The 42,877-nt window shown below is 70.3% G+C and carries 37 protein-coding genes; 7 read left to right on the top strand and 30 right to left on the bottom strand.

Annotated features, from left to right (window positions below; all coding sequences use genetic code 11):
• Positions 1–259: 259 nt before the first annotated feature.
• The 6 genes from ABZ471_RS35040 to ABZ471_RS35015 all read right to left on the bottom strand — a co-directional run bounded on the left by ABZ471_RS35040 (position 260) and on the right by ABZ471_RS35015 (position 6,872).
• Positions 260–1,099: a shikimate dehydrogenase gene (locus ABZ471_RS35040; RefSeq protein ID WP_359072263.1), complete on the bottom strand. Its 840-nt coding sequence runs from the start codon at positions 1,097–1,099 to the stop codon at positions 260–262.
• Positions 1,080–2,786 (bottom strand): endolytic transglycosylase MltG, encoded by a 1,707-nt coding sequence (gene mltG / locus ABZ471_RS35035; RefSeq protein WP_359072261.1) that lies wholly within the window; start codon positions 2,784–2,786, stop codon positions 1,080–1,082. Before mltG ends, ABZ471_RS35040 begins: the two co-directional genes overlap by 20 nt.
• Before the next feature lie 122 nt (positions 2,787–2,908).
• Positions 2,909–3,373: a Holliday junction resolvase RuvX gene (gene ruvX / locus ABZ471_RS35030; RefSeq protein ID WP_359072259.1), complete on the bottom strand. Its 465-nt coding sequence runs from the start codon at positions 3,371–3,373 to the stop codon at positions 2,909–2,911.
• 14 nt (positions 3,374–3,387) lie between these two features.
• Positions 3,388–6,060, bottom strand: a complete 2,673-nt coding sequence (alaS, locus tag ABZ471_RS35025; protein WP_359072257.1) for an alanine--tRNA ligase — start codon at positions 6,058–6,060, stop codon at positions 3,388–3,390.
• Positions 6,060–6,407 (bottom strand): hypothetical protein, encoded by a 348-nt coding sequence (locus tag ABZ471_RS35020; protein WP_359072256.1) that lies wholly within the window; start codon positions 6,405–6,407, stop codon positions 6,060–6,062. The genes alaS and ABZ471_RS35020 overlap by 1 nt, the downstream gene beginning before the upstream one ends.
• Before the next feature lie 9 nt (positions 6,408–6,416).
• Entirely contained in the window at positions 6,417–6,872 is a 456-nt protein-coding gene (locus ABZ471_RS35015) for a DUF948 domain-containing protein (protein ID WP_359072255.1), read from the bottom strand.
• A 153-nt stretch (positions 6,873–7,025) separates the two neighbouring features.
• Between ABZ471_RS35015 and ABZ471_RS35010 the strand changes: the two genes are divergently transcribed.
• On the top strand, positions 7,026–9,230 hold the full coding sequence (locus ABZ471_RS35010) for a regulator (RefSeq protein WP_359072253.1): 2,205 nt from the start codon (positions 7,026–7,028) through the stop codon (positions 9,228–9,230).
• Between the two features lie 21 nt (positions 9,231–9,251).
• Here the strand turns inward: ABZ471_RS35010 and rpsD are convergent, their stop codons facing one another.
• The 5 genes from rpsD to ABZ471_RS34985 form a co-directional block, all read right to left on the bottom strand.
• Positions 9,252–9,866, bottom strand: a complete 615-nt coding sequence (gene rpsD / locus ABZ471_RS35005; protein WP_359072252.1) for a 30S ribosomal protein S4 — start codon at positions 9,864–9,866, stop codon at positions 9,252–9,254.
• 305 nt (positions 9,867–10,171) lie between these two features.
• Positions 10,172–11,527, bottom strand: coding sequence for a replication-associated recombination protein A (locus ABZ471_RS35000; protein ID WP_359072250.1), 1,356 nt, complete (start codon positions 11,525–11,527; stop codon positions 10,172–10,174).
• 43 nt (positions 11,528–11,570) lie between these two features.
• Positions 11,571–12,227: a vitamin K epoxide reductase family protein gene (locus ABZ471_RS34995; protein WP_359072248.1), complete on the bottom strand. Its 657-nt coding sequence runs from the start codon at positions 12,225–12,227 to the stop codon at positions 11,571–11,573.
• 208 nt (positions 12,228–12,435) lie between these two features.
• Positions 12,436–13,698, bottom strand: a complete 1,263-nt coding sequence (hisS, locus tag ABZ471_RS34990; RefSeq protein WP_359072247.1) for a histidine--tRNA ligase — start codon at positions 13,696–13,698, stop codon at positions 12,436–12,438.
• Positions 13,699–13,711: 13 nt separating this feature from the next.
• The gene (locus ABZ471_RS34985; protein ID WP_359072245.1) at positions 13,712–14,419 is read right to left on the bottom strand and encodes an MBL fold metallo-hydrolase; all 708 of its coding nucleotides are present in this window, start codon (positions 14,417–14,419) and stop codon (positions 13,712–13,714) included.
• A gap of 178 nt (positions 14,420–14,597) precedes the next feature.
• On the opposite strand from ABZ471_RS34985, the gene ABZ471_RS34980 reads away from it, so the two are divergent.
• Positions 14,598–15,416: a peptidylprolyl isomerase gene (locus tag ABZ471_RS34980; RefSeq protein WP_359072243.1), complete on the top strand. Its 819-nt coding sequence runs from the start codon at positions 14,598–14,600 to the stop codon at positions 15,414–15,416.
• Positions 15,417–15,582: 166 nt separating this feature from the next.
• Positions 15,583–16,812 (top strand): DUF349 domain-containing protein, encoded by a 1,230-nt coding sequence (locus ABZ471_RS34975; RefSeq protein WP_359072241.1) that lies wholly within the window; start codon positions 15,583–15,585, stop codon positions 16,810–16,812.
• Between the two features lie 93 nt (positions 16,813–16,905).
• Here ABZ471_RS34975 and ABZ471_RS34970 read toward each other — a convergent pair whose 3' ends face one another.
• The 15 genes from ABZ471_RS34970 to pgsA all read right to left on the bottom strand — a co-directional run bounded on the left by ABZ471_RS34970 (position 16,906) and on the right by pgsA (position 32,243).
• Positions 16,906–19,419: a bifunctional (p)ppGpp synthetase/guanosine-3',5'-bis(diphosphate) 3'-pyrophosphohydrolase gene (locus tag ABZ471_RS34970; protein WP_359072239.1), complete on the bottom strand. Its 2,514-nt coding sequence runs from the start codon at positions 19,417–19,419 to the stop codon at positions 16,906–16,908.
• A gap of 297 nt (positions 19,420–19,716) precedes the next feature.
• Positions 19,717–20,256 carry an adenine phosphoribosyltransferase gene (locus tag ABZ471_RS34965; protein WP_359072237.1) on the bottom strand — a complete coding sequence of 180 codons (540 nt, stop codon included), beginning with the start codon at positions 20,254–20,256 and terminating at the stop codon, positions 19,717–19,719.
• Positions 20,253–21,362 (bottom strand): protein translocase subunit SecF, encoded by a 1,110-nt coding sequence (secF, locus tag ABZ471_RS34960; protein ID WP_359072235.1) that lies wholly within the window; start codon positions 21,360–21,362, stop codon positions 20,253–20,255. The genes ABZ471_RS34965 and secF overlap by 4 nt, the downstream gene beginning before the upstream one ends.
• Positions 21,363–21,365: 3 nt before the next feature.
• Positions 21,366–23,144: a protein translocase subunit SecD gene (gene secD, locus ABZ471_RS34955; protein ID WP_359072233.1), complete on the bottom strand. Its 1,779-nt coding sequence runs from the start codon at positions 23,142–23,144 to the stop codon at positions 21,366–21,368.
• Positions 23,145–23,286: 142 nt separating this feature from the next.
• Positions 23,287–23,802, bottom strand: a complete 516-nt coding sequence (yajC, locus tag ABZ471_RS34950) for a preprotein translocase subunit YajC (protein WP_359072232.1) — start codon at positions 23,800–23,802, stop codon at positions 23,287–23,289.
• Between the two features lie 175 nt (positions 23,803–23,977).
• Complete coding sequence (ruvB, locus tag ABZ471_RS34945) at positions 23,978–25,072, bottom strand: Holliday junction branch migration DNA helicase RuvB (protein ID WP_359072230.1); 1,095 nt, start codon at positions 25,070–25,072, stop codon at positions 23,978–23,980.
• Positions 25,073–25,099: 27 nt separating this feature from the next.
• Positions 25,100–25,705, bottom strand: coding sequence for a Holliday junction branch migration protein RuvA (ruvA, locus tag ABZ471_RS34940; protein WP_359072229.1), 606 nt, complete (start codon positions 25,703–25,705; stop codon positions 25,100–25,102).
• Positions 25,702–26,241 carry a crossover junction endodeoxyribonuclease RuvC gene (gene ruvC / locus ABZ471_RS34935; protein ID WP_359072228.1) on the bottom strand — a complete coding sequence of 180 codons (540 nt, stop codon included), beginning with the start codon at positions 26,239–26,241 and terminating at the stop codon, positions 25,702–25,704. The genes ruvA and ruvC overlap by 4 nt, the downstream gene beginning before the upstream one ends.
• Positions 26,242–26,409: 168 nt before the next feature.
• Positions 26,410–27,162 carry a YebC/PmpR family DNA-binding transcriptional regulator gene (locus tag ABZ471_RS34930; protein ID WP_359072226.1) on the bottom strand — a complete coding sequence of 251 codons (753 nt, stop codon included), beginning with the start codon at positions 27,160–27,162 and terminating at the stop codon, positions 26,410–26,412.
• 49 nt (positions 27,163–27,211) lie between these two features.
• Positions 27,212–27,817 (bottom strand): pyridoxal 5'-phosphate synthase glutaminase subunit PdxT, encoded by a 606-nt coding sequence (gene pdxT, locus ABZ471_RS34925; RefSeq protein ID WP_359072224.1) that lies wholly within the window; start codon positions 27,815–27,817, stop codon positions 27,212–27,214.
• A 13-nt stretch (positions 27,818–27,830) separates the two neighbouring features.
• On the bottom strand, positions 27,831–28,736 hold the full coding sequence (gene pdxS / locus ABZ471_RS34920; protein WP_359072222.1) for a pyridoxal 5'-phosphate synthase lyase subunit PdxS: 906 nt from the start codon (positions 28,734–28,736) through the stop codon (positions 27,831–27,833).
• A 114-nt stretch (positions 28,737–28,850) separates the two neighbouring features.
• The gene (locus tag ABZ471_RS34915; protein WP_359072220.1) at positions 28,851–29,393 is read right to left on the bottom strand and encodes a hypothetical protein; all 543 of its coding nucleotides are present in this window, start codon (positions 29,391–29,393) and stop codon (positions 28,851–28,853) included.
• A gap of 59 nt (positions 29,394–29,452) precedes the next feature.
• Positions 29,453–30,613 carry a glycosyltransferase family 4 protein gene (locus tag ABZ471_RS34910; protein WP_359072218.1) on the bottom strand — a complete coding sequence of 387 codons (1,161 nt, stop codon included), beginning with the start codon at positions 30,611–30,613 and terminating at the stop codon, positions 29,453–29,455.
• On the bottom strand, positions 30,610–31,518 hold the full coding sequence (locus tag ABZ471_RS34905) for a phosphatidylinositol mannoside acyltransferase (RefSeq protein ID WP_359072216.1): 909 nt from the start codon (positions 31,516–31,518) through the stop codon (positions 30,610–30,612). Before ABZ471_RS34905 ends, ABZ471_RS34910 begins: the two co-directional genes overlap by 4 nt.
• Positions 31,515–32,243, bottom strand: a complete 729-nt coding sequence (gene pgsA / locus ABZ471_RS34900; protein WP_359072264.1) for a phosphatidylinositol phosphate synthase — start codon at positions 32,241–32,243, stop codon at positions 31,515–31,517. The genes ABZ471_RS34905 and pgsA overlap by 4 nt, the downstream gene beginning before the upstream one ends.
• 227 nt (positions 32,244–32,470) lie before the next feature.
• On the opposite strand from pgsA, the gene ABZ471_RS34895 reads away from it, so the two are divergent.
• Together ABZ471_RS34895 and ABZ471_RS34890 are read left to right on the top strand one after the other, a co-directional pair.
• Positions 32,471–34,669: an elongation factor G-like protein EF-G2 gene (locus ABZ471_RS34895; RefSeq protein WP_359072214.1), complete on the top strand. Its 2,199-nt coding sequence runs from the start codon at positions 32,471–32,473 to the stop codon at positions 34,667–34,669.
• A 211-nt stretch (positions 34,670–34,880) separates the two neighbouring features.
• Complete coding sequence (locus ABZ471_RS34890; RefSeq protein ID WP_359072213.1) at positions 34,881–36,527, top strand: hypothetical protein; 1,647 nt, start codon at positions 34,881–34,883, stop codon at positions 36,525–36,527.
• A gap of 137 nt (positions 36,528–36,664) precedes the next feature.
• Here ABZ471_RS34890 and ABZ471_RS34885 read toward each other — a convergent pair whose 3' ends face one another.
• Complete coding sequence (locus ABZ471_RS34885) at positions 36,665–37,225, bottom strand: HIT domain-containing protein (protein WP_359072212.1); 561 nt, start codon at positions 37,223–37,225, stop codon at positions 36,665–36,667.
• Between the two features lie 67 nt (positions 37,226–37,292).
• Here ABZ471_RS34885 and ABZ471_RS34880 point away from each other — a divergent pair, with 67 nt between their 5' ends.
• A complete protein-coding gene (locus tag ABZ471_RS34880; protein ID WP_359072210.1) occupies positions 37,293–37,952 on the top strand; it encodes an ion channel in 660 nt (219 codons plus the stop codon).
• Between the two features lie 28 nt (positions 37,953–37,980).
• On the opposite strand, the gene thrS is transcribed toward ABZ471_RS34880, so the two are convergent.
• From thrS to ABZ471_RS34865, 3 genes are all read right to left on the bottom strand, one after another.
• Positions 37,981–39,957 (bottom strand): threonine--tRNA ligase, encoded by a 1,977-nt coding sequence (thrS, locus tag ABZ471_RS34875; protein WP_359072208.1) that lies wholly within the window; start codon positions 39,955–39,957, stop codon positions 37,981–37,983.
• Positions 39,958–40,056: 99 nt separating this feature from the next.
• Complete coding sequence (locus ABZ471_RS34870) at positions 40,057–41,289, bottom strand: hypothetical protein (protein ID WP_359072206.1); 1,233 nt, start codon at positions 41,287–41,289, stop codon at positions 40,057–40,059.
• A complete protein-coding gene (locus tag ABZ471_RS34865) occupies positions 41,286–41,852 on the bottom strand; it encodes a DUF4365 domain-containing protein (protein ID WP_359072204.1) in 567 nt (188 codons plus the stop codon). Before ABZ471_RS34865 ends, ABZ471_RS34870 begins: the two co-directional genes overlap by 4 nt.
• Before the next feature lie 168 nt (positions 41,853–42,020).
• Here ABZ471_RS34865 and ABZ471_RS34860 point away from each other — a divergent pair, with 168 nt between their 5' ends.
• Positions 42,021–42,746, top strand: a complete 726-nt coding sequence (locus ABZ471_RS34860; protein ID WP_359072202.1) for a 3'-5' exonuclease — start codon at positions 42,021–42,023, stop codon at positions 42,744–42,746.
• Positions 42,747–42,877 lie beyond the last annotated feature (131 nt).

The raw sequence follows: 42,877 nt of genomic DNA, 5'->3' as shown, positions 1-42,877 counted from the left end.
ACGCCGGCGGGAAGTCCCTCCAGCGTCGCGACAAGTGCCGGACCGTGGGACTCCCCCGCGGTCAGCCAACGCAGCCTGCTCAACGGTGCTCCTCCGTGTTCGCGCCCGGTACTGCCCTGCGTACGCACGTCCTCGCGTACGGCGACGGCGCGACCGGGTGCGCGACCCCGGTCCGCCACCTCCGATCCTCCCACGTCCGGGTCCGGTGTCCGGCCGCCGGTCCAGCAGGCGGGACGCGCGGCCGACCGGAGCGAGCCGGTCAGCGAGCCGCGAGCGCCTTCCCGCCGGCGTGCCGCATGGCCTCCAGGGGGGCCGGGGAGCGGCCGGTCATCTGCTCGACCTGGAGAACGGCCTGGTGGACCAGCAGGTCGAGGCCGCTGAGGACGGCGCCGCCGAACATGGACCAGCGGGCCGCGAGCTCGGTGGGCCAGGGGTCGTAGAGCACGTCGAAGAGGGTGGCGGGACGCTCGGGTACGGCGGCGGCGAGGGCGTCGGTGGTGCCGGCGGGGGTCGTGGCGATCACCAGGGGGGCGCGCAGGGCCTGCTCCGCGTCCGCCCAGGGAGCCGTACGGACGTCCACGTCGAGCCGTTCGCCCCACTGGCGCATCTCGGCCGCGCGGGCCTCGCTGCGTACGTAGGCGACGACCTCGCCCGTGCAGATCCGGGCGAGCGCGGCCAGCGCCGAGGAGGCGGTGGCACCGGCGCCGAGGATCGCCGCGGAGTCGACCTGTTCGATGCCGTGCTCACGCAGGGCGGCCACCATGCCCGGGATATCGGTGTTGTCACCGGTACGGCGTCCGTCCTCGGTGAAGACGACCGTGTTGACGGCGTCGACCGAGGCGGCCGTCTCGCTGATCTCGTCCAGCAACGGGATGACCGCCCGCTTCAGCGGCATGGTCAGCGAAAGCCCCGCCCACTCCGGCCCCAGCTTCGCGAAGAAGCCGGGCAGGGCGGCCTCGTCGACCTCGAAGCGGTCGTACGACCAGTCGGTGAGCCCGAGTGCGTCGTAGGCAGCCCGGTGCAGCACCGGGGAGAGGGAGTGGGCGATGGGCGAACCGAGCACGGCGGCCCGGCGGGCGTCAGTTGCCCGAGTTGGCATTGAACTTGTCCTTGAGCTTTTCGAATTCCTCGTTGGTCCTGGCGAATTCGGTGTTGCTCACACCGTCGGTCGCCACGAAGTACATCCAGCCGTCGTTGGTCGGATTCAGCGCCGCCTTCATCGCGTCCTCGCCGGGGTTGCCGATGGGACCGGGCGGGAGGCCCTTGTGGGTGTATGTGTTGTACGGGCTCGGGTTGCTGTTGATCTCCTTCTCGGAGATGTGGATGTTGCTCGTGCCCTTGAGGTAGTTGTACGTCGAGTCGAACTGCAGCAGCCGGTTGCTCTCGGTATTGGTGGGCTTGAGGCGGTTGTAGACCACTTCTGCCATCTTGCGGAAGTCGTCGTGCGTCTTGCCCTCGGCCTGGACCAGGCTCGCGACCGTCACGAGCTGGAACGCGTTGCTCAGACCCAGCGCCTTCGCCTTTGCCGGCAGGTCGTAGGCGGCGTACCTCTCCTTGGCCTGGGTGACCATCTGCTTCAGGATCGCCTCGGGCTTCATGCCCTTCGCCGCCGGATAGGTGCCCGGGAAGAGGAAGCCCTCCAGCGGGTCCTGGATGTCGCTGCTGCTCTGCGCCCAGCTCGGCACACCGAGCGTCTTGTACTGCTGCTTGACGAGTTTCCGGGTCGTTCCGGTGGAGAGTTCGAGTTTCTTGTCGATCGCCGCGTAGACACCGGCGTTGCGCTCGCCGGGCGTGACGACCACATTGTTCTGGCTCTTCGGGTCGAGCATCATCTTGACGGCGCTGGCGGCGGACATCTCCTTCTTCAGGACATAAGCGCCGGCCTGGATTCCGTCGCCGCCCGGGGTCGTTCCCTGCGCGTGGACGAACGCGTCGACGCTCTTGACGACCCCGGCCTCCCTCAGGCGGCGGCCGATCTCCATGCCGCCCGCGCCCTTGGGGATCTCGACGGTCACCGTCTCGTTGATGCCGTCGCCCGCAAAGTCCGGGGCCGCGCCGAAACGATTTTGGTAGTACTTGTAGCCGAAGTAGCCGACCGTGCCCAGGCCACCGCCGAAGACCAGGACGACCACCATGCAGGCGCAGCCGGTGCGTCGTTTCTTGCTTTTGACGGGTTTCTTGCCGCGTCGCTCGCCGCGTCCGCTGCGGCTGTCCGCTTCGTCGGCGTCCTCGTCATCATCGCCGCCGCCCGCGAAGAAGGCGTGCTCACCCTGGTCCTCACCCGGGTCCCAGCCGGTCTCCGGGTCCGGCTCCGGTTTCGACTCGGGGCGCCTGCGGCCGGGCGGCTCCGGCGGCGGGTAGGCGTCCTCGGTGCCGTAGAAGTCGGGCTGCTCGCCGCCGTAGGCCACGGGCTGCTGGCCGTACGGGTCGCCGGGGTCGGCCGCGTAGGGCACATGGCCGTGGGTGCCGGTCGCGTCCCACCCGCCCTGGTGCTGGTACTGCTGCTGGGCCTGGGCCACGTACTGCTGGTCCTGGCCGGCGTACTGCTGGCCGTACTGCTGATGGCCCTGTCCGTCGTAGTACTGGTGCTGCTGCTGGTCATACCCGGGCTGCTGCCCCTGGGTCCAGTCGCCGTACTGCGGCTGCGGGTACTGCTGCTGCGCCTGGCCGTCGTAGGGGGACTGCTGACCCGCATGGGTCTGCTGCCCTCTCCATCCGTCGTCCCCGTACAACGGGTCCTCCGGATGCCACGGTTCGGAGCCAGGGCCCCGGCCATACTCAGTCATCGATCCCCTAGAGCCGCGAGGCCGACGGTAGCGCGGCCGGTGGACCGGCTTCCGTTCCGCCTCTTGCTGTGCGGCGGCTGTTCGAACGCCGCCGCATCGCGCGGAACGTTACCGTATCGCGATCAGATGACCACTTCGACGCCCTCGCCGGGTGCTTTACCTGACACCCGTTCGGATTCCAGGGCCTGCTGAAGAATGATGACGGCGGCGGCCTGGTCGATGACCGAGCGGCCCTTCTTCGACTTCACCCCCGAGGCGCGCAGTCCCTGACTGGCCGTCACGGTCGTCATCCGCTCGTCCACCAGGCGCACCGGCACCGGCTTGATGCCCTCGGCGAGTTCCTGGGCGAAGGTGCGGACCTTCAGTGCGGCCGGGCCCTCGCCCCCCTTGAGGGAGCGAGGGAGCCCGACGACGACCTCGATCGGTTCGTACTCCTCCACCAGCTGCCTCAGCCGGCGGTGGGCGGCCGGGACGTCCCGGCCGGGGACGGTCTCCACCGGGGTGGCGAGGATCCCGTCGGGGTCACACGAGGCGACCCCGATCCGGGCGTCCCCGACATCGATCGAGAGTCGGCGTCCTCTGCGCATTTCCGACCGTTTCCTTACTTGGCGGTCTCGGCGACGAGTCGCTCGACGGCCTCGACGGCCTCACCGACGGCGGCCGGGTTCTGGCCGCCGCCCTGGGCGACGTCCGGCTTGCCGCCACCGCCGCCACCGAGGGTCTTGGCGGCGGTACGGACCAGGTCACCGGCCTTGAGGCCACGCTCGCGGGCGGCCTCGTTCGTGGCGATGACGGTCAGCGGCTTGCCGTTGTTGACCGTGAAGAGGGCGACCACGGCGGCCCGGCCGCCCTGGATGCGGCCCCGCACGTCGAGGACCAGCTTGCGCAGGTCGTCCGGCGTGGTGCCGTCCGGGACCTGACCGGTGACGACGGCGACCCCGCGGACGTCCTTGGCGGACTCGGCGAGACCGGCAGCGGCCTGGAGCACCTTCTCGGCGCGGAACTTCTCGATCTCCTTCTCGGCGTCCTTCAGCTTGCCGAGCATGGCGGAGATCTTCTCCGGAAGCTCCTCCGGACGGCCCTTGACCAGCTCCTGGAGCTGGGCGACGACCGTGTGCTCGCGGGCGAGGAAGTTGTAGGCGTCGACGCCGACGAGGGCCTCGATACGACGGACGCCCGAGCCGATGGAGGACTCACCGAGCAGCTTCACCAGGCCCAGCTGGGCGGTGTTGTGCACGTGCGTGCCGCCGCACAGCTCCTTGGAGAAGTCGCCGATGGTCACGACGCGGACCCGCTCGCCGTACTTCTCGCCGAACTCGGCGATGGCGCCCTGCTTCTTGGCCTCGTCGATGCCCATGACCTCGGCGTGCACGTCGAGGTCGCGGGCGAGCACCTCGTTGATCTTCTGTTCGACGTCGGTCATCACGGCCGTCGGGACGGCGGACGGGGAACCGAAGTCGAAGCGGAAGCGGCCGGGCTGGTTCTCCGAACCGGCCTGGGCGGCCGTCGGGCCGAGGGCGTCGCGCAGGGCCTGGTGGGTCAGGTGCGTGGCCGAGTGGGCGCGGGCGATGGCCTTGCGGCGACGGTGGTCGATGGAGGCGTGGGCCTTGGCGCCGACGGTCACCTCGCCGACCTGGACGACGCCCTTGTGGACGTAGACGCCCGGAACCGGCTTCTGGGTGTCGCGGATCTCGATGACGGCACCGGAGTCGACCTTGATCCGCCCGGTGTCGCCGATCTGGCCGCCGCCCTCGGCGTAGAAGGGAGTGCGGTCCAGGACGATCTCCACCTCGTCGCCCTCGGTGGCGGCCGGGGAGGAGGCGCCGTCGACGAGGATGCCGACGATCGTGGTCTCGCCCTCGGTGTCCGCGTAGCCGATGAAGTCGGTCTCGCCGGTCTTGTCGGCGATCTCGCGGTAGGCACCGGCGCCGGCGTGGCCGGTCTTCTTGGCCTGGGCGTCGGCCTTGGCGCGCTCCCGCTGCTCCTTCATCAGGCGGCGGAAGCCCTCCTCGTCCACGGAAAGGCCCTGCTCGGCGGCCATTTCGAGGGTGAGGTCGATCGGGAAGCCCCAGGTGTCGTGGAGCAGGAAGGCCTTGTCGCCGGCCAGGATCGTGCCACCGGCCTGCTTGGTCTCGGTGACGGCGGTGTCGAGGATGTTGGTGCCGGCCTTCAGCGTCTTGAGGAAGGCGTTCTCCTCGGCGACGGCGACCTTCTCGATGCGCTCGCGGTCGGTGACCAGCTCCGGGTACTGCTGACCCATCATGGCGATGACGGTGTCGATCAGGTCGAGGACGACCGGACCGGTGGCGCCCAGCAGGCGCATGTTGCGGATGGCGCGGCGCATGATGCGGCGCAGGACGTAGCCACGGCCCTCGTTGCCGGGGGTGACGCCGTCGCCGATGAGCATCACCGACGTACGCATGTGGTCGGTGACCACGCGCAGGGAGACGTCCGAGTCGTGGGCGTCGCCGTAGGCCACGCCGGTCAGCTCGGTGGCCTTCTTGATGACGGCCATGGAGGTGTCGATCTCGTACATGTTCTGCACGCCCTGCAGAATCATGGCGAGGCGCTCCATGCCGAGGCCCGTGTCGATGTTCTTGCTCGGCAGCTCGCCGAGGATCTCGAAGTTGTCCTTGCCGATACCCTCGCCGCGCTCGTACTGCATGAAGACGAGGTTCCAGATCTCCACGTACCGCTCGTCGTTGACGGCGGGCCCGCCCTCGACGCCGAACTCGGGGCCGCGGTCGTAGTTGATCTCGGAACAGGGGCCACAGGGTCCGGGGACACCCATGGACCAGTAGTTGTCCTTCATGCCGAGACGCTGGATGCGCTCCTTCGGCACGCCGACGACCTCGTGCCAGATGCGCTCGGCCTCGTCGTCGTCCTTGTACACCGTGATCCAGAGCTTCTCCGGCTCCAGGCCGTAACCGCCCTTGTCCTGGGGGCTGGTGAGCAGCTCCCAGGCGTACTTGATGGCGCCTTCCTTGAAGTAGTCGCCGAAGGAGAAGTTGCCGCACATCTGGAAGAACGTGCCGTGGCGGGTGGTCTTGCCGACCTCTTCGATGTCGGGCGTGCGCACGCACTTCTGGACGCTGGTGGCACGGGCGTAAGGCGGCTTGACCTCACCCAGGAAGTAGGGCTTGAAGGGAACCATGCCGGCGGGGACGAGGAGCAGAGTCGGGTCGTCCGCGATGAGCGACGCCGAAGGGACGACGGTGTGCCCGCGCTCCTCGAAGAAGCTCAGCCAGCGGCGGCGAATCTCGGCCGACTCCATCAGTGGTCCTCATTCCGGTTGTACGAGTACGTCGTGTTCTCGATGTACTTCGGGTTGCTGCGGTTGTTCTCGATGGCGGTGTGCTGACGGGGCTCGGGGAGTCCGGGGCTGTCGTGGATGCCCAGCGCCTCCTCCAGCTCGGCCTCCCGCTGCGCCATGTTGTCGCGGACGTCGAGCGCGAAGCCGACCGCGCGGTCCTTCAGGCGCTGACCGGTCTCCAGGGCCTTGTTGGCCGCGGTCGCGGCGAGGCTCTCGGGCGTCAGCTGCCTCAGCTTGCGATTGACCTTGGTGGTGGCCCACACACCGGCGGCGACACCCGTGCTGAACCAGAACGTACGGCGGAACATCGCTAGGTCTCAGTCCCTCTTTCCGCGGAGGTTTCGCTTGCCCCGCCGCGCGGCCGGGACCGTCCGACCCACGATCACGGTACGCCTCGGTGTCTTCGCGGGCACGTCCTCCTTGCGGCCGCCCAGAGCCCGGCGGACGCCGTAGCCGAAGGCCGCGACCTTGACCAGCGGGCCGCCGAAGGTGGAGGCCACGGTGGTCGAGAGTGCGGAGGCGTTCGACGTGACCTCCTGGACGTCGGTGGCGATCGCGTCGACCCGGTCGATCTGGGTCTGCGCGGAGCGCACGGCCGCCGAGGCGTCGGCGAGCAACGGGACGGCCTGGTCGGTCACGTCCGCCACGAGCTTGGTGGTCGCCTTGAGCGTCTGGGCCAGCCTCACCAGTGCCACGGCGAGGAAGGAGACCAGGATCGCCCAGAAGACGGCCACCAGGATCCCGGCCACCTCTCCACCGGACACTGTGCGCACCCGCTCCCTGAAACGTGCCTGAGCTTCGAAAAAGTCGTGCACCGAGCCTATCGCGCCGGGGGTGGGCCTCCGTACCGGATTACGGTCGGCGCGCGGCGGAGTTGCGGGAAGCGATTGCACGGAATGAAAGCGGTTCAGTACGCTCCGTGTCCCATGCGAGGTCCTCAGCGCCCCGACCCCTGCGCGGACGGCGATCTGCCCCTTGAACTGACCGCTTTCGTCGGACGCTCGGCGGAACTCGCCGAGCTGGCCGAGGCGGTGGAGGCGGCCCGGCTGGTGACGGTGACCGGCATCGGCGGTGTGGGCAAGTCCCGGCTGGCCGCGCGGGCGGCGGCACGGTGGGCGTCCCGGGACGGGGCGACGGAGGTCCCCCCTGCCCGGGCGGAGCCGAGAGCCTGGGGGAGGGTCGAGCTGGCGCCCGTGCGCGATCCGCACTTCGTGGAGTACGCGGTGGTGGAGGCGCTGGGGCTGACCGACCACACCACCCGGCCGCCGGTCGAGACCCTGCTCGGGCACCTCGCCGACCGCCGTCTCCTGCTGGTGCTTGACGGGTTCGAGCACCTGGTGGCGTCCTGTGCCGAGCTGGTCGCGGAGCTGCTGCGCAAACTGCCGGAGCTGCGGGTGCTGGCCGTGGGCCGGCGTCCGCTGGGGCTGGCCGGCGAGCGGCTGTTCCCGCTGGCTCCGCTGGCCGAGGACGAGGCGGTGGAGCTGTTCGCGGACCGGGCGCGGCAGCACGGCCTGACGGTGGCCGACTGCCCTGCCGTGCGGGAGCTGTGCGCCCGGCTGGAGAGGATCCCGCTGGCTCTGGAGCTGGCCGCCGGGCGGCTGCGGGCCCTGTCCCCGGCGCAGCTGCTGCAGCGCCTGGACGACCGGTTCCGGCTGCTGACCGGCGGCGGCCGGGACACCCTCCCCCGCCACCAGACCCTGCGCACGGCGATCGGCTGGAGTCATGAGCTGTGCACGCCCGCCGAGCGGCTGCTGTGGGCGCGGCTCTCGGTGTTCGCGCAGACCTTCGACCTGGAGGCGGCCGAGTACGTGTGCAGCGGGGACGGGCTGCCTGCGGAGGACGTCCTGGACGTGCTCTCGGAGCTGCTCACCCAGTCGGTCTTCTCCCTCGAGGAGACCCCTGCGGGTCCCCGCTACCGGATGCTGGACACGGTCCGGGCCTACGGCGCCGACTGGCTGGAGGCGACCGGGGACGCGCCACGGCTGCGACGGCGGCACCGCGACTGGTATCTCGGGCTGGCGACCTGGTGCGAGCTGGACTGGTTCTCGCCCCGGCAGCGCGAGGTGGCCGCGCGGGTCGAGGCCGAGCTGCCGAATCTGCGAGCCGCGCTGGAGTTCTGTCTGACCCAGCCGGACGAGGCGCATCTGGGCCAGTACCTGGCGGGTTCGCTCTGGTTCTGCTGGGCGGGCTGCGGGCGGCTGTCGGAGGGGCGCCGCTGGCTGGAGCGCAGCGTGGAGCTGGACTCGGAGTACGAGCAGTCGCGGCTGAAGGCGCTGTGGGTGCTCGGCTATGTGGCGATCCTGCAGGGCGACACCGTGCCGGCGCTGGCCGCGCTGCAGGAGTGCCGGGAGCAGGCGGAGCGGGTCGCGGACGGGACGGCGGTGGCGTACGCCGAGCATCGCACCGGGTGTCTGGCCCTGGTCACGGATGACATGCCGCGCGCAGAAACACTGCTGCGCTCGGCGCTGGACCGCTACCGGAAAACCGGCGAGCTGAACAGCAACGTCCTGATGGGCCAGGTGGAGCTGGCGATGGCGCGGGCCTTCCAGGGGGACCTGGCGGAGGCGGTACGGCTGTGCGAGGACGTACGCCGGGTGTGCGAGGACCACGGTGAGCGGTGGACACGGTCGTACGCGCTGTACGTGCTGGGGTACGCGACCTGGCGGGACGGGGATCAGGGCGGTGCGCGGGAGCTGCTCGCGGACTGCCTGGGCAACGCGCACGCGTTCCACGATCTGCTCGCGTCGGTGCTGACCCTGGAGCTGCTGGCGCTGGTGACGGCGTCCGAGGGCGACCCGGCCGAGGCCGCGGTCCTCCAGGGCGCCGCGGAGCGGCTGTGGCCGTCGGTGGGGCTGCCGCTGTTCGGCTCGGCGTACTACAACGCCCCGCACGAGCTGTGCGAGGCGACCGCCCGGCAGGCCCTCGGCGACGAGCGGTACGAGGAGTGCCTGCGGGACGGGGCGCGGCTGGACCGGGAAGCGGCCGTGGCGCGGGCGCTGGGCCACGACGGTGTACGGCCGCTGCGGGGGCTGCCGGCCCCGCGCGGACCGGTGTCGCACGCCCGCGCGAACGCCGGGAAACGCGAACCCGCCGCCTCGCCCACCCGGAAGGGCGGGGAGACGGCGGGCTGAGGTGCTACGCCGGGGCTGGGATCAGCGGGCGTAGTACTCGACGACGAGCTGCTCGTCGCAGATCACCGGGATCTCCTTGCGGTTCGGCTCGCGGTCCAGGCGGAACGCCAGGGCCTTGAGGTTCACCTGCAGGTAGCGCGGGGTCTCACCGTCGGGGGCGAAGCCACCCTCACGGGCGATCTGGAAGAGCGTCTTGTCCTTGGAGCGGTCGCGGACCTGCACGACGTCGTCCGGGCGGACGCGGAAGGACGGCTTGTCGACCTTCTGGCCGTTGACCTGGATGTGGCCGTGAACGACCATCTGGCGGGCCTGGTAGATCGTGCGGGCGATGCCCGAACGCAGGATCAGCGCGTCGAGACGGCGCTCCAGCTCGATGATCAGGGCCTCACCGGTCTTGCCCTGGACCTTGGAGGCACGCTCGTAGGCGCGGACGAGCTGGCGCTCGGACACGTCGTACTGCGCGCGCAGACGCTGCTTCTCGAGCAGACGGACCTTGTAGTCCGAGTTCTGCTTGCGGCCGCGGCCGTGCTCGCCCGGCGGGTAGGGGCGGGCCTCGAAGTACTTGACGGCCTTCGGGGTCAGCGCGATGCCGAGGGCACGCGACTTCTTGACCTTGGGGCGGGACTGGTTCGCCACTGTTTCTTTCTTCCTTCTGTTTTCCGGCTTGTCAGGGTTCAGGGAGGTCGCATCCGCAGCCGGGGAAACCCGCCGGGTCCGCATGGGACCTGTCGGGCAGCCGCTCCCCTGGTCTGGGCACATACGTGCAGCACGCGAGTGGCCCACCGGCCGTTCCCGGAACTCCGGGTGGTGGTGGGCTGCCCGCGACACCGTTCGACGGTGCGCGACGCTCCTGGAGCCGATCCGAGTCGGATCGGGTCTCCGGCTGACTGTCCCGCTCTGACTGCGCGGGACTCAGCACTCCGGGCGATTCTACAGGGTGCTCAGGACCGCTTGCGACCGAGGTGGTTGCGGGTCCATTCCACGGCGTCCGCGTATCTGGCCTCGGCGCCGTGCCGGGTCGGCGTGTAGTACTCGCGGTCCTTGAGGGCGTCCGGGGCGTACTGCTGCTGGGCGATGCCCTCGGGCAGGTCGTGCGGGTACACGTAGCCCTGGGCGTGGCCGAGCTTGGCCGCGCCCTTGTAGTGCCCGTCCCGCAGGTGCGGCGGAACCGATCCGGCCAGGCCCTTGCGTACGTCCTCCATCGCGGCGCCGATCGCGGTGGTCGCGGAGTTCGACTTGGGGGCGAGCGCGAGGGCGATCGTGGCGTGGCTGAGGGTGAGGGCGGCCTCGGGGAAGCCGATCATGGCGACGGCCTGGGCGGCGGCGACCGCGATGGGCAGCGCGTTCGGGTCGGCCAGGCCGATGTCCTCGCTGGCGGAGATCATCAGGCGGCGGGCGATGAAGCGGGGGTCCTCGCCGGCCTCGATCATGCGGGCCAGGTAGTGCAGGGCCGCGTCGACGTCGGAGCCGCGGATGGACTTGATGAGGGCGCTGGCGACGTCGTAGTGCTGGTCGCCGTCGCGGTCGTACTTCACCGCGGCCCGGTCGACGGTCTGCTCCAGGGTCTGGAGGCTGATCTCCGTCTCACCCTGGTCGAGGGCGGCTCCGGCGGCCGCCTCCAGGGCGGTCAGGGCGCGGCGGGCATCGCCGCCGGCGATGCGCAGGAGATGGTCCTCGGTGTCCTCGGGGAGGGCGACGGCGTCCCCCAGGCCGCGCTCGTCGCTCAGCGCCCGCCGCAGGAGTCCGCGGACGTCGTCGTCGGTGAGGGGTTCGAGGGTGAGGAGCAGGGAGCGGGACAGCAGCGGGGAGATCACCGAGAAGTACGGGTTCTCCGTGGTCGCCGCGATGAGGGTCACCCAGCGGTTCTCGACCGCGGGGAGCAGGGAGTCCTGCTGGGCCTTGCTGAAGCGGTGGATCTCGTCCAGGAAGAGGACGGTCTCCTTGCCGAAGCCGCCGGTGGCGCGGCGGGCGCCGTCGATGACGGCGCGGACCTCCTTGACGCCCGCGGTGATCGCGGACAGCTCCACGAACCGCTTGTTGGTGGCCTTGGAGACGACGTAGGCGAGCGTCGTCTTGCCGGTGCCGGGCGGGCCCCAGAGGATCACCGAGGACGGCCCGGCGGGGCCGCCGTTGCCCTCGCCGACCAGTCGGCGCAGTGGGGATCCCGGCTTGAGGAGGTGCTGCTGGCCCACCACCTCGTCGAGGGTGCGCGGGCGCATCCGCACCGCCAGGGGACTGCCTGCCGGGTCCTTCTCCTGGCGTTCTTCCGCTGCGGCGGTGAACAGGTCGGGTTCCACGCTGAAACCCTATGTCACCCCACTGACAATCCCGTCCGGACTGTCAGCTGGTCCAGAAGTCCCACCAGCGGGTCAGGACCAGCATGCCGATGATCCCGACGTGCAGGACCGGCACGACCCAGGTGAACTCGCCGAAGAAGGACTTCAGCCAGCGCGGGGACGGCAGGAAGTCGTTGCGGATGTTGAACGAGGTGACGTACCAGAACATGGCGATCGTGGCGACCCAGGCCAGCGAGCACCACAGGCACAGCGCGTTGATCCGGTACAGGGACTGGAACTGGAGCCAGGTGCAGAACGCGACGCCGAAGAGCGTGCCGAAGTTGAAGGTCAGCCAGTACCAGCGCGGGAAGCGGGCGCGGGCCAGCAGGCTCATGCCGACGCAGATGACGATGCCGTAGCAGACCAGGCCGAGCATCGGGTTGGGGAAGCCGAAGGCGGCCGCCTGCTTGCTCTCCATGACGCTGCCGCAGGAGACGACCGGGTTGAGGCTGCACCCGGGGGTGAAGGTCTTGCCCTCGACCTTGGCTTCCAGCAGCTTGAACTTGTCGATCGTGATGACCCACGCGGCGAGCAGTCCGGCGGCGCCGGTGATCACCAGTAGCAGGGCGAAGGCGCGGCTGCCGCCCACCGTGCGGGGTGCGTCGGCGGCACGCTCGGGCCCGGGCTCTGTGGAGACGTCCTTGACTGTCGTCTTGCTCATCACGCCGATTCCGTCACTTGAGAGTTGGACCATCTTCGGGCACGGGTCATTGTGCCGCACCCACGCGGGTACGCACCGTTCGCTCCGCATAAGCATGTACGTACGACGGGTGCCGAATACTCGGTTCCGGACAGCATCGGCAGCCGCATACGACAAAGGCGCCGGACGCCCCCCGGGAGGAGCATCCGGCGCCCACGCGCGCGTGCGACTAGCCGAGCCGTGCTTCCAGCTCGGCGACGATCTCGTTCACGCCGACCGCCGTCTGCTCGCCGGACTCCATGTCCTTGAGCTGGACGACGCCCTCGGCGAGGTCGCGCTCACCCGCGATGATCGCGTAGCGGGCCCCGCTGCGGTTGGCGTTCTTCATCGCGCCCTTCAGGCCCTTGACGCCGTAGGAGAAGTCCGCCGCGACGCCGGCCCTGCGCAACTCGGTGACCTTGGCGAACAGCAGGCGCCGGGCATCCTCGCTGAGCGGGACCGCGAAGACGCTGGTGGCGGAGGGCAGCTCCAGTTCGATGCCCTCCGCTTCCAGAGCCAGCACCGTGCGATCGACGCCGAGGGCCCAGCCGACGGACGGGAGCGCGGGGCCGCCGATCATCTCGGACAGGCCGTCGTAGCGGCCGCCGCCGCCCACGGCGGACTGCGAGCCCAGACCGTCGTGCACGAACTCGAAGGTGGTGCGGGTGTAGTAGTCCAGACCGCGGACCAGCTTCGGGTCGTCCTCGAAGGACACGCCCGCCGCCGTGATCAGCTCGCGGACCTCCTCGTGGTAGGCCTTGCACGCGTCGCACAGGAAGTCGCGCAGCAGCGGCGCGCCCGTCAGCTGCTTCTGGACCGACTCGCGCTTGTCGTCGAGGACCCGGAGCGGGTTGATGTCGACGCGCCGGCGCGTGTCCTCGTCCAGGTCGAGGCCGCGCAGGAAGTCCTGGAGCGCGGCACGGTACACCGGCCGGCACTCCTGGTCGCCCAGGCTGTTCAGCAGGATGCGGAAGTTGCTGAGGCCCAGGGAACGGTACGCCTGGTCGGCGAGGATGATCAGCTCGGCGTCCAGCGCCGGGTCCTCGGCTCCGAGCGCCTCGGCGCCGACCTGGGAGAAGTGCCTGTAGCGGCCCTTCTGGGGGCGCTCGTAGCGGTAGTACGAGCCGGAGTACCAGAGCTTGACCGGGAGGTTGCCCGCCTTGTGCAGGTTGGCCTCCAGGGCCGCGCGCAGGACGGACGCCGTACCCTCGGGACGCAGGGCCAGCCTGTCGCCGCCCTTGGTCTCGAAGGCGTACATCTCCTTGGTCACGATGTCGGTGGACTCACCCACACCGCGCGCGAAGAGTTCGACGTTCTCGAAACCGGGAGTCTCGATGTAGCCGTAGCCGGAGTTGCGGAGCGGGGCCGCGATCGCCTCGCGGACCGCCAGGTACGTGGCAGAGTCCGGCGGGATCAGGTCATAGGTGCCCTTGGGGGCCTTGAAGGTGCTCACGGAAGCTCTCTCGTCACATTCCTCGTCGGGGAGCCTGGAGGGCTCCCTGGCCGGTCGCCACCTGCCGCAGATAGGGATTGGCGGCGCGCTCCTGGCCGATGGTCGTCTGGGGGCCGTGGCCGGACAGCACCACGGTGGAGTCCTCGAGCGGCAGGCACACGCGGGCCAGCGAGTCGAGCATGTCCTCCATGGAGCCACCCGGCAGATCGGTGCGTCCGACGGAGCCGGCGAACAGCAGATCCCCGGAGAAGAAGACCGAGGGGATGTCCGCGGTCTCGGGCATCTGGAAGGTCACCGACCCCTTGGTATGGCCCGGTGCGTGCGCGACGGAGAACTCCAGCCCGGCCAGCTCGAGGCCGGCGCCGTCGGTCAGTTCCCTGACGTCGTCCGGCTCCCCCACGGTCAGCTCGCCCATCAGCGGCATGCCGATGGACCGGCCGAGCGCCTTCTCGGGGTCGCTCATCATGTACCGGTCCTCGGGGTGGATCCAGGCCGGTACGTCGTGAGCGCCGCACACGGGGACGACCGAGGCCACATGATCGATGTGGCCGTGGGTGAGGACGACGGCGACGGGCTTGAGCCGATGCTTCTTCAGTGCTTCCTCGACGCCTGGGGCGGCCTGGTGGCCCGGGTCGATGATCACACACTCCTCACCGGCGGCGGGGGCGACGAGATAACAGTTCGTCCCCCAGGCCCCGGCGGGGAACCCGGCAATGAGCACGATCGTCCTTCGTTGTGTCGATACGGGAGGGCTTGCGGGCAGGCAGCCCGTGGTCAAGAGACTACCGGCGCTGCCGTTTCCTCAGCGAACCCATATACGGTACGGGGCTACACGCGGTGTCGGCTCACAGGACGCACGCGTACCGGTCGACACACGACACGCATGAGGAGAGAACCCGGTGGTCAGCCAGGAGCAGCGGCGGCGTCAGCTCGCCCGGGAGAAGTTCTTGCGGCAGCAGCAGCGGCGCACCAGCGCGCGGCGCAAGACAAACATGCGCAACTCCGTGATCGCGTCGGTGCTCGGCGTGGTCGTGATCGGCAGCATCGCGCTGTACACGACCGGGGTGCTGAAGAACGACGACAAGAAGACCAACGCGAGCGCGGACGTCACGCCGAGTGCCAAGCCGACCAGCAAGGCGCCGGACCCGTGCGAGAAGCCGGCCGCGGGCTCGATCAAGAAGCAGAGCTGGAAGAAGGAGCCGGCGATGTCGATCGACACGTCGGCGCAGTACACGATGAAGCTCGCGACGACGTGCGGTGACATCGACCTCGCGCTCAAGCCGTCGGCGGCGCCGCACACCGTGAACTCGTTCGACTTCCTTGCGGGCAAGGGCTACTTCGACCACACCAAGTGCCATCGTCTGACCACGAACGGCATCTACGTGCTGCAGTGCGGCGACCCGACGGGCCTCGGCAGCGGCGGCCCGGGCTACCAGCTCAAGGACGAGAACCTGAAGGACAAGAGCCTCAAGGGCAACGTCTATCCGACGGGCACGGTGGCGATGGCCAACGCCGGTCCCAACACCAACGGCAGCCAGTTCTTCCTGGTCTACAAGGACAGCCAGCTGCCGCCGAACTACACACCGTTCGGCACGATCGACAAGGCCGGCCTGAAGGTGCTCGACAAGATTGCGGCCGCGGGCGAGAACACGGGTGCCGGTGACGGTGCCCCGAACGCGACGGTCGTCATCAACAAGGCGACGGTCACCAAGTCCTGACGCCGTCCCGAAATCTGAAGAAAGCCGAAGACGGCCAACAGCGGAATTTCGGTCGCGCTGGATGCGGACACGCAACCCGCTGGTCGCCTATGTTGGCCGTGACGAAACTGTGGACGATGCCCGGGGGCACTGAGGCCCCTCGCAGGCATCATGTGGAGGAGGCGCTGTGAGCAGCGACCCGTGGGGCCGCGTCGACGAGACGGGGACCGTGTACGTGCGTACGGCCGACGGCGAGCAGGTCGTCGGTTCCTGGGCGGCCGGCTCCCCTGAGGAGGCGCTTGCCTACTTCGAGCGCAAGTACGAGGGCCTGGTTGTCGAGATCGGCCTCCTCGAGAAGCGAGTACAGACCACGGACCTGTCGGCGAAGGACGCCCAGACCGCGATCGGCCACCTGCGCGAGCAGGTCGACGCCCATCACGCGGTCGGCGACCTGGCCGCGCTGCGGGTCCGCCTCGACAAGCTCGTGGAGACGGTCGAGGCCCGGCGTGAGGAGCGCAAGGCTCAGCGGGCCAAGCAGTCCGACGAGGCCCGCAAGGCCAAGGAGGACCTGGTCACCGAGGCGGAGCAGCTGGCTCAGTCCGACCAGTGGCGGGCGGCCGGCGAGCGGCTCCGGTCGCTGGTGGACACCTGGAAGGGGCTGCCGCGTCTGGACCGCAAGTCCGACGACGAGCTGTGGCACCGCTTCTCGCACGCCCGGTCGGCGTTCTCCAAGCGTCGCAAGGCGCACTTCGCGCAGCTGGACTCGCAGCGCGAGGATGCCCGCAAGGCCAAGGAGCGGCTGGTCGCCGAGGCCGAGGCGCTCTCCGGCTCCACGGACTGGGGCCCGACCGCGGCGCGCTACCGCGAGCTGATGTCGGAGTGGAAGGCCGCGGGCCGCGCCCAGCGCGAGCACGAGGACGACCTGTGGAACCGCTTCCGCGGCGCCCAGGACGTGTTCTTCGCCGCCCGCAGCTCGGTCTTCGCGGAGCGGGACGCCGAGCAGTCGGAGAACCTGAAGCTCAAGGAGGAACTGGCCGAGGAGGCCGAGAAGATCCTGCCGGTCTCGGACCTGAAGGGCGCCCGGGCCGCCTTCCGCTCGATCAACGAGCGCTGGGAGGCCATCGGCCATGTCCCGCGGGACGCGCGTCCGAAGGTCGAGGGCCGGATGCACGCGGTCGAGCGGGCCATCCAGGAGGCCGAGGAGACCGAGTGGCGCCGGACGAACCCGGAGGCACGCGCGCGTGCCGAGGGTCTCACCGGTCAGCTGCAGGCCGCCGTGGACAAGCTGAGGGCGCAGATCGAGCAGGCCCGCGCCCAGGGCAACAACGCCAAGGCCGACAAGCTGGAGCGGGAGCTGGAGGGCCGCCAGGCGCTCCTGGACCAGGCGCTGAAGGGCCTCCACGAGTTCGGCGGCTGATTTTCCCCGCTTCTGACACGCAAGGGCCCCGTACATGGCGTACGGGGCCCTTCTGCATGCGTTGCGACGCCGTGCGTGGCGACGACTGCGCTGCTACGCCCGGGTGCGCGCCGAGGTCACGCGGTAGACGTCGTACACGCCCTCCACGCCCCGGACGGCCTTCAGGACGTGGCCGAGGTGCTTCGGGTCGCCCATCTCGAAGGTGAAGCGGGAGGTGGCCACCCGGTCGCGGGAGGTCTGGACGGCCGCGGAGAGGATGTTGACGTGCTGGTCGGACAGGACGCGGGTGACGTCCGAGAGCAGGCGGGAGCGGTCCAGGGCCTCGACCTGGATGGCGACCAGGAAGACCGAGGACTGGGTGGGCGCCCACTCGACGTCCAGGATGCGCTCGGGCTCGCGGGACAGTGACTCGACGTTGACGCAGTCGCTGCGGTGAACCGATACGCCGCTGCCTCGCGTGACGAAACCGATGATCGGGTCTCCGGGCACGGGCGTACAGCAGCGGGCCAGCTTGACCCACACGTCGTCGACGCCCTTGACCACCACGCCGGGGTCGGCGCTGGAGCGGCGCTTGCGTCCGCGGGTGCGCGTCGGCGGGACGGCCTCGTCGATCTCCTCGGTGGCGGCCTCTTCGCCGCCGAGCGCCGAGACCAGCTTCTGCACGATGTTCTGCGCGGAGACATGGCCCTCGCCGATCGCCGCGTACAGGGCGGAGATGTCCGAGTAGCGCATCTCGTGCGCAAGCGTCACGAGGGAGTCGCCGGTGAGGATGCGCTGGATCGGCAGGTTCTGCTTGCGCATGGCGCGGACGATGGCGTCCTTGCCCTGCTCGATCGCCTCGTCCCGGCGCTCCTTGGAGAACCAGGCCCGGATCTTGTTGCGCGCCCGCGGCGACTTGACGAACCCGAGCCAGTCGCGGGACGGACCCGCGCCGGCCGCCTTGGAGGTGAAGACCTCCACCAAGTCGCCGTTGTCCAGGGTGGATTCGAGCGGTACGAGTCTGCCGTTGACCCGCGCTCCTATGGTGCGGTGGCCGACCTCGGTGTGGACGGCGTACGCGAAGTCGACCGGGGTGGCGCCGGCCGGGAGCGCGATGACGTCGCCCTTCGGCGTGAAGACGAAGACCTCGTTGCGGGACAGGTCGAAGCGCAGGGACTCCAGGAACTCGCTGGGGTCCTCGGTCTCCTTCTGCCAGTCCAGCAACTGGCGCAGCCACGCCATGTCGTTGATGGCGTCCTTGTCCTTGCCGGAGGCCTTGGGCACGTCCGTGCGGACCTTGGAGGCGCCGGCGACGGCCTCCTGCTTGTACTTCCAGTGGGCGGCGATGCCGTACTCCGCGCGCCGGTGCATGTCGAACGTGCGGATCTGCAGCTCGACGGGCTTGCCGTTGGGCCCGATGACCGTCGTGTGCAGCGACTGGTACATGTTGAACTTGGGCATCGCGATGTAGTCCTTGAACCGGCCGGGGACCGGGTTCCATCGCGCGTGCACGGTGCCGAGTGCGGCGTAGCAGTCGCGGACCGTGTCGACAAGGACACGAATCCCCACCAGGTCGTAGATCTCCGCGAAGTCGCGGCCGCGGACGATCATCTTCTGGTAGACGCTGTAGTAGTGCTTCGGGCGTCCGGTGACGGTCGCCTTGATGCGGGCGGCGCGGAGGTCGGCCTGGACCTCGTCGGTCACTATGGCCAGATACTCGTCACGCTTCGGTGCCCGCTCGGCCACCAGCCGTACGATCTCGTCGTACATCTTGGGGTAGAGGATCGCGAAGGCGAGGTCCTCCAGCTCCCACTTGATGGTGTTCATGCCCAGGCGGTGGGCGAGCGGCGCGTAGATCTCCAGGGTCTCGCGCGCCTTCTTCTCCTGCTTCTCGCGCTTGAGGTAGCGCATGGTGCGCATGTTGTGCAGCCGGTCGGCGAGCTTGATGACGAGGACGCGCGGGTCCTTCGCCATCGCCACGACCATCTTGCGCACGGTCTCGGCCTGCGCGGCCTCGCCGAACTTGACCTTGTCCAGCTTGGTGACGCCGTCGACGAGCAGGGCGACGACGTCGCCGAAGTCGCGGCGCAGGTCCTCCAGGCCGTACTCGGTGTCCTCGACGGTGTCGTGCAGCAGCCCGGCCATCAGCGTGGCCGGATCCATGCCCAGCTCGGCGAGGATGGTGGTGACGGCGAGCGGATGCGTGATGTACGGATCCCCGCTCTTGCGCTTCTGGCCGCGGTGCCAGCGCTCGGCGACCTGATAGGCGCGCTCGATCTGCCGCAGCGTCGAGTTCTCGATCTTCGGATCGTTGCTGCGCACTATCCGCAGCAGCGGCTCCAGGACGGGGTTGTACGGGTTCGCGCGCTGGACGCCGAGACGGGCCAGGCGGGCGCGCACGCGGTTGGAGGAGCCGGTGCGGCCGGGCTGGCCGGCGGCGGGGCGCACGGGAGCGGACGGTTTGGGACGCGTGATCTCGGCGGCCTTCTCGACGGGCGCGGACTGGGCGTGCTCGACCGTCCCGCGGGTGTCGTTCTTCGCACTCGACACGTTCGGCGCGGGCTTGGCCGCGGGTGCCGAAGCGGGCTCGGGCTTGGCTGCGGTCAGTGGCTGGGCCTCGTCTGGCAAGAGGGCTCCTCGTGCGCGATCCGGGTCCCCCGGTCAGGCTCCGGAGACCCCATGGTAGCGATCCTGCGCCCAGTCATCGCCTTCAGGCGGATGTGAGGACCGTCTACCGATGCAACACGAGGGGCCGCCGCGTGATTCCAGGGGGCGTCGCCGGGGTGTTCCGGGGGTGACCGGTGGGTGTCGGAGAGGGTGGGGCACGGGGCCGCTCGCAGACGAAAGAGGACCGCACAGGTGTACGAGCGGAAACGAGGAACGGCCGCCCCAGCACGTGCTGGGACGGCCGCCTCGGTGCCGTTCTCAGATCTGGAGCAGCGCTTCCAGCGGTGCCCCGTTCAGCGCCGGCTCAAGGCGGGCGCGGCCGTCCAGGAAGCCCAGCTCCATCAGGACCGCGAGGCCGGAGACCTCGGCCCCGGCCCGGTGGATGAGCTGGATCGCGGCCTCGGCCGTGCCTCCCGTGGCGAGAACGTCGTCCACGATCAGCACACGGTCGCCGGAGGACAGATCCTCCGCGTGCACCTCGATCTCCGCCGAGCCGTACTCCAGGTCGTACGCCTGCCGGAGCGTCGCCCCCGGCAGCTTGCCCGCCTTGCGCACCGGGATGAACCCGAGGCCCGCGCGGACCGCGACCGGGGCGCCCAGGATGAAGCCCCGGGCCTCCAGGCCGACGACCTTGGTCGCGCCGGTGTCGGCGGCGATCTCGGCCAGCGCGTCCGTGAGGGCCGTGAAGGCGGCCGGGTCCGCCAGGAGCGGGGTGATGTCCTTGAACATCACGCCCGGCTCCGGGTAGTCCGCCACGTCACGGATACGGCTGAGCAGCAACTCCTCGATGCCGGTCATCGGCGCTTCCCGGAGGGTCGGCCGCGGCCCCGGTTGCGGGACGCGGGCTGGTTGCGCGGACCGACCACGGCGGGAGCGGCGTCGTCGGGCTCGTCACCGGAGGCGGACCGCGTCTCCGGGAGGTCCTCCTCGGTGGCGGCCTGGGCGCGCTTGGCCAGGACCCGCTTCCTGAGCGCCTTGATCGCCGGCTCGCGCTCCTTGAGGTCGGCGACCAGCGGCGTGGCGATGAAGATCGAGGAGTACGCACCGGCCGCGAGGCCGACGAACAGCGACAGCGAGATGTCGTTCAGCGTGCCGGCGCCGAGGAAGCCGCCGCCGATGAACAGCAGGCCCGCCACCGGCAGCAGGGCGACCACGGTGGTGTTGATGGAGCGGACCAGCGTGCCGTTGATCGACCGGTTGGCGATGTCGCTGTACGTCCAGCGGGTCTGCTTGGTGATGTCCTTCGTCTGCTCCTTGAGGCTGTCGAAGACGACGACCGTGTCGTAGAGCGAGTAACCGAGGATCGTCAGCAGACCGATGACCGTACCGGGCGTGACCTCGAAGCCGACCAGGGCGTAGATACCGGTCGTGATGGTGATGTCGTGGATCAGCGCGACGAGGGCCGCGACGGCCATCCGCCATTCGAAGGCGATCGCCAGGTAGATCACCACGAGCACCATGAAGATCGCCAGGCCCTCCCAGGCCTTGTTGGCGATCTGCTCGCCCCAGCTCGGGCCGACCAGGTCGGCGGCCAGCTTCTCCGGGTTGAGGTTCAGGTCCTTGGCCAGCGTCTGCTTGATCTGGTCGGACTTGTCGGTGTCGATGCCGGCGATCTGGATGCGCAGGCTGCCGTTGCCGAGCTTCTGCACGACCGCCTCATGGCCGGAGGCGTCCTTCGCGTACTCCTCCGCCTTCGAGACCGACGTGCTCATCTTCGTCGGCGTCGTGAAGACCGCGCCGCCCTGGAACTCGATGCCCATGTTCAGGCCGCGCACCGCCAGGCCGAGGATGGCCGTGATGGTGATCAGGATCGAGACGCCGTACCAGATCTTGCGCTTGCCGACGAAGTCGTAGCTGATCTCGCCGCGGTGCAGTCGAGCGCCGAGGTTGCCGAGTTTCGACATCGCTCATGCCTCCTTCGGGTCGACAGGGCCGGCGGCGGGACCGGCGGGACGGCGGGTGCGGCGCAGCGGCGGCTGGGCACCCAGGCTCTTCGGGTCCAGGCCGGACCACTTGTGGCCGTTCGCGAAGAACTTGCGGCGGGCGAGCAGTGTCATGAGCGGCTTGGTGAAGAAGAACACGACGACCACGTCGAGCACGGTCGTCAGGCCGAGCGTGAACGCGAAGCCCTGCACCTTGCCGACGGTCACGAGGAACAGCACCGCGGCGGCGAGGAACGACACGAAGTCGGAGACGAGGATGGTGCGCCGGGCGCGCGGCCAGGCCCGCTCGACGGCGGGACGCAGCGTGCGGCCCTCCCGGATCTCGTCCCGGATGCGTTCGAAGTACACGATGAACGAGTCCGCGGTGATACCGATGGCGACGATGGCACCGCAGACGGCCGGCAGGTTCAGCGCGAAGCCGATGGCCGGGCCGAGGAGCGCCATGATCACGTAGGTGAGGATGCCGGAGACCAGCAGGGAGGCCATGGCCACGATCGACAGACCGCGGTAGTAGGCGACCAGGTAGATCACGACCAGAGCGAGGCCGATCGCACCGGCGAGCAGACCGGCGTGCAGCTGGTCACCGCCGAGCGCGGCGGTCACCGTGGTGACGGTCTCCTCCTTGAACGACAGCGGCAGCGCACCGTAGGACAGCATGTTGGCGAGGCTCTGCGCCTCCTGCTGCGTGAAGCTGCCGGAGATCTCCGCCTGGCCGCCCGTGATGGCCGTCTGCACGAACGGGCTGGAGACGACCTCGCCGTCGAGGACGATGCCGAACTCGTTCTGCGGGGGCTGGTTCTTGGCCAGCGCGCCGGTGATGTCGGCGAACTTCTTCGACCCGCTGGAGGAAAACTTCATCTGGACCTGCCAGCCGGAGGCACCCTGGGTGTCGAAGACCGCAGCGGCCTTCTTGACCTCGGTGCCGTCCACGGCGGCCGGGCCGAGCAGGTACTTGTACCAGACCTTCTTGACCTCACCGCAGGCCACGGTGGGGTCGCCGGGCTTGGCGTTCGTACCGGCCTTGGCGCGGTCCGCGGGCGTGGCGCAGTTCAGGGCCGCGTACTGCGCCTGAAGCTTGCTGGTGTCGGCGGTGCCGCCGGAGGACGACGCGGACGGGCTCGGGGACGACGTGGCGCCCGCGGAGGCGGAGGGCGACGGTGTGGCGTCGGCCTTCAGGGCGTCGGTGACCGCGCGGCCCTGCGAGGTGGCGGAGGACGACGGCGTCGGCGACCCGGAGGAGGACGAGGAGGCCTTCTCCTTGGAGGAAGCGCTGCTCGACGGGCTCGGCGAGCTGCTGCCGCTGGAGGACGCGCTCGGCGACGGGCTCGGCGAGGCGGCACCGCTGGGCTCGCTGGCGAGGACCGGGCGGAAGTACAGCTTGGCGGTGGTGCCGACCTGCTGCTGGGCCTCCTTGGAGTTGGTGCCCTTGGGGATGTTCACGATGATGTGATCGTTCCCCTGGGTCTGCACCTCCGCCTCGGAGACGCCCAGGCCGTTGACACGGCGGTTCATGATGTCGACCGCGGTGTCCATGTTGGCCTTGTTGATCGCGGACCCCTGGTCGGCCTTCGCCTTGAGCGTGATGCTCGTACCACCGGCGAGGTCGATACCGAGACGCGGAGTGGTGTGCCCGGCGGCGAACATCCCTCCGGTCAGCGCCACGATGGCGATCAGGATGAAGGCCAATGAGCGCCCTGGCTTGCTCTGGGCGCTCGCGCTCCGGCCCCTCTTAGGTGCTGCCACCTTCTCGTACTCCCTCTCGGGCCGCTCCGCGCCCGGTCGGCGCGGTCGGCCATGACATGGTGTCGGGCTCCCGTGCGGAGAACAGACGCGCCCGGGGTGCGCGGGGCGCGGTCAAGGCCGCGTCGCACACCCCGGGACGTGACTACTTCGCGTCGGAGTCGCCGTCGGTCTTCTTCGGCTGTTCGTCCGCCTTGGCTTCGGCGGTCTCGGCCTCGGCCTCGTCGGCCTTGTCCTCGGCGGTGTCCTTCTTACCGAAGTCGACGGCCTTGTCGTCGGAGGCGGCGGCAGCGGCGGCAGGCTCGTCGGTCTCGTCGGCCTCGGTGAGGGAGGAGGCGTCGTCCGGGACGATGTCGGCGTCGGACTTCAGGTCGTGCTCGATGCCGTGGACGATGCGGTTGTACTCGTCGTCGGTGAGGACGGCGCCGATCGCGTTCTTGGCGAAGAGGAGGTCGACGCCCGGTCCGGCGTCGAGGAGGACCGTGTCCTCGTTGACCTCCTTGACCGTCGCGTACATCCCCCCGATCGTGCGGACACCGGAGCCGGGCTGCAGCTCGTTCCGCATGTTGGCGGCCTGCTGCTGCTTCTTCTTGGCGTTGCGCGTCATCAGGAACATGGCCGCGATGAGCACGATGAAGGGGAGAAGGGTAAAGGCATTCACGGGACGGAATTTCCTTCGCGCGACCGCGCGGTGAGCGGCCAGATGGATGGGGGTGGTCGGCGCCGCCCGCAAAGGCGGCATCGGCGGAGTCTAAGCGAGTCCGCGTACATGGAACAACGCTCAGCATGGCACCTGGGTTCCTGCGCCCGCCAATGCCCTCGCCGTCACAAAGCCATCACGCCCCGAACAGGTCCTGTTGTCCGTTTCCCCCAGCTGACGAGCGCGGCGGGGTCAGGCCGAGATGCGCCCATGCGGCGGGAGTGGCCACCCGGCCGCGCGGCGTACGGGCGAGCAGGCCCTCCCGTACGAGGAAGGGCTCGGCGACCTCCTCGACGGTCTCCCGCTCCTCCCCCACCGCGACGGCGAGCGTGGACAGGCCCACCGGGCCGCCGCCGAACAGCTTCAGCAGCGCCTCCAGGACGGCCCGGTCGAGTCGGTCGAGACCGCGCGCGTCCACCTCGTAGACGGCGAGGGCGGCCGCCGCGATCTCACGGGTGATCACGCCGTCCGCCTTGACCTGGGCGTAGTCCCGCACACGGCGCAGCAGACGGTTGGCGATACGGGGCGTGCCGCGGGAGCGGCCGGCGATCTCGGCGGCGCCGTCCGGCCCGATCTCGACGTCGAGCAGGTTGGCCGAGCGGTGTACGACCCGCTCCAGCTCTGCGGGCGCGTAGAACTCCATGTGCGCGGTGAAGCCGAAGCGGTCGCGCAGCGGGGGCGGCAGCAGGCCCGCGCGCGTGGTGGCGCCGACCAGGGTGAACGGGGGCAGCTCCAGAGGGATGGCGGTGGCGCCGGGGCCCTTGCCGACGATGACGTCGACGCGGAAGTCCTCCATGGCCATGTACAGCATCTCTTCGGCAGGCCGGGACATGCGGTGGATCTCGTCCAGGAAGAGGACCTCGCCCTCCTGGAGGGAGGAGAGGATCGCGGCGAGGTCGCCGGCGTGCTGGATGGCGGGGCCGGACGTGATGCGGATGGGGGCGCCCATCTCGGCCGCGATGATCATCGACAGGGTGGTCTTGCCGAGGCCGGGGGCGCCGGAGAGCAGCACGTGGTCGGCAGTGGCGCCGCGCGCGCGTGCGGCGCGCAGGACGAGGTCGAGCTGCTCGCGGACCTTCTCCTGGCCGATGAACTCGCCGAGGTCCTTGGGGCGCAGGGCGGCCTCGACGGCCTGGTCCTCCCCGTCGGCGACCGAGCCCACCAGCCGCTCAGCGGTGGGGTCGACGAGCCGCTCCTCGGCGGAGGCGTCGGTCGTGTCGTCCCAGTTCACTCAAGATCTCCTAGCTGGGGGCGCAGGTCAACGGGCGCGGTTGAGGGTCTGCAGGGCGGCCTTCAGCAGCTGGCCCACCTGCGGCGTGCCGCCGGCGGTCTCGGCCTGGGGGGCCACGGCGGTCACGGCCTCGTCGGCCTCGCGGGTGGCATAGCCGAGACCGATGAGGGCGGCGTGCAGCTGGTCGCGCCAGCCCTGGGTGACCGGGGCGCCCACCGCGGGGGCGCCGCTGGGTGCGCCGAGCCGGTCCTTCAGCTCCAGCAGCAGCTTCTGCGCGCCCTTCTTGCCGATGCCGGGAACGGCGGTGAGGGCCTTCTCGTCAGCGGTGGCGACGGCGCGGCGCAGCGCGTCCGGCGTGTGCACGGCGAGCATCGCCTGGGCCAGGCGCGGGCCGACCCCGCTCGCGGTCTGCAGCAGCTCGAAGACCTGGCGCTCGTCGTCGGCGGCGAAGCCGTACAGGGTCAGCGAGTCCTCGCGCACCACGAGGGAGGTGGCGAGTTTCGTCTGCCGGCCCATGCGCAGGCCGGAGAGCGTGTTCGGGGTGCACTGGACGGCGATGCCGATGCCGCCCACCTCGACCACCGCGGAGTCGGGGGCGAGGGCGGCGACCGGGCCGCTGACGAACGCGATCATGCCGTACGGCCTTTCGTCGTGGTGAGGGTCTGCCGGGCGACGGCCTGCTGGAGCCGGTTCTGAGCGGGGGCGCGCCAGATGTGGCAGATGGCGAGGGCGAGGGCGTCGGCCGCGTCGGCGGGCTTGGGCGGGGCGCTGAGCCGGAGGAGGCGGGTGACCATGGCCCCCACCTGGGCCTTGTCGGCGCGGCCGCTGCCGGTGACGGCGGCCTTGACCTCGCTGGGGGTGTGCAGGGCGACCGGGATGCCGCGCCGGGCGGCGCACAGCATGGCGACGGCGCTGGCCTGGGCGGTGCCCATGACCGTGCGCACGTTGTGCTGGCTGAAGACGCGCTCGACGGCGACGAACTCCGGCCGGTGCGTGTCCAGCCACTCCTCGAGACCCTCCTCCACAGCGAGCAGCCGGTGGCTGAGATCAGCGTCCGCGGGTGTCCGGACGACCCCCACGCCGAGCATGGTGAGCGGTCGGCCCGCGACCCCCTCGACGACGCCGACGCCGCATCGCGTAAGCCCTGGGTCCACCCCCAGTACACGCACGCGCGCCCCCTCCCTTCGATCTCCCCCGGCTACCGCTGGGGCGGTACCCCCAGTTCGTGCAGGCTATCGGGTGCCACCGACAACGCCCCGCACCAACGTCCGGCAACGCGACGGGCCGACGGGATGTGTCCCGTCGGCCCGGTCAGCCGTGCAGAGCGCGCGGCAGCGCTACGCGTCGACCTTCTCCATGACCTCGTCGCTGACGTCGAAGTTGGCGAAGACGTTCTGCACGTCGTCGCTGTCCTCGAGCGCGTCGATCAGCTTGAAGATCTTCTTGGCGCCCTCCTCGTCCAGCTCGACCTGGACCGACGGCACGAAGCTGGACTCGGCGGAGTCGTAGTCGACACCGGCCTCCTGGAGCGCGGTGCGGACCGCGACCAGGTCGGTGGCCTCGCTGATGACCTCGAAGGACTCGCCGAGGTCGTTGACCTCCTCGGCACCCGCGTCGAGGACGGCGTCGAGGACGTCGTCCTCGGTCAGCTCACCCTTGGGGACGATGATGACGCCCTTGCGGCTGAACATGTAGGACACGGAGCCCGGGTCGGCCATGTTGCCGCCGTTGCGGGTCATGGCGACGCGGACGTCGGAGGCCGCGCGGTTGCGGTTGTCAGTGAGGCACTCGATGAGCACCGCGACACCGTTCGGGCCGTAGCCCTCGTACATGATCGTCTCGTAGTCGGCGCCGCCGGCCTCAAGACCACCGCCGCGCTTGATCGCGGAGTCGATGTTCTTGTTCGGGACGGACTGCTTCTTGGCCTTCTGGACGGCGTCGTAGAGCGTCGGGTTGCCCTCGAGGTCGACGCCGCCCATGCGCGCCGCGACCTCGATGTTCTTGATCAGCTTCGCGAAGAGCTTGCCGCGCTTGGCATCGATCACGGCCTTCTTGTGCTTCGTCGTAGCCCATTTAGAGTGGCCGGACATCTGCCTGTCTCCTTCGCGTAACCCATCTCTGCAACGAACTCCAGAGATCCTACAAGGACTCCGGTGTCCGGTTGGCGCGCACCATGTCGACGAAAAGGGAGTGCACGCGGTGATCGCCGGTCAGTTCCGGGTGGAACGACGTGGCGAGCGCGCTGCCCTGGCGGACCGCGACGATGTGGCCGTCGTGCTCGGCGAGCACCTCGGTCTCGGCGCCGACGGACTCGACCCACGGGGCGCGGATGAAGACGCCCTCTACAGGATCGCCCGCGACTCCCTTGACGTCGACCGACGCCTCGAACGACTCGTTCTGCCGCCCGAAGGCGTTGCGGCGCACGATCATGTCGATGCCGCCGATGGTCTCCTGGCCCGAGCGCGGGTCGAGGATCTTGTCGGCGAGCATGATCATGCCGGCGCAGGTGCCGTAGACGGGCATGCCGGCGCGTACGCGCGCGCGGAGGGGTTCCATCACTCCGAAGAGGACGGCCAGCTTGGAGATGGTGGTGGACTCGCCGCCGGGCAGGACGAGACCGTCGACCTCGGCGAGTTCCTCGGGGCGCCGCACCGGCCTGGCCACGGCGTCGGCCGCGGCCAGGGCGATGAGGTGCTCCCGTACGTCGCCCTGGAGGGCCAGGACGCCTATGACGGGGGTGTTCATGGGTTCCGGTGCCTTACCAGCCGCGGTTGGCGTAACGCTCGGCCTCGGGGAGGGTGTCGCAGTTGATGCCGACCATGGCCTCGCCCAGGTTGCGGGAGGCGTCCGCGATGATCTTCGGGTCGTCGTAGAAGGTGGTGGCCTTCACGATGGCGGCGGCGCGCTTGGCCGGGTCGCCGGACTTGAAGATGCCGGAGCCGACGAAGACGCCCTCGGCGCCGAGCTGGCGCATGAGCGCGGCGTCGGCCGGAGTGGCCACGCCACCGGCGGAGAAGAGGACCACCGGGAGCTTGCCCAGCTCGGCGACCTCCTTGACCAGCTCGTACGGGGCGCGCAGCTCCTTGGCGGCGGCGTACAGCTCGTTGTTGTCGTAGCCGCGCAGGCGGGCGATCTCGTTCTTGATCTGACGCAGGTGGCGCACGGCCTCGACGACGTTGCCGGTGCCGGCCTCGCCCTTGGAGCGGATCATCGCGGCGCCCTCGGCGATGCGGCGCAGGGCCTCGCCGAGGTTGGTGGCACCGCAGACGAAGGGGGTCGTGAACGCCCACTTGTCGGAGTGGTTGACCTCGTCGGCCGGGGTCAGGACCTCGGACTCGTCGATGTAGTCGACGCCGAGGGACTGCAGGACCTGGGCCTCGACGAAGTGGCCGATGCGGGACTTGGCCATGACCGGGATCGAGACGGCCTCGATGATGCCCTCGATCATGTCCGGGTCGGACATGCGGGCCACGCCGCCGTCCTTGCGGATGTCGGCCGGGACCCGCTCCAGGGCCATGACCGCGACGGCGCCCGCGTCCTCGGCGATCTTCGCCTGCTCCGGCGTGACGACGTCCATGATCACGCCGCCCTTGAGCTGCTCGGCCATGCCGCGCTTCACGCGGGCGGTGCCGGTCTCGGGAGCCTGGTTCTCGATGGTGGACACGGGTGACCTCACTGAAGTGAAAGAGGGCTTCTGCTCAGATGAGGAAACGTGAGTGGACCAGGCCACAGCAAGGGCCAATGGCAAGCCGGTGGATCCTTTTGATCCACCTGACGTTCAGGAGACCCGCTCCACCAGGGCCGCGGGCGGCTCGTCGTCCATCTCGAAGGCCAGCGGGAACGGGGCGTGGCCGGCCAGTCGGAACCAGCGCACCTTGCGGTGCTCGCGGAGCCTGCGGGCGGCCCCCACGGCGTCGTTGTGGAAACGGCGGGCCATGGGGACCCGGCGCACGGCCTCGGCCAGCTCGGTGGTCGCCGCCTCGCCCCCCGGGGCCTCCCGTACGACTTCGACCTGCTGCGGGTCCGCGAACACCGCCCGCAGGGCCTGGCTCAGCTCGCTCTCGGCGACCTCCCGCTGTTCCTCCTCGGCCTGCCGGGCCGCGTGCGCGGCCTCGTAGAGGACGATCGAGGCGGCGGGGTCCAGTACGCCCGAGGTCGCCAGCTCCTGCGTCACGGAGGCCCGCCGCAGCAGCTGCGCGTCCAGCGCGGCCCGCGCGGCGTCCATCCGCACGTGCAGCCGGTCCAGCCGTCCGGCCGTCCAGCTCAGGTACAGGCCGACGGCCACGAGCGCGACAAGGATCCAGATGAGGGTTGCGGTCACGGGCGAAGGCTATCGGGGTGCCGCGGCCCGGAACGAAGCCGTCGGCGTCCCGCCCGGGCTCAGTCCCGCGCCAGCCCGAACCGCGCCCGCAGGCCCGACCGCTCGTCCGTCGCCACCGCCGCCGTGCCCGTCGTGACCGTCTCGTACACCGACAGGATGTCCGCGCCGACCGTCGACCAGTCGAACCGCCGCACGTGGGTGCTCCCCCGCTCGCACAGTTCGGCCCGGCGGTCCGGGTCCGCCAGCAGGCGTACGGCCGCCTCGGCCAAGGCGTCCGCGTCCTCGTTGGCGAAGACCTCGCCGGCCGCGCCCTGGTCGAGGACCTGGACGAAGGCGTCCAGGTCGGAGGCGAGCACGGGGGCGCCCGCCGACATGGCCTCGACCAGGATGATGCCGAAGCTCTCACCGCCGGTGTTGGGCGCGATGTACAGGTCGACGCTGCGCAGGAGGCGCGCCTTGTCCTCGTCGCTGACCATGCCGAGGAACTCGACTCGGGAGCGAAGTTCCTTCGGCAGGTCCTCGACGGCGGCCTCCTCGTCGCCGCGCCCCGCTACCAGCAGTCGCGTCTGCGGGCGGGCGGCGAGGATCTTCGGGAGGGCCTTCATGAGCACCGGCAGGCCCTTGCGGGGCTCGTCGATCCGCCCGATGAAGCCGAGCGTGTCGCCCTGCCACTCCGGCTTCGGCTCGGCCTTGGCGAAGAAGTCGACGTCGACACCGTTGGGGATGACGACGGCGTCGCCGCCGAGGTGCTCGACCAGGGTGCGGCGGGCGTACTCGCTGACCGCGATCCGCGCGCTGATCTTCTCCAGCGCGGCCTGGAGGATCGCGTAGGCGGCGATCATCGCGCGCGAGCGCGGGTTGGACGTGTGGAACGTGGCCACGATCGGGCCCTGCGCCGCCCAGCAGGTCAGCAGGCCGAGCGACGGGGACGTGGGCTCGTGGATGTGGACCACGTCGAAGGCGCCGTCGTGCAGCCAGCGCCGCACCCGCGCGGCCGACAGGAAGCCGAAGTTCAGGCGGGCCACCGAGCCGTTGTACGGCACCGGGACCGCGCGGCCGGCCGAGACGACGTACGGGGGCAGCGGTGTGTCGTCGTCGGCCGGGGCGAGCACGGAGACCTCGTGGCCGAGGCGGATGAAGTACTCGGCGAGGTCACGGATGTGGAACTGGACGCCACCGGGCACGTCCCAGGAGTACGGGCAGACGATCCCGATTCTCACGAGGGTCCCTTCGCGGGGTCGAGGTCGGCGAGCCACAGGCGCTGGAGCATGTGCCAGTCCTCCGGGTGGTCGGCGATCCCCTTGGCGAAGACGTCGGCCAGTGCCTGTGTCATGACAGACGTCTTCTCCTCCCGGGTACCTGACTCGGGCACCTCGATCGGGGGATGCACCCGGCCCTTCATGACGGGCGAATCGTCGTACCAGAGCGTGACGGGCATCAGCAGCGCGCCCGTCTGCTGGGCGAGCAGGGCCGGGCCTGCGGGCATCCGGGCCCGGTCGCCGAAGAAGTCGACCTCGACGCCGGAGGCGGACAGGTCGCGGTCGGCGACCAGGCAGACCAGGCCGCCGTCGCGCAGCCGCCGGGCCAGGGTGCCGAAGGCGGTGCCGCCGCTGTGCGGCAGGACCTCCATGCCGAGGCCCTCGCGGTAGGCGACGAAGCGGTCGTACAGGGTCTCGGGCTTGAGGCGCTCGGCGACCGTGGTGAACGGCGTCTCCAGCTTGGTGGTGACCCAGGCGCCGGCCAGGTCCCAGTTGGCCAGGTGCGGCAGCGCGAGGATCAGGCCGCGCGGGGAGGCGATCCCGTCGGTCAGGTAGTGCGCGTCCTCGCACTCGAAGCCCGTCTTCACGCGCTCGGCGCTCCAGGCGGGCAACCGGAAGGACTCCATCCAGTAGCGCAGGTAGGAGCGCATGCCCGCGCGGGAAAGTTCGGCGAGGCGCTCGGGGCCGGCGTCGGGCACCACGCGCGCGTAGTTCGCCTCCAGGCGCTGCACGCCTTTGCCGCGCCGCTTCCAGGCGAGGTCGGCGATGCTCCGGCCGAGGCGGGCCGCGGCGGGTTCGGGGAGCTTCTTGACGGTGCTCCAGCCGAGGCCGTACAGCGCGTCGGTGAGCCGGTCGACAGTGCTCACTTCGCCGCCTCGCTCCCCTGGGACGCGTTCCGCTGCGCGGCCTCCTCCGCCTCGGCGGACTCGCGGCGGACGGTGACGACACGCTGGATCAGCGTGACGAGGCTGCCCACGGCGACGATCCACAGGGCGACCGGCAGCAGCCACTGGATGCCCGGCACGCCGAACGCATGCAGGCCCGCCAGACCGGCCGCGACCAGCGAGATCACCAGGCGCTCGGCGCGTTCGACGAGCCCGTTGACGGCGACCGGCAGTCCGATCGACTCGCCGCGCGCCTTGGTGTACGACACCACCTGGCCGCTGGCCAGGCAGAAGATCGAGACGGCGCACAGGACGTTGTCGTCGCCGTTGCCCGCGTACCAGAGCGCGAAGCCGCCGAAGATCGCACCGTCGGCGACCCGGTCCAGGGTGGAGTCCAGGAAGGCGCCCCAGCGGCTGGAGCGGCCCAGCTGGCGGGCCATGTTGCCGTCGACCAGGTCGGAGAAGACGAACAGGGTGATCACGATCGTGCCCCAGAAGAACTCACCCCTGGGGAAGAAGACCAGCGCGCCCGCGACCACACCGGCCGTGCCGATGAGCGTGACCGTGTCGGGGCTCACGCCCCGGCGGATGAGAAACGCGGCGAACGGTGTGAGGACACGCGTGAAGAATGCACGCGCGTACTTGTTCAGCATGGCCTTCCCGACGGTTGTTGTCGCCGCGGCCCTGGTGGTCGCCGGCTGGCCCATCGTAGCCACGCGCACGCGTGCGTGACGGGCGGGCACCCGCAGCCGTACCGCGATCCGGTGCACACGGCACGCTCACGGCGTGCGTGGCGCGATCGGCGTCCGTCGTATGGACGCAACGTGACGGGAGTGGAAAGCTCGAAGGACCGCGGGCGTCGCCGGAGCCGCCAGTGCACGCGGTACCGCGTGTCCGCGCCCACACAGACCTCACCGTCATGGGAGGCAGGATCATGGGCGACAAGGTGCAAACACACCCCGGGGCCGCCGGCAGGGCAGCGGCGGCCGACCAACCCGCGTCCGTACGGAATGTGGTGCTGGTCGGCCACTCCGGTTCGGGCAAGACGACTTTGGTGGAGGCCCTCGCGCTGACCGCGGGGGCCGTGAACCGGGCGGGCCGCGTGGAGGACGGCGGCACCGTCTCCGACTACGACGACATCGAGCATCGGCAGCAACGCTCGGTTCAGCTCTCGCTGGTCCCGGTGGAGTGGGACGGCATCAAGATCAACGTCCTCGACACCCCCGGATACGCCGACTTCGTCGGGGAGCTGAGGGCCGGTCTGCGAGCGGCGGACGCGGCCCTCTTCGTCGTCTCGGCCTCGGACGGGGTAGACGGCTCGACCCGCATGGTGTGGGAGGAGTGCCAGGCCGTCGGCATGCCCCGCGCGATCGTGATCACACACCTGGAGGCCGCCCGCGCGGACTTCGAGGAGATGACCCGGGTGTGTGCGGAGGCCTTCGGCGCCGACGACCCCGACGCCGTGCTGCCGCTGTACCTGCCGCTGCGCGGGCCGGAAGGTCCCGACGGGCACGCACCCGTGACCGGGCTGACCGGACTGCTGTCGCAGAAGCTGTTCGACTACGCGTCCGGGGAGCGCAAGGAGTCGGAGCCCGGCGAGGACCAGCTGCCGGACATCGCGGAGGCCCGCAACCGGCTGATCGAGGGAATCATCGCCGAGAGCGAGGACGAGACCCTCATGGACCGCTATCTGGGCGGCGAACAGGTCGAGGTCAAGACGCTGATCGAGGACCTGGAGCGGGCCGTCGCGCGCGGCACCTTCTTCCCCGTCCTGGCGGCCGCCCCCGCCGCTGAGGGCGCCAAACAAGGCCTCGGCACGGTCGAGCTGCTGGAACTGATCACCGGCGGGTTCCCGACGCCGTTCGAGCACCCCATGCCCTCGGTCACCACGATCGACGGCAAGCCGCGCGAGCTGAAGGCCTGCGACACGAGCGGCCCGCTGGTCGCCGAGGTCGTGAAGACCTCCTCCGACCCGTATGTCGGCCGTATCTCCCTGGTCCGCGTCTTTTCCGGCACCGTGCGTCCCGACGAGACGGTGCACGTCTCCGGGCACGGCCTGGCCGACCGCGGCCACGAGGACCACGACGTCGACGAGAAGATCGGCGCGCTGTCCATGGCGTTCGGCAAGCAGCAGCGCCCGGTGACACACGCCGTCGCGGGCGATCTGGTGTGCGTGGCCAAGCTCGGCCGCGCCGAGACCGGGGACACACTCTCGGCCAAGGACGACCCGCTCCTGATGGAGCCCTGGCAGATGCCCGACCCGCTGCTTCCGCTCGCCATCCACGCGCACAGCAAGGCCGACGAGGACAAGCTCTCCCAGGGGCTGGCCCGGCTGGTCGCCGAGGACCCGACGATGCGCCTGGAGCAGAACCAGGACACCCACCAGGTGGTCCTGTGGTGTCTGGGCGAGGCCCACGCGGACGTCGCACTGGAGCGGCTGCGCAGCCGGTACGGCGTCCAGGTCGACGTCGTACCGCACAAGGTCTCCCTTCGGGAGACGTTCGCGTCCAAGGCCGCAGGGCGCGGCCGGCACGTCAAGCAGTCCGGCGGGCACGGGCAGTACGCCATCTGCGAGATCGAGGTGGAGCCGCTGCCCGGCGGCTCGGGCGTGGAGTTCGTGGACAAGGTGGTGGGCGGCGCCGTACCGCGCCAGTTCATCCCGTCCGTGGAGAAGGGCGTACGGGCGCAGGCCGCGAAGGGAGTGGCTGCCGGCTATCCGCTGGTGGACGTGCGGATCACGCTGCTGGACGGCAAGGCGCACTCGGTGGACTCCTCCGACGCCGCCTTCCAGACGGCGGGCGCGCTGGCCCTGCGCGAGGCCGCGGCCGGGACACGGATCCATCTGCTGGAGCCCGTGGCCGAGGTGACCGTGCTGGTCGCCGACGACTACGTGGGCGCGGTGATGAGCGATCTGTCGACCCGGCGCGGCCGGGTGCTCGGCACCGAGCAGGTGGGCTCCGGGCGGACCCTGATCCGGGCGGAGGTGCCGGAGTTCGAGATCGGCCGCTACGCCATCGACCTGCGCTCCCTGTCGCACGGTACGGCCCGGTTCGACCGCGCGTACGCGCGGCACGAGCCGATGCCGCCGCAGATCGCCGAGCGAATCCGTGAACAGGCGGGCGAATCGGCGTAGTTCACCACGCTTGCCTCGGTGCGCCGGCGGGCGGCTTCGGCCGTCCGCCGGCACGGTGTCAGTGGCTGCGGATACGCTGATCACCTGATCACGTCGTGCCGAACTCATGCGGTCGTGGTGCGGTATCGACGCGTCGGCCTGTTCAACAGGTGTGCGGAACACGGAAGTCGGGAAGGCCGCAGAAGCGACACCGGCGGCGATGGGGGCGGGAATGTCGGTTGGAACGGAGTGGGACGGACCGCAGGTGCCCGTCTCCGGCGACGAAGGCCAGGCGGCGACGTTCGCGCTGGCCTCGGCGGCCTACCGGGACAACGTGATCGAGGACATCAAGAAGACCGACAACGAGTGGCATCAGTCGACGGTCAAGGCCGGCAAGTGGAAACTGGTCAGGCCGAACCTGGGCGAGGCCTTCTCCCGGGCCGTCGTCGACCGCATGCTCGCTCCCGGCCGCAAGCCGCTCATCCAGTCCTTCGGCGCCGAGCCCCAGGTCGTCGTGGAGCACTGCCTGGCGGCCAACAACATCCGCCGGGAGCGCGACAACCGGCTGTCCACCGTGATGGTGCTGTCCGGCCTGATCTTCCTGCCGGGGCTCATCGGCTGGCTGCTCGTCTTCCAGCTGCGCTCGTTCGTCGCCAAGCGCGACGACAAGCGGGCCGGGGCGCTCGCCACCGCGCTGCTCACCGGGGTCGGCGTGATCGCCGCGCTCTTCCTGCTGAAGATGCCGTTCACCGGGTTCTGGGCGTGGTACGCGCGGGGGGCCGTCGTCGCCCCCGTGCTGGGCTGGTTCTGGGCCAAGCAGATCTGCGAGCGCACCGCGAAGGACCTGCGGGCGCGCTGGGACGGCCTGCTCTCGGGCAGCAGCGTCGGCGCGAAGGTCCCCGAGGCCGTGCCGCGCGGCCCCGGCGAGACAGCGGCCGAGCAGCTGCGCCAGTCGCTGGCCCGGCTCGGCGCCGAGCAGCAGTCCAACTCGGTCTTCTACGCCGGCCCCAAGGGCATACTCGGCATGGGCACCCGCTGGGGCGCCTGGCAGCTCGCCGAGGACCTGGTGCCCGCCGACCCCACCCGGGAGATCCACCCCTTCCGCAGCTGGGACGTCATACGCGCGATCCACGACCAGCTGCGGATGCTGGAGCGCGGCCCGCTGAACACCGGCGGCTTCCCGAAGCCCTCGATACGGCACTGGATCGTCACGCCGATCGGCGAGAAGGCGACGGAGGTGTCCCGGCCGGGGGGCACGGACGTCGAGGCGTTCCAGGTCAAGCAGCACGCCATACAGGAGATCTGCAACAAGCAGCAGTTCGGCAGCGGCGACCGGCACTACCTGGGCGTGCAGTGGACGCTGTGGGACGGCCAGCTGGTCATCACGATGCTGATCACGGTGACCGTGCTGCACGAGACGCTGCGCATCGAGGTGACCGGGCACGCCCTGGGACCGGTGAACCCGCTGTTCACCACGAAGTCGGCGGCGCCGACCAAGGAGGTCGCCAAGTCCCTCAAGCCGTGGGAGAACCGCACGGTCAAGCTGCCGCTGGTCCCGACCGACGAGGTGGTACGGCTTGCCGCGCGCGCCCCGCTGACCTGGTATCCGCCGCTGCTCAACTGGCTCGGCGGTTCCCTGGCGCTGCCCGAGCCGTTCGGCCTGCGGCACGCCTGGGCCGATCAGCCGTGGCGGCACCGCTTCATGGCCGACGACGCGCTGCGCGCGGCCACGCCGGTGCTGAGGGTGGTGCACTCGGCCGCGCTCCGGGTCCTGTCGGACAACGGCGTGAACACGGAGAAGTTCGGCAACCGGTCGTCCGTGCTCAGCGGGTTGGTGCAGGACGCGTCGCCGCGCAAGGCCGACCTCTACGACGCGTAGGCCTCCGGCGGCTCGACCGGGGGCTGTGCTCCGGCGGCGCCAGCTGGGGTTCCTGGGGGCTGCCGCCCCCCAGACCCCCGCTTCGGCTCTGGACGGGCCCTGTCCTCAAACGCCGGACGGGCTCCGGTGCCGGGAAGTCATGCCGTCGGCCAGGCCTCCGCCAGCATCTTTCTCGTGTCGGCCAGCAGCTGCGGCAGGACCCTGGTGTGGCCGACCACCGGCATGAAGTTCGTGTCGCCGCCCCAGCGCGGGACGATGTGCTGGTGCAGGTGGGCGGCGATGCCGGCGCCGGCCACGGTGCCCTGGTTCATGCCGATGTTGAAGCCGTGCGCGCCGGAGGCGGTGCGCAGGGCGGTCATCGCCTGCTTGGTCAGCTCGGCCAGCTCGGCGGTCTCCGGCACGGTGAGGTCGGTGTAGTCGGCCACGTGCCGGTACGGCACGGTCATCAGGTGGCCGCCGTTGTACGGGTACAGGTTGAGGACGGCGTACACGTGCTCGCCACGGCGGACGATCAGTCCGTCCTCGTCGGACTTGGCCGGGATCGAGCAGAAGGGGCAGCCGTCGTCGGCCCCCGGACCGGTCGGCTTGTTCTCGCCCTGGATGTAGGCCATCCGGTGGGGCGTCCACAGGCGCTGGAACGCGTCCTGCGTCCCCACTCCGATCTGCTGCTCCGGCTCACTCGTCATGCAAAGCAGCATATGGCTTCGCCCGTTCGCGGCGTGTCGCCGGGGCGGCAGGACGGCGCTCACCGGCCAAGCTTGGCCGGTGGACGACGACAGCCCCGCGGCTCGCTGGGAGCAGCGCACCGAGATCCCGCTCTTCGCGGCGTCGCTGATCTTCATGGCCGCCTATGCCACCCGGGTCCTGGCCGTGGGCCTGCCGCCCGCCTGGCGGAACCTGTGCGGGTTCGCGATGCTCGCCCTCTGGGCGCTGTTCGCCGTGGACTACGTGGTGCGCTGGCGGCTCGGCGGGCAGCGCTTCCTGCGCTTCGCCACCACGCACTTCCTGCACACGGCCGTGGTCGTGCTGCCGCTGCTGCGCCCGCTGCGAATCGTTCCGCTCTACGACGTGATCCAGCGCCGGCAGGGGGAGCCCCGGCTCTCGCTGTACGCACGCGTGATCGCCTACGCGAGCCTGTCCACCCTGCTGCTCGGCTTCTCCGGCGCCCTCGCGGTCTACCAGCAGGAACGCGGGGCGCCCGGTGCCACGATGCGCACGTTCGGGGATGCCGTGTGGTGGGCCGCCTCGACCCTCAGCACGGTCGGCTACGGCGACATCACCCCGGTGACCAGGCTCGGCCGGGTGATCGCGACCGGGATGATGGCCTGCGGGCTGGGCCTGCTCGGCGCGGTGACGGGTTCGTTCTCGTCCTGGCTGATGCAGACCTTCTCCCGTGAGGGCGACGAAAGGCCCCCGGGGAGGTGATCCCCGGGGGCCCGCCGGGCTGTGCGGATCAGACCTGGGTCCGCTCCTCCACGACCTTCGCGATCTTGGCAATGGCCTCGTCGAACGGGATGCCGTTCTCCTGCGAACCGTCACGGTAGCGGAAGGACACCGAACCGCCCGCCATGTCCTCGTCGCCCGCGATGACCATGAAGGGCACCTTCTGCTTCTGGGCATTCCGGATCTTCTTCTGCATGCGGTCCGAGGAGGAGTCGACCTCGACGCGCAGGCCCTTCTTCCGGGCCGCGGCGGCGAACTTCTCCAGGTACTCGACGTGCGCGTCGCCGATCGGGATGCCGAGCGCCTGGACGGGGGCGAGCCACGCCGGGAAGGCGCCCGCGTAGTGCTCCAGGAGCACCGCGAAGAAGCGCTCGATCGAGCCGAAGAGGGCGCGGTGGATCATCACCGGGCGCTGCTTCGAGCCGTCCGGGCCGGTGTACTCCAGGTCGAAGCGCTCGGGCAGGTTGAAGTCGAGCTGGATGGTCGACATCTGCCAGGTACGGCCGATCGCGTCCTTGGCCTGGACGGAGATCTTCGGGCCGTAGAAGGCGGCGCCGCCCGGGTCGGGCACGAGGGGCAGGCCCTGCTTCTCGGCGACCTGGCGCAGCGTCTCGGTCGCCTCCTCCCAGACCTCGTCCGAGCCGACGAACTTCTCCGGGTCCTTGGTGGACAGCTCCAGGTAGAAGTCGGTCAGGCCGTAGTCGCGCAGCAGGCCGAGGACGAAGGTGAGCGTCTTGTCCAGTTCCTCGGACATCTGCTCACGGGTGCAGTAGATGTGCGCGTCGTCCTGGGTGAAGCCGCGGGCCCGGGTCAGGCCGTGCACGACGCCCGACTTCTCGTACCGGTACACGGTCCCGAACTCGAAGAGGCGCAGCGGCAGTTCACGGTAGGAGCGGCCGCGCGCATCGAAGATCAGGTTGTGCATCGGGCAGTTCATGGGCTTGAGGTAGTAGTCCACGCCCTCGTCGAGCTGCATGGGCGGGTACATGCCCTCGGCGTACCAGTCCAGGTGGCCCGACGTCTCGAAGAGCTTCCCCTTGGTCGCGTGCGGGGTGTAGACGAACTCGTAGCCCTCTTCCTCGTGCCGGCGGCGCGAGTAGTCCTCCATCACACGGCGGACGATGCCGCCCTTGGGGTGGAAGACGGCGAGGCCGGAGCCGATCTGCTCAGGGATCGAGAAGAGGTCCAGCTCGTTGCCGAGCTTGCGGTGGTCGCGCTTCTCGGCCTCGGCGAGGAAGTCCAGGTACGCCTTCAGCTCGTCCTTGGACGGCCAGGCGGTGCCGTAGATGCGCTGGAGCATCGGGTTCTTCTCGCTGCCGCGCCAGTAGGCGGCCGCGTTGCGCATCAGCTTGAACGCCGGGATGAGCCGGGTCGAGGGCAGGTGGGGACCGCGGCAGAGGTCCTTCCAGCACAGCTCGCCGGTCTTGGCGTCCAGGTTGTCGTAGATCGTCAGCTCACCGGCGCCGACCTCGACGTCCGCGCCGTCGTCGGAGGAGGCGGAGCCCTTGAGGCCGATCAGCTCCAGCTTGTACGGCTCGGAGGCAAGTTCCTCGCGGGCGCTCTCGTCGGTGACGACGCGACGGGAGAAGCGCTGGCCGCGCTTCTGGATCTCCTGCATCTTCTTCTCGATGGCCTTGAGATCCTCGGGCGTGAACGGCTTCTCGACGTCGAAGTCGTAGTAGAAACCGTCCTTGACCGGCGGGCCGATGCCCAGCTTGGCCTCGGGGAACAGCTCCTGCACGGCCTGCGCCAGGACGTGCGCGGTGGAGTGGCGCAGGATGTTCAGGCCGTCTTCGGAGGAGATCTCGACGCCCTCGACGGTCTCGCCGTCCTTGACCTCGTGGGTGAGGTCCTTCAGCTCGCCGCCCACGCGTGCGGCGATGACCGAGCGCTCGCCCGCGAAGAGGTCGGCGGCCGTGGTGCCCGTCGTCACCACGCGTTCGTCCCGCTCGGAATCGCGTTGGATGATCACACGGACGTCTGACACCGGTCTCTCCTGACTGAAGGTGGGGTGCGGCGCCATACCAGGAGCGCGCGCACAAGGGATCGTACCGACCCGACACCACCGACCGCGAAACGGTCACCCTCAGTCCTCGCCCCCGTACGCCTCCCCGCACGCCTCTTCGAAGAAGTCGAGATTCTCCTGCAGGGACTTCATCAGCCGGTCCCGCTCGGCGTCGTCGACCTGCACGGGTACGACCCCGGACGCGCCGGTGAGCCTGCGGAAGCCGCCGCGGCGCTCGAGCCGGCCGTGCACCCGCACCGGGAGGCCGACGAGATGGGCGTGGCCGGCGATGCGGTAGTCCTCCTCGTCCAGGGTGACGCGGACGTGCGGGACCTCGGCGCCCGCGAGCACCCGCAGTCGTACGGTGCCCTCGCCGCGCGGTCCGGAGCGGCGCAGGCGGACCACCGCTCCGGTGATCCGGACCGGGACCGAGGGTTCCTCCTGGAGGTAGCGGGCGCCGGCCGCGTGCAGCACGGGCAGGTCTCCGGGGGAGAACTCGACGGGTTCGGCGGAGGCGGCGCAGCCCTCGGGCACTCCGGCTCCGGGGGCCCAGGCGATGGCGATGCGGGCGCCCTCGGTGCCGCGGACGAGTGTGGTCAGCGCCTCGGTCAGTTCGCGGCTGACGCCGGCCTCGACGGCCCCGTCGAAGGCGTCCATGCCGCCGGTGGCGCGCTGGTAGTCGATGGCCTCGCGGGCCGCGTAGAGGGCCTGGTGGAGGCGGACGGCGAGCGTACGGCCGGTGGGCACGGGCACGAAGGCAGTCAGCCGGCGGCCCTCGGCGGCGGGGCCGACGAGGACGTTCTCCAGGAGGCCGGCGGCGGGCCGGCGGTGCCGGGCGCCGTAGTAGCCGGCACGCGCGCGCGTGGCGAGCGCGGCCGCGAGGAGCATCTGGCGGGCGGCGGAGCGCAGGCGCTCGTCGACCGTCCACGGGGAGGCGCCGACGGGCCCGCTCGGAGTGTCCCGCCACCAGCGGATCTCGTCGCTGGGCACGGCGAGGGAGATCAGCACCTCGCGCGCGGCGGGGGTGTCGTTGCGGGCCAGGGCGTCGAGGGCCTCGCCGAGCAGGTCGTCGCTGTCGGGGAAGGCCCGGCTCTCGGGCACCAGCAGGCTGGTGCCGCCGCCGCCCGGACCGGGCGGGGTCCAGCGGCCGTAGCGCCCGGCCGCTCCCCCGCGCCGCTGCCAGCCGTGCCGGTGCAGCAGGGCGCCGAGCACGGCGGGGTCGACCTCGGCCGGGTCCGGCGGCCGGTTCCAGGAGAGGTCTTCGGGATGCGGCCGGACCTGCCGGGCCGGCTCGTCGTACGGACGGATCCTCATGGCCTGCCTCCCGTCCCGACCCGCGTCATGATCTCGCACAGCGCCCGGTCGTCGAAGATGCGCGAGGTCGGTATCCGCACGGTGGTCCGGTGCCGGCCGGTGACCGGCTGGCCGGCGAGGTTGACCCAGTAGCAGCAGTGCCTCAGGTCGAGCCGGTCGTGGCTGGCGCGCAGCCAGTCGTCCTGGGAGCGCGGGACCAGCATGACGACCAGGATCTTGTGCACCGAGACGGGTGTGCGGGCGAGTTTGCGCAGGTGGTCGTTGTCGAGCGTGAAGGAGAAGAAACGGCCCCGGGGGTTCGGCGCGACTTGGTAGGTGCATTTGAGCTGCACCTTGATGGTGACCTCGTCGTCGACGGTGTGTCCGGGTGCGCTGTGGCTGACGTGCCAGTCGATGCCGTTGTCCGGAAAGGGCTGGGACAGCGAGCAGCCCGCCGCGGCGGCGACCGCGTGCAGATAGCCCACCTGCAGTGTCTCCATGCACGCGGTGGTGGCGAGCGTGCCGCGGACGGTGCCCGGGCGTTCGGGCAGCAGCCCGCCCCGCTCGGGCTGCGCTATGGCCATGACCAACAGCCTTCCAAGCCAAGAGTTTCCCCGCTGCGGGCTGCTGAACTGCAAAGACCCGCACTCCTGTTGTGTCCTTGCGGCGTACGGCGCAAACGGCCCGGGTATCACCAAACGGGCAGAAGACGGAACTTCATCTGCCGTGGGTGAACGAGGAGTTGGGTTGGGATGACGTACTGGTACGAGGGGGCGCTGGCCGCCTTCGACACGGAGACGACGGGCGTCGACGTGGAGACCGACCGGATCGTGTCGGCCGCCGTCGTCGTCCAGGACGCGCCGGGCACCCGGCCGCGCATCACCCGGTGGCTGGTGAACCCGGGTGTGCCGGTGCCGGAGGGGGCGACCGCGGTGCACGGGCTGACGGACGAACACCTGCAGCACAACGGCCGCTGGCCGGCGCCGGTGATGTTCGAGATAGCCGAGCAGCTGGCCGAGCACGCGGCGATGCGACGTCCGCTGGTGGTGATGAACGCGCCGTTCGATCTCACGCTGCTGGACCGGGAGTTGCGCCGGCACCGGGCCTCCTCGCTGGACCGCTGGTTCGAGGCGACTCCGCTCCAGGTGCTGGATCCGCGGGTCCTGGACAAGCACCTGGACCGCTACCGCAAGGGGCGGCGCACGCTGACCGACCTGTGCGCGCACTACGGCGTGACGCTGGAGGGCGCGCACGACGCGGCGGCGGACGCGTTGGCCGCGCTGGATGTCGTACGCGCCGTGGGCCGCCGTTTCGCGACGCGGCTGGAGCGGCTCTCCCCCGCCGAACTGCACACGCTCCAGGCGGGCTGGCACGCGGCACAGGCCCGCGGTCTTCAGGCGTGGTTCGCGCGCAGCGGCTCGGAGGAGACGGTGAACACGGACTGGCCACTGCGGCCGGAGCTGCCGGCGGCGGCGTGACGGCCGTGACGGACCTGGAGCAGCTCCCCCGTGGCAGCAAAAAAGCCGGTCCGCTGATGCGGACCGGCTCTTTCCCGGTGGGCGATACTGGGTTCGAACCAGTGACCTCTTCGGTGTGAACGAAGCGCTCT

The organism is Streptomyces sp. NPDC005728, from assembly GCF_040630895.1.
In the GTDB taxonomy this organism is placed as follows: Bacteria; Actinomycetota; Actinomycetes; order Streptomycetales; family Streptomycetaceae; genus Streptomyces.
This window is presented reverse-complemented; position numbering and strand designations above follow the sequence as displayed.

Excerpts from the sequence above, each read along its gene's own strand:
- ABZ471_RS34860 (WP_359072202.1), top strand. The coding sequence starts at position 42,021 with ATGACGTACTGGTACGAGGGGGCGCTGGCCGCCTTCGACACGGAGACG.
- ruvX (WP_359072259.1), bottom strand. The coding sequence starts at position 3,373 with ATGCGCAGAGGACGCCGACTCTCGATCGATGTCGGGGACGCCCGGATC.
- ABZ471_RS35010 (WP_359072253.1), top strand. The coding sequence starts at position 7,026 with ATGCGAGGTCCTCAGCGCCCCGACCCCTGCGCGGACGGCGATCTGCCC.
- ABZ471_RS34995 (WP_359072248.1), bottom strand. The coding sequence starts at position 12,227 with ATGAGCAAGACGACAGTCAAGGACGTCTCCACAGAGCCCGGGCCCGAG.
- ABZ471_RS35020 (WP_359072256.1), bottom strand. The coding sequence starts at position 6,407 with ATGTTCCGCCGTACGTTCTGGTTCAGCACGGGTGTCGCCGCCGGTGTG.
- ABZ471_RS34890 (WP_359072213.1), top strand. The coding sequence starts at position 34,881 with ATGTCGGTTGGAACGGAGTGGGACGGACCGCAGGTGCCCGTCTCCGGC.
- ABZ471_RS34885 (WP_359072212.1), bottom strand. The coding sequence starts at position 37,225 with ATGCTGCTTTGCATGACGAGTGAGCCGGAGCAGCAGATCGGAGTGGGG.
- ABZ471_RS34865 (WP_359072204.1), bottom strand. The coding sequence starts at position 41,852 with ATGGCCATAGCGCAGCCCGAGCGGGGCGGGCTGCTGCCCGAACGCCCG.
- ABZ471_RS35040 (WP_359072263.1), bottom strand. The coding sequence starts at position 1,099 with ATGCCAACTCGGGCAACTGACGCCCGCCGGGCCGCCGTGCTCGGTTCG.
- ABZ471_RS34930 (WP_359072226.1), bottom strand. The coding sequence starts at position 27,162 with ATGTCCGGCCACTCTAAATGGGCTACGACGAAGCACAAGAAGGCCGTG.
- pgsA (WP_359072264.1), bottom strand. The coding sequence starts at position 32,243 with ATGGGCCAGCCGGCGACCACCAGGGCCGCGGCGACAACAACCGTCGGG.
- ruvA (WP_359072229.1), bottom strand. The coding sequence starts at position 25,705 with ATGATCGCGTTCGTCAGCGGCCCGGTCGCCGCCCTCGCCCCCGACTCC.
- ABZ471_RS34895 (WP_359072214.1), top strand. The coding sequence starts at position 32,471 with ATGGGCGACAAGGTGCAAACACACCCCGGGGCCGCCGGCAGGGCAGCG.
- ABZ471_RS34870 (WP_359072206.1), bottom strand. The coding sequence starts at position 41,289 with ATGAGGATCCGTCCGTACGACGAGCCGGCCCGGCAGGTCCGGCCGCAT.
- mltG (WP_359072261.1), bottom strand. The coding sequence starts at position 2,786 with ATGACTGAGTATGGCCGGGGCCCTGGCTCCGAACCGTGGCATCCGGAG.
- ABZ471_RS34965 (WP_359072237.1), bottom strand. The coding sequence starts at position 20,256 with ATGACCGGCATCGAGGAGTTGCTGCTCAGCCGTATCCGTGACGTGGCG.
- secF (WP_359072235.1), bottom strand. The coding sequence starts at position 21,362 with ATGTCGAAACTCGGCAACCTCGGCGCTCGACTGCACCGCGGCGAGATC.
- pdxT (WP_359072224.1), bottom strand. The coding sequence starts at position 27,817 with ATGAACACCCCCGTCATAGGCGTCCTGGCCCTCCAGGGCGACGTACGG.
- alaS (WP_359072257.1), bottom strand. The coding sequence starts at position 6,060 with ATGGAGTCGGCCGAGATTCGCCGCCGCTGGCTGAGCTTCTTCGAGGAG.